Below are 56,565 nucleotides of genomic sequence, written 5' to 3'. Positions count from 1 at the left end.
CTCCCTGGTGTCTGTTCAAATGACGGTCGCATCACAACCCACCGATGTGGAAGGCTTTGACTTCAAGGTACTCGTCCAGGCCGTACTTGCTGCCTTCGCGCCCCAGGCCCGACTGCTTGATGCCGCCGAAGGGCGCGACTTCCATGGAGATAAGCCCGGTATTGAGCCCGACCATGCCGAACTCCAGCGCCTCGCCGAAACGCCATGAGCGGCGCAGGTCCTGGGTGAAGTAATAAGCGCCCAGGCCATAAGGCGTGGCATTGGCCAGGGCCAGGGCCTGCTCCTCAGTAGTAAAGCGCATCAGCGGAGCCACCGGGCCGAAGGTTTCTTCGTTGGCCAGCAACATCCCGGCGTGGGCCTCCCCCAATACCGTTGGCTGGACAAACTGACTGTCGCCCTCGGGAACACCGCCACAGAGCAGACGCGCGCCCTGGCTCAACGCATCGTCGATGTGCCGGGCGACTTTGTTCACCGCAGCGAGGTTGATCAGCGGGCCGATCATCACGTCAGCCTCCAACCCGTTGCCGACCTTGAGCTTGCCCACCTCCTCTACCAGGCGCGCGGCGAAGCGTTCGTAGATACCGTCCTGCACCAGGATGCGGTTGGCGCAGACGCAGGTCTGGCCGGCGTTGCGAAACTTGCTGAGCATGATGCCGGCCACCGCCTGCTCCAGGTCTGCATCGTCAAACACGATGAACGGCGCGTTGCCGCCCAGCTCCAGGCTCAAGCGCTTGATGTGCTCGGCGCTCTGGCGCATCAGCAAGCGCCCGACCGCCGTAGAGCCGGTAAAGGAAATCTTGCGTACCGTCGGGTTGCCGGTCAGCTCTTCGCCGATACCGGCCGGCATGCCCGTCACGACATTGAACACGCCGGCCGGAATCCCGACCCGCTCGGCCAACACCGCCAGGGCCAAGGCCGACAAGGGGGTCAGGTCCGAGGGTTTGACGATGACCGGGCAGCCGGCCGCCAAGGCCGGTGCGCACTTGCGGGTGATCATCGCATTGGGGAAATTCCATGGGGTGATCGCGGCACAGACACCCACCGGCTGCTTGAGCGTAAGCAGGCGTCGGTCGCCGCTGGGCGCCGGGATGGTCTCGCCATAGACCCGACGGGCCTCTTCGGCAAACCATTTGGCGAAACCGGCCCCGTAGCGGATTTCGCCTTTGGCTTCGTTCAACGGCTTGCCCTGTTCACAGGTCATGATCAGCGCGAGGTCGTCGAGGTTGTCCATCATGGCTTGATACCAGCGCTCCAACAGCGCTGCACGCTCCGCCGCCGGACGCGCGCGCCACGCTGGCCAGGCGCGCTCGGCGGCCTCGATGGCACGCCGGGTTTCCACGCCTTGCATCGCCGGTACACGGGCGAGCACCTGACCGGTGGCCGGGTCAATGACGTCAAGGGTGGCGGCGTTGTCGGCGCCGATCCACTGGCCGTCGATGTAAGCGAGTTCTGCCAACAGGCTGGGGTCTTTCAATCGATTCTTGAGCATGGTCGCGTCCTGTTCCGAGGTGATTCCAGTCTAAGGAGATGCCACGGGGCAGGATGCTGAAAGCGGGGTTTGGGCAGTGTTGGATGCTGAAGTTTCGAGGTGGGACGGCAGGCTCTACCGAGGCCCCAGGCTAAGCACCGAACACTGAATACTGAACACTGAACACTGAATACTGTGGGAGCAAAGCTTGCTCGCGATGGCGGTGGATCAGGCGACATCGATCAAGACCGTGTCATCGTTCATCGCGAGCAAGCTTTGCTCCCACAGGTGTGCTCCCATAGGTGTGTTCCCACAGGTGTGCTCCCACCTTTTGTTTTGTGCAGGGCTTAGATTTTCAGCGAGCCGAGCAACCCTTCCAGAAACCGCTCCCCGGCCTCCATCTGGCTGATCTCGATGAACTCGTCGGGCTTGTGCGCCTGTTCGATCGAGCCTGGGCCACAGACCACCACGGGCACGTCCAGGCGCTGCTTGAACAGGCCGCCTTCGGTGCCGAAGGAGACCTTGGCGGTGCCGGTGTCCGGGGTGGCGAAGTTTTTCAGGAAGCGCACGGCTTCGACGCTCGGATGGGTGTCGAGGCCCGGATAGACGTTGAGGGTTTCGATCTCGATGTCCGCGACGCTGGAGAGCTTTTTCGCCTCGCGCACAATCACCTCGGCGCGCTCGCGCAGTTGCTCCAGGAACAGGTCCAGATCGTCGTCCGGCAAATTGCGCACTTCGAAATCCAGGGTGCACAGGTTCGGCACGATGTTCAGTGCCTTGCCGCCGACAATCTGCCCGACATGCACGGTGCTGTAGGGCACATCGTAATCCGCGTCCTGGGCGCCTTGTTCCTGCAATTGCTGCTGGCTCTGGCGCAACGCCGCGATGAAATCGCAGGCCACGTGAATCGCATTGACCGAGCGCGGTGCCAGCGATGAGTGCGCTTCCAGGCCGCGACAGTAGGTGCGATAGGAGCCCTTGCCCTTGTGGCCGAGCACGAACTGCATGTTGGTCGGCTCGCCAATCACACACAGAAACGGTCGCACCGGCGCCAGGTGCAGCACATCGAGCAAGCGCCGCACCCCCACGCAACCGATCTCTTCATCATGGGAAAGCGCCAGTTGCAATGGCCGGTTCAAGGAGTGGTCAGCGGCATCGAGCATGGCGTCGATGGCCAGCGCAATGAAACCTTTCATGTCACAACTGCCACGCCCGTACACCCGTCCATCGCGCACGGTCGCCTGGAACGCCGGAACGGTCCAGGCCTGCCCCGCCGCCGGCACCACGTCGGTGTGGCCGGACAGCAGGACCCCGGGCAACTCACGCGGACCGGTGCTGGCGAACAGGTTGGCCTTCTTGCCGCTCTCATCCTTGACGATCAGCGACTCGATACCCTTGCTCAGCAACAGCTCGCGCACGTACTCGATCAGGGCCAGGTTCGATTCTGAAGAGACCGTTTCAAACGCCAGCAGGCGTTCGAAAATGGCTAACACGCGGGGTTTCATGAGGCCTTGCTCCGTTGCTCGGCGGAAAGGGCGAACCGGCGGATGGAGAACGGCTCGATGAAGGTTCGAGTGCTGCCGGTGCTGATCAGTTCAGCCATGACATCGCCAACGCCCGGACCGAGCTGGAAGCCATGGCCGCTGAAGCCGAACGCATAGTACAAGCCATCGACGTTGCCACTGGGCCCCATCACCGGCAGGGAATCGGGCAGGTAGCCTTCGATGCCGCTCCACACGCGGATGATGTTGAGATTGCCGACACCCGGCAGCAGGCGACGCATCTGGTCCAGTTGGTTGAGGATGCTGCGCGGCTCGACATAGGCCCGGCGGTTGAGCATGTCCGGCTTGCAACGATAGCCGCCGCCGATGACGATATTGCCCCGGGGAATCTGGCGAAAATAGATCACTTCTTCAGGAATCTTGGTGTACACGCCGATCACCGTCGGCAAGGCATAAGGCACCGGTTCGGTGACGGCCATCTGCGGTCCGTTGGGCTCCAGCGGCACTGGCTCGCCGAACTGCGCCGAGAGCTTCTGGCCCCAGGCGCCCGCAGTAATCAACAGTTGCGCGGCGCTGAACTGACGACCATCGGTGGTGCTGATGCTGAACCCGTCACCGACCTTCTGCACCTCGGCCACCTCGGTGCGTTCCTCGATGCGCGCACCGAGTCGCCGCGCCGCCCGGGCAAACGCCGGGGCGGCCAGACGCGGATTGGCGTGACCGTCGTGGGGCGCATAGGAGCCGCCCTTGACGTCCTTGCCGAGAAACGGAAAACGCGCATGCAGCTCGCTGCCGCGATAGATCTGCAAGTCCAGTTGCGCCGCTTCCGGTGCCGCTGCGTAAGCCTCAAGCTCGGGTATTTCATCCTCGCGATAACACACGCGCATGTGCCCGCTGGCGATGAACTCCAGGTCGTCGTCGATCAGCTCCGGCAAGCGTTTCCACAGCGCCCAGGACCGATTCGCCAGTTCCAGTTGCCCGAGAAAACGCCCCTGGCGCCGCACATTGCCGAAGTTCACGCCGCTGGCGTACTGCCCGATCTGGTCACGCTCCAGCAGGATCACCGACTGCCCCCGTTGGCGCAGGAAAAACGCTGCCGCCGAACCCATCAGGCCGCCGCCGACAATCACCACATCGGCTTTATTCAGCGTCATGGCGTCACCTCTCGAGTGAGCATCGAAAGTGGTTTCACGGGGGCCTGACCACGCTGGCGCCCCACCTCCTGCACTTGAACACCCGCTGCTGCCGCAATCACTTCGGCCCCGGCCTGGGAGCAATAACGCCCCTGGCAGCGGCCCATGCCGACCCGGCTGAACGCCTTGGCCCGGTTGACTTCACAGGCGCCCTTTTCGCTGACCGTGCGGCGCAGTTCGCCGGCGCTGATCATCTCGCAGCGGCAAACGATGGCCTCGTCCGGCAAGGCCTTGGCTTGTGCCGCTGGCCAGGGAAACGCCTGGGCCAGGCCGAGGCGAAACGCATCCATTACCTTGAGCGCCTGGCGCTGTTCGGCGACGAGTGCGGCGTCCACCGGCTGCTGCAGATCGCTCAACAACGCCAAGGCGACCAGGCGCCCGGCATGCTCGGCTGCATCGGCGCCACGGATCTTCGAACCATCACCGGCGGCGTAGACACCGCTGACCGAGGTCCGCCCCTCCTCGTCCGTGTCCAGCAGCCATTGGCTGGAGGCCTCGTCAAAGCGCAGGCGGCAGCCTGCCAGGTCGGCCAGTTGGGTTTCCGGGCGCAAGTGATAACCCAGCGCCACCGCGTCGCACGCCACCGTCAAGGTTTCCCCGCTCGCGCTACGAACCCGCACGCCGCTGACACCGGTGGTCGCCTCGCCCAGAATTTGCAGCGGCGAAATACCCAAGTGCACAGCAATCTTCGCCCGGTACAACTGCGCCAACAGTTTCATGCCGGTGAACAGCAAGCTCGGGCGCGCCATGAGTTTGGGCAAGGCTTTGATGCGCTGGCCCAGCGGCGATGTGTCCAGCACTGCCGCGACGTTGGCGCCGGCCTTGAGGTATTGGCTGGCGACCAGATACAGCAACGGTCCGCTGCCCATGAACACCACGCGGTGGCCGATGGAAACCGCCTGGGCCTTCAAGGCGATCTGCGCGCCGCCGAGGCTGTAGGTACCGCCCAACTGCCAGCCCTCGATGGGCATCAGGCGGTCGGTGGCGCCGGTGCAGAGGATCAGCGCGTCGTAATCCACCGTCGTGTGCTGGCCCTGGCTGACGCAGCACAATTGCCCGGGTGTCAGGTTCCACACCAGGGTGTCCGGACGGTAGTCGATCTGCGGGCGCAAGCGGTCGAAGCTTTCGTGCAGGTCGCGGGCCTTGTCCGCCTCGGTGCCGTACAGCGTGGCGTAGCTGCGGGTGAACCCTTCGGGCTGGCGCCGGTAGATCTGCCCGCCATCGCGACGGTTTTCGTCGAGCAGGATCGGCTTGAAGCCCGCAGCGACCAGGGTCTGGGCGCAACGGATGCCGGCCGGTCCGGCGCCGACAATGACGACTCGATGCGTGTTCAGCCGCGCAGTGGCCATATCGCCTCCGGTTGTTGAGTAATGATGTCCAGCCCTTCGCGCACTTCATTGGAGCAAGCTCGCAGGCGCTCGCCGCCGCGGGTCCAGACCCAGCAATCCTGGCAGGCGCCCATCAGGCAGAAACCGGCCCGGCTGCCCGGATCGAATTCCGACTGGCGCAACGCCGGGCCGTGGGTCAGCAATGCGACCATCAGGGTGTCGCCCTGCAACGCCTCGACCGAGACGCCATCCACTTTCAATTTGACGACGGGCCGGCCCTTTTCGGCCAACCTCACGAAACGCGCGTTCATGCGTAGGCTCCCACGATCATGCTGTTTGAATCCTGTTGGCGCTTGAGCAACTCGGCACTGTCGTGATGACAGAGCACCTCGCTGCCGCCGTCGATAATCCGCCGGGGCGGCGCGGTGTGGTTGCACAGGCCGTCGACCCGCGCCGGGCAGCGATTGAGGAAGGTGCACAGCTCCGGCACCTCGGCGCGCGCGCCCAACGCCGGCAGCGTGCCGCAGGTGGTGGCGCCACAACTTTCCAGCCAACCCTGACGCATCTCCGGTACCGAGTGGATCAGCAGGTCGGTGTAGGGATGGAACGGCGCCTGGGCGAACGATTGCCGGCTACCCTCTTGAACCTTATGGCCGCTGTACATCACCACAATGTCGTCGCACAGCGCCCGCACCGTGGAGATGTCATGGCTGATGAACAAGTAGGACACCCCCAGTTGCTGGCGCAGGTCGCGCAGCAGTTCGAGAATCGCCGCGCCGACCACGGTGTCGAGAGCCGAGGTCACTTCATCGCACAGGATCAGGTCTGGTTTGGCCGCCAGCGCCCGGGCCAGGTTGACCCGCTGTTTCTGTCCGCCGGAGAGTTCGCTCGGGCGGCGCTCGGCCATGTCCCGTGGCAGACGCACCAGGTCGAGCAATTCGCCGATACGCTCACGCAGCGCCGCGCCCTTGAGGCCGAAATACATCTTCAACGGCCGGCTCAGGATGGTGCTGATGCTGTGCATCGGGTTGAGCGCGGTGTCGGCGTTCTGGAACACCATTTGGATGCGCCGAAACTGTTCATCCGTGCGCTCGGACAGGCTGCCGCCCAGCGGCTGACCGTCAAACGTCAGCCCGCCCAGGGCCGGGGTCAACAGCCCGGCCACCACTCGCGCCAGAGTCGATTTTCCAGAGCCTGATTCACCGATCACACCGATGGCCTGGCCCCTGCGCACGGTCAGGTCGATGTCTTCGAGCACCCGGATCGCCGGCATGCCGTGCTGGTTCTTGTTGCCGTAGCCAGCGGTCAAGCCCTTGATGGTCAGCAGTGGCGTGTCTTCGGCCACACCGCATGGCGGGCGAATCGTCGTGTCCGGCCGTGCCGCCGCCAGCAGGCTGCGGGTGTAGGCGTGAGCCGGGCCCTTGAGCAGCGGCGCGGTGGCGCTCTGCTCGAAGATCTGCCCGCCGTTGAGCACCACGATCTGGTCGGCCATCTGCGCCACGACGGCCAGGTCGTGGGACACGTAGACCGCCGTCGCGCCACGTTCGCGCACCACCCGCTTGAACGCACGCAACACGTCGATCTGGGTGGTCACATCGAGGGCCGTGGTCGGCTCATCGAGCACCACCAGCAGCGGATCGCTGATCAGCGCCATGGCCGCCATCACCCGCTGCAGTTGCCCGCCGGACACTTGATGGGGATAACGCTGGCCGATGCGCTCGGGATCCGGCAGCGCCAGGTCGCGGAACAGTTCGATGGCCTTGGCTTCGAGCACGGCACGGCTGCCCAGGCCATGGATCAACGCGCCTTCCACCACTTGGTCGATGAGTTTCTTGGCCGGGTTGAACGCCGCCGCGGCGCTTTGGGCGATGTACGACACCCGATTGCCGCGCAGGCCTTGCAGCTCGCGCTCACTCAAGGCGAGCATGTCGTGCTCGCCAATCTGCACCACCCCACCCGCCAGGCGACAACCGCGCCGGGCATAACCGAGCAGCGCCAGGGCGATGGTGGTCTTGCCCGAACCGGACTCGCCGATCAGCGCCAGCACTTCACCTTTCTCCAGGGAGAAACTCACGCCCTTGACGATCTCCACCTCGCTGCGCTCGCCACAGGCGACCACACGCAGGTTCTCGACTCGGATCAACTGGCTCATATCAATGGCCTCCCGTACGTCGGTTGCGCCGCGAAGACAAGCGGTCGATAAACAGATTGACGCCGATGGTCAGGGTGCCGATGGCCAGGGCTGGAATCACGATGGCCGGCGCGCCCTGGTTGAGGCCGCCGATGTTTTCCCGCACCAGCGAACCCAGGTCGGCATCCGGCGGTTGCACGCCCAGGCCGAGGAAGCTCATGCCGCTGAGCAGCAGGACGATGAAGCCAAAACGCAGGCCCAGGTCGGTCAGCACCGGGTTGAGCATGTTCGGCAGAATTTCCACGCAGGCGATGTACAGCCGGCGTTCGCCACGGGTGCGGGCCACTTGCACGTATTCCAGGGCCTCGATGTTCACCGCCATGCTGCGGGCGATACGAAACGCCCCCGGCATGAAGCTGAGCACCGCCGTGCAGACCAGCAGGGTCACTGACGAGCCGAACGCCGAGACCATGATCAGCGCGAGCATCTTGCTCGGGATCGAAATGAAGGCATCCATCAGGCGGCTGATCAGCTCATCCAGCCACTTCGGCGAAACCACCGACAGCAACGCGCAACTGGTGCCCAGCCCACTGGCCAGCACCGCCGCCACCAACGCCAGGCCAACGGTAAACTGCGCGCCCACCAGAATGCGGCTGAGCATGTCGCGGCCCAGGTAATCGGTGCCCAGCGGATAAGCGGCACTGAGGTTGTCGAAGACATTGTCGGAGACCACTTCCCCCACCGGGTGCGGCGCCAGCCATGGCCCTAAGATAGCCACCAGCAACCAGATCACACACATCGCGGCGCCGATCAGGCCGAGCCAGGGGGTTTTGCGCGACACCTTGCCCAAGGCCAGTTCGGGCGCCGCAGGCGGGGATTTCACAATGAGATTGTTCATTGGTTTCTCAGCCTCGGATTGGACAGGATCGCGCACAGGTCAGCCACCAGCACCAACACCAGGTACGCCGTACAAAACAGCATGGTGCAGGCCTGGACCAACGCCATGTCGCGGTTGGTCACGGCATCGACCATCAAGCTGGCGATGCCGGGATAATTGAAAATCGTCTCGACGATCACCACCCCACCCAGCAGGTAGGACAGGCTCAGGGCGATGGCATTGGCGATCGGCCCGATGGCATTGGGCAAGGCATGGCGCAGCACCACCCGCACCGGGCTCACGCCTTTGAGGCGGGCCATTTCCACGTAGGGGCTGTCGAGTTGATCGATCACCGCCGCCCGGGTCATGCGCGCCATTTGCGCGACGATGACGCAGCACAGGGTCATCACCGGCAAGGCATAGGTGCGCATGAATTGCAGCGGCGAAGTGATCTCGCTGGAATAGGACAGCGCCGAAAGCCAGCCCAGGTTCACCGCGAAAATCAGCACGGCAAGGGTGGCGACCAGGAACTCCGGCACCGCCACCATCGTCAGGGTGAAGAAGCTCAGGAAGCCGTCGATACGCCCTCCTCGCCCCATCGCCGAGCCGATGCCCAGGATCAACGCTACCGGCACCGACACCAGCGCCGTGGCCGCCGCCAGCATCAGCGTGTTGGGCACCCGGCCAGCCATCAACTCGCTGACCGGCGTGGCGTTGGAGATCGACACGCCCATGTCGCCGCTGAGCAGGCTCATCAACCAGTGCAGGTAGCGCAACACACCCGGTTGGTCCAGGCCCATCTTCACCCGCAGCGCCGCCACTTGCTCAGGCGTGGCGAACTGTCCAAGGGACTGTTGCGCCGCGTCTCCCGGCAACACCGCCGTAATGGCGAACACCACCATCGATACGATCAACAGGGTCACGACCGCAGCGCCCAGGCGCCGGCCGATCAACCAAAGTGTGTTGCTATTCATCGCCCTACCCCTTGTGCCATGTCACGCCGCAAGACAACACGCATCAAGCGTCAAGCCAGACTTGCTCAGCGAACATATAGCCCATGAAACCGCCCAGCGGGTTGGTGCCATAACCCTTGACGCGTTGGTCGACGCCATCGATGTTGCTGATGAACACCGGGATGCCGATGCCGCTGTGGTCATGCACCAGGGTCTGCATGTCGGCATACATCTGCCCGCGCTTGGCCTCATCGGTTTCACCGCGAGCCTGGATCAGCAACTGGTCGAACTGCGGGTTTTTCCAGCCGGATTCGTTCCACGGTGCCGTGGACTGGAAGAACTGCGAGAACAACATGTCGGCGTTAGGCCGCGGGTTGATGTTGCCGAAGCTCAGCGGGTGCTTGGCCCAGTGGTTGGACCAATAGCCGTCGCTCGGCAGCCGATTGACGTTGAGCTTGAGCCCGGCCTCCTTGGCCGATTGCTGCAGCAGCACGGCAACGTCGACCGAACCGGTGGCGGCCGGCGAGCACATCACCGGCATGCTGATGTTTTCCATGCCGGCCTTCTTCAGCAGGAAACGGGCCTTCTCCGGATCGTAGGTCCGTTGCGGCAGGTCGGCGTTGTAGAAACGAGAGCCGGGCGCAATCGGATGGTCGTTACCGACCCTGGCGAACCCACGGAAGATCGCCGACTTGACCTGTTCGCGGTCCAGCAGCAGTTTCATCGCCTCGGTAAACTCCGGGCTCTGGCCGGGCATCTGGTCTTGGCGAATGATCAGGTCGGTGTAGTTACCCGACGGCGAATCCACCACGCGATGGGTGGTGCTGTCCTTGATGCGCGTGGTCGAGCGCGGGTTGACCTCATTGATGATCTGCACGTCGCCCGACAGCAACGCGTTGACCCGTGACGGTTCGTCACCGATGCCGATGAATTCGATTTCGTCGAGGTACGGCAGGCCAGGCTTCCAGTAGTTGGTGTTGCGCGCACCGATGGAACGCACCCCAGGCTTGAATTCCTTGACCTTGAACGGGCCGGTGCCGATGCCCTGGTTGAAGTCGCTGGTGCCCTCGGGGACGATCAACAGGTGGGATACGGCAAGGATCGACGGCAGCTCGGCATTCGGGCCGCTCAGGCGTATCTGCACTTCATGGGTGCCGGTAGCCTTGACCTCGGCAAACTGCTCGGCCAGCGGCAAGACCTTGGAACCGGTGATCGGGTCCTTGTGACGCATCAGGGAAAACACCACGTCGGCGGCGGTGAGGCCCTTGCCGTTGTGGAAGGTCACTTCCTTGCGCAGGGTAATCACCCAGAGCGTGGCGTCGGTGGTGTCCATGCGTTCGGCCAGTTCCAGTTGCGGCACCATGTGGCTGTCGAAACGCGTCAGGCCGTTGTAGAACATGTAATGACGCACGTAGTCCGTGGACGATGAGCCTTTGGCCGGGTCCAGGGTATCGGCGGTGGAACTGGAGATACCGGCGACCCGGATACGCCCGCCGGGCTTGCCTTTGCCGGGGCTTGCCTGCTCATCGGCAAGCAGCTTGCCGGCGGCACCGAACAGACTGCCGGCACCCGCCGCGGCTACACCGGCCAGCCCGAGCATCTGCAATGCATGGCGGCGCGACATACCGCGGTTGAGCCCTTCGAAAACACGCAGACTTTCTGTACCGGTGATCAACTGGTCTTTGATGCCGTTTTTATTGTCACTCATGTCAGTTCTACCTTTCGGAAAATGATAGGGCTCGATTACGTGCGTTAACGCAACGTGGTTGAAACGCCAAACAACGCGGTGAAACTCAGTGCAGGTAGTCCTGCAAGCGGTAATACGCGCCGACCAGCGGCAAAAACCAAGGTTTGCCGAAGTGTCCGGGAATGGCCGGCCAATCCAGTTCGCGCCAAGGGTTGGCCTCGACCTTGCCGGCCATGACCTCGGCCATCACCTGCCCCATGTGCACCGACATCTGCACACCGTGGCCGCTGTAGCCCATGGAGTGATAAACCCCGCCATGCTGGCCGGCCCGGGGCAGGCGATCGGAGGTCATGTCCACCAGGCCGCCCCAGCAATAGTCGATCCGGGTGTTCGCCAACTGCGGGAACATCCGCACCATCGCCGCTTGCAGCACCTTGCCGCTCTTGGCGTCGGACACGCTGTCGGACATGGCAAACCGCGCACGACCGCCAAACAGCAAACGGTTGTCCGGGGTCAGGCGAAAGTAGTTACCGATCATGCGGCTGGTGACATAGGAGCGCCGGGCCGGCAGCAGGCTGTCGATCAGCGCCTGGGGCAGGACCTCGGTAGCGACGACGAAGCTGCCCACCGGCACGATTCGCCGCCGATACCAGCCCAGGCCGCCCTGCTGACTGGCGCCGGTCGCCAGCAGGATCTGCGAGGCCTGCAGCGTCCCTTTGCTGGTGTTGACTCGATAACCGCCGGCACTGGTCTTCCAGTCCTGCACCGCCACCCCCTGGAAGATCAACGCACCGTGACGGGCGGCCGCTTCCGCCAGGCCGACGCCGAAACGCCCGACATGCATCTGCACGCCATTGCGCTGCAACAGGCCGCCGTGAAACTGCGCCGAATTGACTTCCTCCCGCGTCTCCCGGGCCGACAGCAGCTCGACCTCGGCGTCGACTTCCTTGCGGATCAACTCACAGGTGCGCGCCAACCCTTCGTAGTGCATCGGCTTGGCGGCCAGCTTGAGCTTGCCGTTGCGCTTGAGGTCGCAAGCAATCTGCTCTTGCTCCACCAGCGTCACGACGCTCTGCACGGCGCTTTCATAGGCTTGGTAATACGCCCGAGCCTTGTCGGCGCCGAGGCTGGCGGTGAGTGCCGCGTAATCCTGGGCCACGCCGGTACTGCAATGCCCGCCATTGCGCCCTGACGCCTCGCCAATCACCCTGCCCGCTTCCAGCACCGCCACGCTGGCCCCCTTCAAGGCCAGGGCCCGCGCCGCCGCCAGGCCGGTGAAGCCGCCACCGACGATGGCGACATCGACCTGCCCGGGCAATCCGCCGAGTTGAGCACCGGTGAACGCCGGTGCGGTGTCGAGCCAATAGGACTCACTGCCCATGTCTAACCCCTTTCGCCTTCAAGCGTGCGTCGAGACTCAGAGCCCGACCAGCGCGGGCAACCCGCCGATGTCCGGGATCTGGTGGTAGCCAAAGGCAGCGTTGGCCGGGTGTTCATGACCGCGGGCGACGAAGGCTTTGTGCTTGATCTTCATGTCGTGGGCCGACATCAGGTCGTAACGGAAGCTCGACGACACATGCAGGACGTCTTCCGGTCCGCAGCCAAGGTTATCGAGCATGAACTCGAAGGCGGCCAGGCGCGGCTTGTAGGCCTGGGCCTGCTGGGCCGTGAAGACTTTATGGAAAGGTGCGCCGAGCTTGTCGACGTTGGACATGATCTGCTCGTCCATCGCGTTGGAAAAAATCACCAGGGGGATCTTGTCGGCGATTTTCGACAGGCCCGCCGGTACATCGGCGTGGGGGCCCCAGGTTGGCACGGCGTCGTAATAGAGCTGGCCTTCGCCACGATATTCGACGCCCCAACGCTTGCAGACCCGCATCAGGGAGGTCTTGATGATTTCATCATAGGGCCGCCAGTCACCCATCACCTGGTCCAGGCGATAAGCGGAGAAGTCCTTGACGAACTGGTCCATCTGCCCGGCGTCGACACGGTCGGCGAACAGCTCGCGGGTCATGGTGCCCATCTGGAAATTGGTCAACGTGCCGTAGCAGTCGAAGGTGATGTACTTGGGTCGAAGAAAGCTCATGAGTGCGGTCCTGGATTGTTGTTGAAGGCTCGACGAGGCGAACGATGGCGCCTTTCGTGAGGCATCGGTGCAACGCTGCATCACGTTTTCATTACAACACCATGAGACCGTGGATAAATCGTTAAAAATACCGGCCGCTTGGTACAAACCACCGTTTTGCGGGGCTCGCTCAGCAGACTTTGCGGGATGCTCCAGGCGTGGGCGTCGTGCCCGTGTTTCTGTGGGTTTGGGGGCATTTATGGTGCGCCAAACGGCTCTGCAAAGAGTTGTTTTCGGCAGAATCTACGCTTGGCGCAGCAGCTTCAGCATCCGCGGTGAATGGGCCGGCGTCATCGCGAGCAGGCTCGCTCCCACAGGGGGATGGTGGTGGACACCGGTTCAAGGAACGCCGCAGATCCATTGTGGGAGCGAGCTTGCTCGCGATGGCGGTGGTCGGTAGGAGCAGTGTCCTATTCAGACCTTCAGTTCGGCCTCCAGGAAGCTCACCAACGCCTGCACCCGCGCGCTGCGCAGTTTGCGCGAGGGCACCAGCAGGTTGATTGGGGCGCTGTCGAATTGCCAATCGGCGAGCACCCGTACCAGGCGGCCGTCGGCGATGGCTTTGCTGACGTCCCATTGCGAACGCAGCACCAGCCCCAGGCCCTGTTCGGCCCAGCGTCGGGCCACGCTGCCGTCGTTGCTCAACAAGGCAGGCTTGATCCGCAGGGTCTTGCGCCCGTGCGCATTGCGCAAGTGCCACAGGGTGACATCTTCATCGTTCTCACGAATACAGATGCAGCGATGCTCGGCGAGTTGCTCCGGCGCTAGCGGTGTGCCGTTCTGCTCCAGGTAAGCGGGACTGGCGCACAGCCATCGGTCATTTTGCGTGAGGGGTCGGGCGACCCACTGGCTGTCGCTCAGGTGACCGATGTGAATCACCGCATCGCTGTCATGACGGTCAGGCCAGGGCGTTTCCCGAAGATCCAGATGCAGGCATAGCTGCGGGTGCAACCTGGCAAAACGGGCCAGCAGCGGCGCGAGGCGTTGGCGTCCATAGCCGAACGGTGCCGCCAGCCTGAGAGTGCCGGCCAGTTGATCGTCTTGCTGCCTGAACGATTCGGGAAGCGCCTCCAGCTGTTCCAGCAATAGCGCACTCTGGCGCGAGAAACGCTCGCCGTCAGCGGTCAGGCTCAGCCGCCGGGCGTCGCGATTGGCCAGGGTCAGGCCCAGGAGCGTCTCCAGTTTGCGTAGGCGCATGGACAGCGCCGGCGGCGAAACATTGAGGGCCCTGGCAGCGGCGCTCAACGATTCGCAGCGTGCCAGCGTCACGGCCATGCGCAGGTCTTCGAGGCTGATCATTCAGTTCAACTTAATGATTGATGACAGCGCATTGAACCACGGCTTTACGATGACTGAGTAGAGTCGAGCCTGTCTTTCACCCGCGAGTCTCGTTCATGCCAGTCTCAATTGCTTCCCTCGATACCCCGGTCGCGCTCATCGATGTGCCGCGAATGCAGCGCAATATCCAGCGCATGCAACAACGCATGGACGCCTTGGGCGTGCGTTTGCGCCCGCACATCAAGACCAGCAAATGCCTGCCGGTGGTTCGGGCGCAGCTTGCAGCAGGCGCCAGCGCCATCACCGTGTCGACCCTTAAGGAAGCCGAGCATTGCTTCGCCGAAGGCATCCGCGACATCTTTTATGCCGTGTCCATGGCACCCGGCAAACTGGCCCAGGCCCTGACGCTGCGGCGCAAGGGCTGTCGATTGAGCATCTTGACCGACAGCCTGGCGGCGACGCAGGCCATCGTCGAGTTCGGCAGGCAGCACGACGAACGTTTCGAGGTCTGGATCGAGATCGATTGCGACGGTCATCGGTCCGGCGTGCGCGTTGAAGACGATGCACTTGTCGACATCGCGCGGCGACTCAGCGAAGGCGGCATGCAGCTTTGCGGCGTCATGACCCACGCCGGGTCCAGCTACGAGCTCGATACGCCCCAAGCGCTGCAAGCCTTGGCCGAACAAGAACGCCACCTCTGCGTCAGCGCCGCCCAACGCATCCGCGCAGCCGGGCTGGCCTGCCCCGAGGTCAGCATCGGCTCCACACCCACGGCACTTTCGGCGCAAAGCCTGGAAGGCGTTACTGAAGTGCGCGCCGGCGTCTATGTATTCTTCGACCTGGTGATGCACAACATCGGTGTTTGCCAGGCGGATGAGCTGGCCCTGAGCGTACTGACCACAGTCATCGGTCACCAGCCGGACAAAGGCTGGATCATCACCGATGCCGGCTGGATGGCCATGAGTCGTGATCGGGGTACGCAGCGCCAGCAACGGGATTTCGGGTATGGGCAAGTGTGCAGCGAAGCTGGCGACTGGATCGAAGGCGCCCTGCTCACCAGCGCCAACCAGGAGCACGGCATCGTCACCCTTTCCAGTCCCGCGGACATCGATATCACCGAGCGGTTTCCCATCGGCAGTCGCCTGCGCATCCTGCCCAACCACGCCTGCGCCACCGGTGCGCAATTCCCTGATTACCGCGCCTGCGATGCCTCGGGCGCGGTGCACACCTGGAGTCGTCTGCATGGCTGGTGAAATCGAGTTGATTCACACAACCCAGGCGGCCGCTGCGGGCGGACATTACGCCCAAGCGGTCTTGCACCAGGGCGTCTTGTACGTGTCCGGGCAACTGCCGATACGCACCGATGGCAGCCACAGCGTCGACCAACCGTTCGAAGTGCAAGCCGCCATCGCCCTGGACAACCTGATGGCGATTCTCGGCGCAGCAGGCCGCAGCCCCAGCGACCTGCTGAAAGTGACGGTCTATGTCGCCGGCATCGAACACTGGCCGGCTTTCGACCGGATCTACGCCCGCTATCTCGGCGAACACCGGCCTGCGCGCGCGGTGGTGCCCGTCCCCGCCTTGCACCATGGGTACCTGATCGAAATCGAAGCGCTGGCAGGGAGTGAGAGAACATCATGAAGCCAGAAAAAAGCGATGTACTGATTATCGGCGGCGGCATCATGGGGTCGGCGTCGGCGTTTTTCCTGCGCCAGCGTGGGCACTCGGTGACCCTGCTGGAACGCGACCTGATCGGCCAATACGCCAGTGGCGTGAATTTCGGCAACGTGCGACGCCAAGGGCGATTCCTCGGCCAGCTGGAACTGTCGAATCGCTCGTACGGGTTGTGGAAACGGCTCCCCGAGTTGATTGGCGATGACCTGGAGTTCATCCCCAGCGGCCATATGCGCGTCTGTTATCGCGAGGACGAAATCGCCGAGCTTGAAGCCTACGCCGCCGCCCCCGAAGCCCGCGAACTGGACTTGCAGATCATCACCGGCAAGGCCTTGCACGCACGTTTCCCGTTCCTCGGCGCGCAGGTCAAGGGCGGCTCGTACGCCCCTCACGACGGCCACGCCAACCCGCGCCTGGCCGCCCCGGCATTTGCCCGCGCGGCGACACGGGCCGGGGCCAGCATCCGCGAGCGAACAGAAGTCGCCACGGTGCAAAAGGTGAATGACCAATTCCACGTGACCACCACCGACGGCCAGCTATTCATCGCCGAGCAACTGCTGATCACGGCGGGCGCGTGGGGGGCGAAGCTGTCCGAACAATTCGGCGAAGCGGTGCCGTTGGAAGCCAATGGCCCACAGATGTCGGTCACCGAGCCGGTGCCCTATGCCTTGCCGACCGTGATCGGCGTGTTCACCAAGATAAAGGAGGAGGTGATTTATTTCCGGCAGATCCCCCGAGGCAACCTCATCATCGGCGGCGGTAACCGCTGCAAACCGGACATGATCAACCGTCGCGCCTACTTCAAGCCCGAGAGCCTGCTCAACCAGATGCATCAGATGAGCCGCCTGCTGCCCGGGGTGGCGAACCTCAACATTATCCGGGTGTGGAGCGGCATCGAAAGCTATACGCCAGACTCGCTGCCGATCATGGGGCCAAGCGGCAAGGTCAAGGGGTTGTTCTATGCCTTTGGGTTCTGCGGGCATGGCTTCCAGCTCGGCCCCGGCGTCGGCGACGTCATGGCCGAGCTGATCAGCACCGGCAGCACCCGCACCCTGATCAGCCCCTTTGATATTCGCCGGTTCACCGAACCGACCGCCCTGACAATGCCTCAGATGAGCACGCCTGGCACCGGCAGACTCATATGACACAAGCGACTGGGCGCCCTTTTTGCCCCGGACGGACGCTGCCACTTTTTTTGCCAAGTTAGCCCGGCAGATACAGCAGATTCTTCTTTGCCAGGCTTGAGAACGGCATATCCCATCCGGGCCGCTTTGTTAGTTTATCGAGAAGAAAACGGCCTCAGGATCTGTCGCCGGCAGTGCTATCACCGCTCTATGGGAGCCCGTTGGATGACCACCCCCTTTTTGAACACCCCGCCTACGTCCCAGCAGTTCTATATCAATGGTGACTGGCAGTCTCCGGCATACCCGGCCACGCTGCCCGTGGTCAATCCCGCTACCGAGCAAGTCATTGCCGAGGTCGCCCGAGGGTCCGGCGAAGACGTTGACCGCGCCGTAGCGGCGGCTCGCGCAGCATTTCCCGACTGGTCCGCCACTTCGGTGCAAGCGCGCGTGGCGATCCTGGGAAAGATCCATGCGCTGATCCTTGAACGCAAAGAAGAACTGGCCCAGGTGCTCTCGCTGGAAATGGGCGCGGCCATCGGCTTCGCACGGGCCATGCAAGTGCCGCTGGCCGCCGAACACGTTCGGGTGGCCCGCGATGTGCTGTCCACTTACAACTTCCAGAAGATTGAGCATGGCACGGCCATTCAACGCGAACCCATCGGCGTCTGCGGCCTCATTACGCCGTGGAACTGGCCGCTGTATCAAATCACCGCCAAAGTCGCCCCGGCGATTGCCGCCGGTTGCACGGTGGTGTTGAAACCCAGCGAACTGTCGCCCCTGAGTGCCCTTCTCTTCGCACAATTGGTGCATGACGCTGGCCTGCCTGCCGGCGTCTTCAACCTGGTGAACGGTAGCGGTGCCGAGGTCGGCGCGGCCATGGCGGCGCATCCCGACATCGACCTGATCTCAATCACCGGCTCGAACCGCGCCGGCGCACTGGTGGCCCAGGCCGCCGCCCCTACAGTCAAGCGCGTTACCCAAGAGTTGGGCGGCAAGTCACCGAACGTGCTGTTGCCCGACGCCGACTTCGCCAAGGCCGTGCCGCCGGGCGTGATGTCGGCATTTCGCAACGTCGGCCAATCGTGCAGCGCACCGACCCGAATGATCGTGCCAAGGAACCGCCTGGCGGAAGTCGAGGCGTTGGCTGCTGCCACCGCCAACGCGATCATCGTGGGCGATCCACAATTGGAAGCAACCGTGCTCGGTCCCATCGCCAACGAGGCCCAGTTCAATCGCGTGCAAGCCATGATCGAAGTGGGCATGAATGAAGGTGCCAAGCTTGTCTGCGGCGGCCCAGGACGCCCGGAGGGTCTCGAACAAGGCTTCTACACCCGCCCCACGGTTTTCTCGCAGGTCGACAGCGCCATGCGCATCGCCCAGGAAGAAATCTTCGGCCCGGTGCTGTGCATCATTGCCTATGACACGTTGGATGAAGCCGTCGCCATCGCCAACGACACCGTCTATGGGCTGGGCGCGCATGTCCAGGGCCAGGACCTTGATCTTGCCCGCGCCGTTGCGTCGCGTATTCGCGCAGGGCAAGTGCTGTTGAACTACCCGGCGTGGAACCCGATGGCACCGTTCGGTGGGTACAAGCGTTCGGGCAATGGTCGTGAGTATGGGGTTCACGGGTTCGAGGAGTATTTGGAGATCAAGGCGATTGTCGGCTTCGAATGACCGCCCTACTCCTCGGCCCGCCCTGTCCACTCGCGATCATGCTCGTAGTGTCGGGTGAGCGGAAACGCCGGCAGCCAGGACTCACGGCGCACGGTCCAGCTTTCGTAGGTGGGCATCAGTTGATCGGGGGCGTCCAGCGTCCCAAGGTGCACTTCTATTTCGTCACCCGAGCGGGCGAACAGCGACGAGCCGCAGCGAGGGCAGAAAAAGCGTCCGGCATAATCCCGTGTTTCACCTTCGATCGTCACGGCATCCTGGGGAAAAACGGCGGCAGCGTAGAAGAGCGCGCCGTGATGCTTGCGACAGTCGAGGCAGTGACAGAGGCCAACCCGATACGGACGGCCCGAGGCTTGGATGCGAACGTTGCCGCACAGGCAACCACCGGTGAATCGGTCCATGGTGGGTCTCCTCTACACACTGGGCAGTCGGCTTTCAAGATACATGTCGATCAATGATAGGCGCATGTTGCGCCATCAGCTCCACGACCCAGTCGATGAACACCCGCAACTTGGCGCTGATGTGCCGGTTCGGGGGATAGGCCAAATACAGCGGCATCGGCTCGAGGTGCCAGTCTTCGAACAGCGGCACCAACCCGCCCTGCGCTTGATGAGGCCCGGACATGTACTTGGGCAGCCAGAGCACGCCCAGCCCTGCCAAACCGGCCGCGAGGTAAGCGTTGCCGTCGTCGATGGCCAGCGCGTAGCGCCCTTTGACGTGAAGCAGCTCACCGTCACGACGCATGGCGTAGGGCAAGGATTTGCCGGTGCGTGCCCACAGGAAACCCACGGTGCGGTGGTGCGAATCTTCCAGTTCGCGCGGATGCGCGGGCATGCCGAACCGTGCCAGGTAACTCGGCGCGGCAAAGACACCAAGGGCAAGGTCGCCGACACGCCGGGCGATCAGCGACTGATCCCTCAACTCACCACCGCGCACCACGCAATCGACATTCTCATCGAGCATATCGACGATGCGATCGCTGACGCCCATGTCGATCTGGATGTCCGGGTATCGCCCGTAGAACGTTGGCAAGGCCGGTATCAGGATCATCGCCGCCAGCGGGCTCGGCACGTCCACCCGCAGTCGCCCGCGAGGTAACGCCTGGGCGCCGGAAACGCTGGTCTCGGCATCGTCCATGTCGGCCAGCAGCCGGATCACCCGCTCGTAATAGACCGCGCCATCGGCGGTGACGTTGACCTTGCGCGTGGTGCGGTTGAGCAACTTGACCCGCAACCGTGCCTCGAGCTGCTGCACCAATTGGGTCACGGTGGTCTTGCTCATGTGCAGGGTTTCAGCCGCCTTGGTGAAGCTGCCCGCCTCCACGACTCGAACGAACGCTTGCATCGCATCAAAACGATCCATTTGTGCCTCGGGTGTCGATCCGATTGTTTGGTTTCTACAAACAGTGATCGCCAAGGTTGCTCGTTTATCGCCTGGACACAAGCCCCTAGAGTGAGTTCATCGTTTGGAACCCACTCTTTGATGGAGATATTCATGACACAGCGCGACGTGGTTTTCCCGCCTGGACGCCGGGCACTCTATGAGCGTAATCGCTATTCGCCGGCGATTCGGTCCAATGGTTTTCTGTTCGTCTCGGGACAGGTTGGTAGCACCGAAGAAGGTTCGCCGGAGCCCGACCTGGAAGCTCAGGTTCGGCTGGCGTTCAACAACCTGAAGGCGATACTCGCCGCGGCCGATTGCAGCTTTGACGATGTGGTGGACGTCACGGTCTTCATGGTCGACCCCGAATCGACCTTCGAGCGGGTCTGGAGCGTCGTGCCCGAGTTCTGGGGCAGCGCGCCGCATCCGACGCTGACGGCGGTGGGCGTGACGTGGCTGTATGGGTTTCAGTTCGAGATCAAGGTGATAGCCAGGTTGCCTGAAACCACTCTATAGGTCCGCTGCATCAAGGTGGCTGTACCGGCGCCTTCGCGAGCAGGCTCGCTCCCACAGGGGGATCTGTGCTGGTCGAAAAATAGAAGTCACCACCCACCAATGTGGGAGCGAGCTTGCTCGCGATAGCGGTGGGTCAGTTTGCATCAATGTTGGCTGTGCCGGCGCTATCGCGAGCAAGCTCGCTCCCACAGGGGAATGATGGTGGTGATTCGTCGGCTAGCCTTTCACCGCGGCTTCAATCGCGGCAATGTCGATCTTGGTCATCGTCATCATGGCCTCGAAGGCACGCTTGGCGACCGTTTTATCGGAACTGGTGACCGCGTCAACCAACACGCGAGGGCTGATCTGCCACGACAGCCCCCACTTGTCCTTGCACCAGCCGCAGGCGCTCGCCTGGCCGCCGTTGTCGATGATCGCGTTCCACAAGCGGTCCGTTTCGGCCTGGTCATCGGTTGCGATCTGAAATGAAAAAGCCTCGTTGTGCTTGAACGTCGGCCCGCCGTTGAGGCCGATGCAAGGGATGCCGATCACCGTGAAATCCACGGTGATCACATCGCCTTGCTTGCCCGACGGATAATCGCCCGGGGCAAGATGGATAGCGTTCACCGCACTGTCGGGAAACGTCTTGGCGTAGAACTCCGCAGCTTCCTGTGCGGTACCGTCGTACCAGAGGCATATCCTGTTTTTATTGTTCATGCCGGCTCTCCAAATGGGACTGGACGATAAAGTCTAGCAGTCCCTCCGAAAGTTGCAGGTTACCGGGCCTCAGGTGAACAGATCGACGCCCAACTGAAACGCAACCCACAACGCCAGGCCGGTGGCAAACACCAGCGCAATATTCTCGAACAGGTTGTTGCGGTATTCCTTGCCCAGCAGGGACTTCTGGTTGGACATGATCAGCAGGCCCAGGGAAATCACCGGCAAGCCGATGATGTTCAGCGCGTTGACGCCGATGGTCAGCGTGACGAAGTCCGGCATGCCGGGGAGCGACCAGATCAGTGGCGTCACGAGAATGAACAGCATGAACCATTTGTGCATCGGGTCACGGTGGAACTCTTTGCCGTAACGTTCCCGGCGCTCGGGCCGTACGTGCTGGAAGGCGTCGGTGATGAGCATCGGGAACGCCGTGGTCTTGCCGGAGATGCTGGCGAACAGCGTGGCAAACACACCGATAAAGAACACGTACCAACCGATCGAACCGAAGAACATTTCCAGGGCCTTGCCCAAATCGCCCAAGGTGTTGACCTCGATGCCGTTGGGCCGCAGGATTTCCGCGCCGACGATCCAGATGGCCAGGTTGATGATGATCCCGACAAACACCGCAAACAGCAGGTCGTTACGCTGGATACGCTTGTGTTCAGGCCCTACCCAGCCCTTCTGGCGCATGACATACGGATGAACGAAGTTGGCGATCGAACCGGCCACCGCACCGATCACCGAGACGGCTACCAGCAACGCGCCGTGCACCCCTTCATCGGGCGGGATACTGAAGCCGATGGTGCCTCTGACAATGCCGGCGACATCCGGGCCGGACATCACCGCCAGGGCCAGGAACGCCAGCGTCATGATCGCCAGCAGCCCTTTCATCACGCCTTCGATCATCGAATAGATATTACGCCCGACGAGCATCCACACCGCCAACACCACAGCCACCGAACACAGCATTGGATAGTCGATCTTGAGCAACATGGCCAAGGCTTCGCCAGCCCCCTTGATCATGTAGGCGTTCATCAGGTGCCCCATGAGCAACGCATACACCAACAGGAACCAGGCGAAAAACGGATTGAGCTGGGCATAACCTTGCAGGATGGTCATGCCCTGGTTATTGCAGAGCTGGAAGCGCGCGATGATGTTGACGATCAGGTAACGCAGCAGCAGAGAGACCGCCAGTACCCACATCATCGCGTAGCCATAATTCGCGCCGGCCACGGATGAAGTGATCAAGTCGCCGGCGCCCAGCCAGGAAAGGACCGCAATGATGCCGGGACCGAGAAGCTTGAGCAGGCGAACGAAACGGCCTTGCGTGGACGCCGCAGCCTGGCCTTCAGCGGAAGGAATGCTCGTCATGGATGGAATCTCCGTTTATTTTTTTTGTGAGAAACGGCCACAGTCGAACATATTAGATACGACGTCGTACAACCATTATTAATGCGTAATTATGTAGAAATGTTTCATGGCATCCGCTCTCAAAGTACCGTTGTATTCCAGGAGCAAATTGCCACTAACCCCTCACCTGCTCGCCGTTATCGACCATCCAGCGCACCATCCTCGCCAACGGCACCCGATGCTGCTGGATGGCGCACCAACTGACGTGTTCATGGCGATACAACTCGACATATCGGTTGAGCAGCACGTGGCGGCCATCCTCGGCCAACCGCAGTTCAACCTCACGGCAATGCAGCACATCCGGATCGAGCGCGCGCATTCGCCGATGCAGTACCAACGCCTGGTTATTCATCTGCAGCGGCTCCGTCCTGGCATTGCGGGTCTTCCTGCACCACCGCTCCCAACTTGCCTTGGGCGACAAGATCGGCACGCCGCTGCGCCGTTGCATCACGAAGCGCCGCGTAGTAATCCGGTTCGGTCTGCAACTGGTCGGTCAGCGGCAATGCCTCGGCGCGGCCATCGACAACACCGCCGACGGTGTTGATCGTACCCAGGGTATCGACGGTGCTGCTGTTGCCGCCAAACGGGTCGACGGCAAAACTCAGCACTTTGCCCGTCGCGTCTCTCAGGTTGGCGCTGCCCAGCAACGGCAGTTCCACGATCGGTCCGGGGGCGACGTTCCAGACGCCGAAGGTCTGGCCGAAATCGGCCTTGTGGCGCTCGATGCCCAGCTTGCCCGACACATCGATCAGCCCGACGATGCCCGCGGTGGTGTTGATGACGAACCGCCCCAGTGTGTTGACCGAGCGTTGTGCATTGCCTTGCAGCAAGTCGTTGATGAACACCTTGGGCTCACCGAAGTTCGCCACGAAGTTGTGGACGCCGGCCTGGAACATCTCCGGCAGCTTGAGATAACCACGGGCAACCGGGGCCAGCGCATAGTCATCCACGGTCCGATTGAACACGAAGATGCCGCGGTTGACCGGTTCTGCGGGATCGTGAACGGTATAGGTCGCGCGTTCACAGGAGCCTGGTTTTGCAGCTGGTGTGCTGGAGCAACCGCTGGCGAGTGCCGTCAATACAACCACAACGGTGGATCGAACAAACAACGGAGCGGGTCTGGTGATCGGCATACAGGTTGATCTCGACGAGGAATGGGGAATTGCCAATCAGCTAGGAAACGGTGCCAGACACAACCCTTGTGAAGAGGAGGACGCTTGCTGTGGGAGCAAGGCTTGCCCGCGATGCAGGCGACGCGGACTTTCAAGTATCGAGGCGCCTGTTTCGCGAGCAAGCTTTGCTCCCACAGAAATCCCCTCGCCACAGGTTTTGTGTAGGGCTGACTCGTTTTTAACTGACCGACATCAAAGGCCATCCTGCCGCTGTTTTTTTGCCTGGAGATTTCCAGAATATTGCCCGCCGGCAACTTTATTGCCGGATTGAAATATATGACGCAGGCCCTGGATTGACCCTAGTATCGCCTCCTGTATTCATTACCCTGCGTGCCCACCGTGAGCCATTTATTACTGGTGGACGATGACCTCGAAGTCCTCGCCCTCTTGCGCAAATTCCTCGAACAACATGGCTACAGCGTGGATGTGGCCGCCGACGGCACCGCCTTGTGGCAGGCGGTGGAACGGCGGGTGCCGGACCTCATCATCCTCGACGTCATGCTGCCGGGCGACAACGGCCTGGTGCTCTGCCAACGACTGCGGGCCGAGCACACGGTCGGCATCATCATGCTCACCGCCATGGGCGAATTGAGTGACCGCGTCGTCGGCCTGGAGCTGGGGGCGGACGATTACCTGACCAAGCCGTTCGACGCCCGCGAGCTGTTGGCCCGGGTGCGTGCCGTGCTGCGGCGCACCGGTGAAGCCAGGGACACGCTGAACGACTCCTCCCGGCCAATCCTGGAGTTCGAAAACTGGCAACTGGACGTCACCCGGCGCGAACTGCGTTCACCGGACAAGGTCATGATCCCGCTGTCCACCGGGGAGTTCGAACTGCTGCTGGTGTTTGCCGAACACCCGCGCCGGGTGCTGACCCGCCAGCAGTTGCTGGACCTGGCTCGCGGCGAAACCTTCGATGCGTTTGACCGCAGCATCGATGTCCAGGTCAGTCGATTGCGGCGCAAGTTGGAGACCGATCTCACCGGCGTATCGATGATCCGTACCGTGCGCAACAGCGGCTACCTCTTCAGCCCCCACGTGGTGAAGCGATGAAATACACTCGACGGCCAAGGGATACGCTGGCGCGGTGGATCGCCCTGACCACCCTGGTCGCCATGCTGACATTGCTGGCCCTTAACGCGCTGTTCAGCCAACTGGCTGATGCCTGGGCCCGCCCGCCCCTGATGGAAACCGGCCTGATTGAAAAGGTCGCCGCCATCACACGCATCATCGACTCGGCAGCGCCCGAACAGCGGCCCACCATTGCCAGGGCGGCCAGTGATCAGAGCTTCAACGCGCAATGGCTCCAACGCCATGAAGATGCCAAGCTGCCAGTGATCGACGACCCCGAATACAACGATGGCGCACTGCGGTTGCGCCAACAGTTGGGCCGGCCCGATGCGAGGATCGAGGGCTATGAGCCAAGCGATTGGCACGCCGGCCAGCCCGGCGCACGCTACGCCGCGATGATCGAATTGACCGACCACTCGTGGGTCGCGTTTTCCCTGCCTGCGCGCAGTTGGGGACTGGAGGAATGGGAGCGCAGCCTGATCATGCTGGCGCTGATCCTGGTGTCGACGATTATCGTCGCGCTGATCGCCACGCGACACCTGGCAGCCCCCTTGCAACGCTTTGCCGAAGGCGCCAGACGCTTCGGCGTCGACCACCAGGCACCACCGATTCCGGTCATCGGCCCCCACGAAATCCGCCAGGCGATCCTCGCCTTCAATGCCATGCAGGCCCAGCTCAAGCACTTTCTGCAAGACCGCACGCAGATGCTCGCCGCCATCTCCCATGACTTGCGCGCGCCGTTGACGCGCATGCGCCTGCGCGGGGAATTCATCGAGGATGCCGAGCAGCAATCGCGCTTGTTCAGGGACGTGGACGAAATGCAGGCGATGATCAACTCAGCCCTGGAATTCTTCCGCGACGATGCCCGCCTGGAACATGCCACCGCGTTCGACCTGGCCGAGCTGCTGCACACCATCGTCGATGACCTCAAGGACGCCGGCACCGAGGTCGCATTCGATGACGCCCACCGCTTGGTTTATGTCGGCCGCCCCATCGGCATCAAACGCGCCTTGGTCAACCTGATCGACAACGCAATCAAATATGGCAACGCGCCGACTGTTCGACTCGAGGCCGATGCCAATCGTGTGGACATTTGCATTCTGGATCGCGGACCAGGCATCGCCGCGCAACACCTTGAGCAGGTCTTCACGCCGTTCTTTCGCATCGAAGGCTCTCGCAACAAACACACCGGCGGCGTCGGGCTGGGCCTGTCGGCGGCCCGGGCGACAGTGCTGGAGCATGGCGGCACGCTGACCCTGAGGAATCGACGCGGCGGCGGGTTGGAGGCCAGGGTCTCGCTGCCGCTTGACTGAAGTGCCCGATGTACCGATCCGCTCTAAACAATCAGCCCCTTCCTCGGTAGGATGTCCGGTTTTTCCGGCCTGGACCCTGTTCCAGGAAGGTGCTCTTGTTTGTATCGCCCGACTCAATGCCATCGTTCGCGCTCACGACAGACAGGAATCGACGGAGCCAAACCAAGGAATTCACCGATGATTCTTATCATTTATGCGCACCCCTACCCCGACAAATCGCGGGTCAACCAGCAGATGCTCAAGCGAGTGTCGACCAACCCGGACGTGGTCATACGTTCGCTCTACGAGCTTTACCCCAACTTCGACATCGACGTCGAGGCGGAACAGCGAGCGGTGGAACAAGCAGAGCTTGTCGTCCTCCAGCACCCGATGTACTGGTACAGCACACCGCCCCTGCTGAAACTGTGGATCGATAAGGTATTCACCCACGGCTGGGCCTACGGTAAAGACGCCATCGCCCTCAAAGGCAAGCGCTTGCTGTGGGCCGTTACCACCGGTGGCGATCACGCGCATTTTGCGATCGGCGACTACCCCGATTTTTCGGCGCTGGCCCAACCGCTCCACGCCACGGCCATTTACTGCGGCATGCGCTGGCTGGAGCCGGTGGTCGTGCATGGCGCCTATGCCGCCGACCCTGAGGCCCAACACGCACAAATCGAACACTACGGCGAACGCCTGGCCGCCTGGAAGGAAGATTGAAATGGAGACGCACAGCCTGATTGAAATGCTGATCTACCTGGCCTCGGCGACGCTGATCGTACCGATTGCCGTTCGGTTTGGCCTGGGTCCGGTATTGGGTTACCTGCTGGCCGGGTGCATCATCGGCCCATGGGGGCTGAAGCTGATTACCGACGTAAAGGCCATTCTGGAATTCGCTGAAATCGGCGTGGTGCTGATGCTGTTCATCATCGGCCTTGAGCTCGACCCCAAACGGCTCTGGGCCCTGCGCAAGATGGTGTTTGGTGGTGGCGCCCTGCAGATGCTCGCCTGTGGCGCTGCCATTGGCTTGTTCTGCACGGCCCTTGGCCTGAACTGGACGGCAGCGCTGCTGGTCGGCCTGACCCTGAGCCTCTCCTCCACGGCCATCGCCATGCAGGCGATGAGCGAACGCAACCTGACCGCCACCGCCGTCGGCCGCAGCAGCTTTGCCGTGCTGCTGTTCCAGGACATCGCGGCGATTCCGCTGGTGGCGATGATTCCGCTGTTGTCAGCCCACGGCGACACGCCTTCGGGCACGGCGTTGTTGCTATCGATTGGCAAAATCGTCGCCGCCATCGCCATCGTCGTGCTGTTGGGACGCTACGTGACACGGCCGCTGCTGCGCTTCGCGGCACGCTCAGGCTTGCGCGAGATATTCAGTGCCGTCGCGCTGTTCCTGGTGTTCGGCTTCGGCTTTCTGCTGGAAGAGGCCGGTTTGTCGATGGCCATGGGCGCGTTCCTCGCCGGGGTCCTGCTCGCCAGCTCCGAATACCGCCATGCCCTGGAAAGCGACATTGAGCCGTTCAAAGGCCTGCTGTTGGGCTTGTTCTTCATCGGTGTCGGCATGTCGATCGATTTCGGCACCCTGATCAACGCACCGCTGAAGGTCGTCACCCTGACGTTGGGTTTCATTCTGATCAAGCTGCTGGTGATCAAGATGGCGGGCCGGTTCCTCAACGTCCCCGCCGGCCAGCGCTCCTGGCAGGCGGTGTTGCTGGGCCAAGGCAGCGAGTTCGCCTTCGTGGTGTTTGGTGCGGCGACCGTGGCCGGCATCTTGACCGATCAATGGGGCAAGAGCCTGACCCTGGCGGTGGCCTTGTCCATGTGCCTGACGCCCTTGCTGATCGTGTTGCTGGATCGATTCGAGTCCGTTGCCAAGAAAAACAAACGCGAATCCGACCTCGTCGATCAGCAGAACCCACGGGTGATCATCGCCGGGTTCGGCCGTTTCGGCCAGATCGCCGGACGTCTGTTGATGTCTTGCGGCGTCGAGGTGGTGGTATTGGATCACGACCCGGACAACATCGAGACGCTGCGCAAGTTCGGCGTGAAAGTCTTTTATGGCGATGCCACACGCCTCGACTTGTTGCATGCAGCAGGCGCGGCCCAAGCGGTGGTGCTGATCAATGCGATCGACGATCGGGAAGACAATCTGACGCTGACCCGACTGGCCCAGGAGCACTTCCCTGCGTTGCAGTTGATCGTGCGGGCGCGGGACATGGGCCACCTCATCACCCTGCGGCAGATGGGCGTGGAGGCGGCCGAGCGGGAAACCTTCGAGAGCGCGCTGTCATTGGGTCGCAGTGCGCTGGAGCACATGGGCGTCGGGGCTTACGAAGCGCGCGAGCGGGCTGACCAGTTCCGACGGCTGAACCTCAAGATGCTGGAGGAAATCGTCGCCCAGCCGGAAGATGACCTCAAGTTCCGCCACGATGCCTACCGGCGCGCCAATGCGCTGCTCACGGACATGTTCAACGAAGACCGTGCCCGCCCCGTCGACAACTGGCAGGAACATCATCGCAACGAAACGGAAAAGACGGCCGGTTGACCGGCGTCACACACGCCCGAACTTGCGCCGGTACACCACCGGCGTCAGCCCGGTCAGCGCCTTGAACATACGCTGCAAATTGGAACTGCTGCTGAAACCCAGCTCGGCGCCGATGCTGGCGAGAGGCAGCGCCGTCAACGTCAGGCGTTCGCTGACCTGGTTCAACTTGATGCGCCGGGCGTAGGCCGCGACAGTCTCACCCGTTTCACGGCTGACCTTGCGTGCCAACGTGCGCTCGGACACCGCCAGTTCGCTTGCCAGGGCCTGGACGGTGACCCGCTCGGCCGGCATCTGTTCGATCAACCCATGCAAGTGCCGCAACCATCCGCTGGGTTGCTCGATCAGGGCAGTGCCCTGGAACGCCGCATGGGGAATGGCCGGGCGCGGCAGCACCATGAGCCGCGTGATATCGCGCAGTACGTCGCTGCTGACGCTGCGTTCGATGAGCTTTTCGGCGATGGGCAGGTAGCCGTTCACCCCGGACGCGGTCGCCGTGCGCTCGTTGAACACGCAGTTCTGCTCGCTTTGCCAATGGACTTTTCGATACTGCTGCTGCATCGCCTGCGCCAGCCACCAGGTCACTGTCGCGCCCTGCCCGTCCAATCGACCGGCGGCGGCCAGCAGGCAGACACCGGTGCAATAGGACCAGAGCTGAAGCGATCGGGCATGCTTGGACAGCGCGCTCACGAGGGCTGTCTGTTCAGCCAACACCGCATTCACCTGCTCGGCCGATTCGGCCCAGAAGCCAGGAACCAGAACGGCATCCAAACCCGCGCTGCCCAACACCGCTTCCGCCTGCAGGGCCACGCCATGGGCACATACCACCGGCCCGGCCTGCAACGCGATGTAGCGAGCCTCGAACAGCACCCGCCCTCTTCTGCGGTTGGCGGCATGCAGCAGATCGGCGAACGCGAACAGGCCCGCGGGCATGCAGCCGGGAAACAGGAGCAGACCGACTCGAAGTTTTTTGATCATGACTGGAAACGAATCAAAGATGTCAGATCCGGCCATTATGCACATGGGAAAGGATCGGCACCATGAAGCGCTCGCTCAACAGGAACGCCTCATGAACATCCAGCAGATCCGTAACGCCACGATCATTCTTGAATTCGGCCCGTATCGCGTGCTCGTCGACCCGATGCTGGCTGGCAAGGGCACGCTGCCGCCGCTCCGACTGTTTGGTGCCACGCAGCGTAATCCGCTGGTGGCGCTTCCGGCCTCGACAGCGAAGGACCTCGATACGGTCACCCATTGCTTGATCACCCACTGTCAGAAAGGCCATTTCGACCATCTGGATCGCGCAGCCAAGCAGTGGCTGAGGGAAAAACAGATCCCGGTCATCTGCACACCCCATGACACCCCCTACCTCACCAAGCGTGGCCTGAATGTCCAACCACTGGCCAAGGCGCATGACCAACCCAACCCATTCCTGGGCGGCACTATTCGCTCCGTTCGATGCACCCATGGGCTGGGTCTGGTGGGCAAGCTGATGGAGCATGGCGTCGGCTACCTGATCGAGCTGCCCGGCGAACCGAGCGTCTACCTCACCGGCGATACCGTGCTCACCCCCACCGTGTGCGAATTCGTCTTGCGACACCAACCGCAGGTCAGCGTAGTTCCGGCAGGCGGGGCACGGTTCGATATCGGCGGCGACATCATCATGGGCATCGACGAGACACTGGAGTTCACTCGTTTATCTCGCGGGACCGTGGTGGCCAATCACCTGGAAGCGATCAGCCACTGCCCGACGACACGCAAAGCCCTTGCCGAAGCAGCCGCGCTGGCCGGTGTCGCAGGCCGGTTGTTGATACCGAAAGATGGCGAGACGTTGGTCTTTCGGGCGGCCTAGGCCAACCCGTCCAACTCGGCCAGCATCGGCGCAGGGATCTTCAGCTCACTCGCAGTGAGGTTTTCCCGCAGGTGCGCCAACGACGACGTACCGGGAATCAGCAGGATATTCGGCGCCCGTTGCAGTAACCACGCCAGGGCCACGCACAGCGGTGATGCCTGCAGGCGCGTCGCCACGCTGGAAAGGGTTTCCGATTGCAGCGGTGTGAAGCCACCCAGGGGGAAGAACGGCACGTAGGCGATGCCCTGCCGGCCCAGGTCAGCGATGAGTTGTTCGTCGTCGCGATGAGTCAGGTTGTAGTGGTTCTGCACACAGATCACCTGGGCAATGCCCTGGGCCTGCTTGACCTGCGCGGCCGTGACGTTGCTCAGGCCCAGGTGACGGATAAGGCCCTGGCGCTGCAGCTCGGCCAGTGTCGTGAACGACTCTTCGATGGAGTCTTCGGTGGGCGAATGCAGGTCGCCCCACACCCTGAGGTTGACCACGTCCAATACCTCCACGCCCAGGTTGCGCAGATTGTCGTGGACCGCACGGGTCAACTCGGCTGGGCTGTGGGCCGGGTTCCAGGACGCGTCGGCACCGCGAACAGCGCCGACCTTGGTGACGATGACCAAGTCCTGGGCGTAAGGGTGCAGCGCTTCGCGGATCAGCTGGTTGGTGACATGGGGCCCGTAGAAATCGGCGGTGTCGATGTGGTTGACCCCGCTCGCCACTGCTTCGCGCAGCACGGCGATGGCGGCCGCCGGATCTTTGGGCGGCCCGAAGACCTGGGGCCCCGCCAACTGCATCGCGCCGTAACCCATGCGATTGACCGCGCGATCGCCCAGTAAGAAGTTGCCTGCCTTGCCTGCAATGTTCATCTCGTCGCCCTCGGATCAATGTGAGTGGGCCGACTATAGGCGTTGACCATTCCCTTGATAATCAGGTGCAATCAGCACGGGTTGTACGGCGGAGAGAACAATGGCAACGGATATTCAAGACTTGCTGGCCTTTGTGGCCGTGGTCAATGCGAAGGGCTTTCGTGAAGGTGCGCGGCTGAGCGGCAAGTCCGCGTCGAGCCTCAGCGATGCCGTACGCCGGATGGAAAGCCGGCTCGGTGTACGCCTGCTCAACCGTACCACCCGCAGCGTGGTCCCGACCGAGGCCGGTGCGCGGTTGATGGAACGCATCGTCCCGGCCCTGGGCGAGGTAGAGGCGGCGATGGACGTGGTCAACGACTTTCGCGACCGTCCTTCGGGCACCCTCAGGTTGAACGTGCCGGTCAGCGCCGCCCGGCTGGTGTTGCCGGCGATCATCACGCCGTTCCTGAAAAGCTACCCCGACATCCGCCTGGAAGTGGTCACCGAAGAAAGTTTCGTCGACATGCTCGCGGCGGGCTGTGACGCCGGCATTCGCTACGACGAGCGCCTGGAGCAGGACATGATCGCCATTCCCATCGGCCCACGGTTCCAGCGCTTTGCAACGGCCGCTTCACCGGCCTACCTCGACGCCAGGGGCCGCCCCGAGCATCCACGGGACCTGCTTGGGCATGCCTGCCTGACGGGCAAGTTTCCCAGCGGCGCCCTGCCCCTGTGGGAATATGAACGTGACGGCGAAACGATGAGCGTCGACCCGAGCGGCCCGTTGATCGTGCGTATTGGCGGCGCGATGGACCTGGCGGTACAGGCTGCGGTGGATGGGCTGGGCATTGTCCATCTGTTCGAGGACTGGTTGCGGCCCTACCTGGACAGCGGCGCCCTCGAGCCGGTACTCGAACCCTGGTGGCAGCGCTTTACCGGGCCATTCCTCTACTACCCAGGCCGCCGCTACCTGCCCTCGCCGCTGAGGGCTTTTGTGGATTTCATCCATGCACAACAGCGTGGGAGCGAGCTTGCTCGCGATGGCGTCAGCACAGCCAACCTCCCCGCAAGCTGATACACCGCTATCGCGAGCAGGCTCGCTCCCACAGGGGTTCGGCTGCGTAGCTAAAATCCTGCCCCACCACAAATCCATTGTGGGAGCGAGCCTGCTCGCGATGGCGGTCATGCATTCACCCCTTTGCCCGCTCGTCTCCCCGCCGCAAGGATTTTCGAACCAAGCCATTCGCCACGGCTCGGACCTACATGACACCGCTGAAAGCCACGATGACGCGCTTCGACCGTCACGGCCTGAACGGCGGGCACATCGGGAATGCTTTGCGTTTCACTGCCGGGAGTTTTCGTTATGTGTGACAGTCTTGTTCAACACGTTTCTTCAAAAGACTCCCTGGCGTATTTCGCCCAGCGAGACACGCCCGGCAGCCGTTTCGATGCAAGCGTGACGCCCCTGGACCTGCACGTGACAACGCCGCCCAAGGCCCAGGACCGCCAGAGCCTGATCAAGCCAGACATGCAGGTCAGCGCCATTCGTCGTCGCGGTGGGCACCTGGAGTGCATCAAGGTTCGCTGGGGTTGGTCACCGATCTGGTCGGTCGGAACGATGCCGCCGCTGACCCATCTGCCCTTGCATCTGGTGATGCGCTCCAAGGTCTTCGATCCCATCAAGCACGAGGGCCGCGTACTGGTCGCCGTGGAGGGTTGGTATGAGTCGCAAGCCCCCGCCTCGCCCTCCCAGGCGCAACGCCTCACCTACACCACTTCGCGGCAATCGGCGCCAATCTTCCTGGCCGCCCTGGCCCAGGCCAGCGAGACCCCGTTTGGCTGTGACGGGCTGGCCCTGGTGACGTATGGCGACATCGTCAACCAGCAGCAGCGGGTCCTGGCCTTCAGCGCCGACGATGCGCTCGACTGGCTGGAGCCCGCGCTGGGATGGGAACAGGCACAACAGCTGGCCGCACGCCTGAACAGCGCGCAACCGCACCTTGAAGCGGAAATGACAACCCAGCGTCCGGCCCAGGGCGGACTTTGACTTTGGGAGATAAAGCCATGTACGTGATCATGGGCGCCACAGGCCACGTTGGTTCGGCCACGGCCCGAGCCTTGCTGGCGCCAGGGCATGCCGTGACTATCTTGACCCGCAACGCCACCCACGCCACCGAATGGCACGCCAGGGGCGCTCAAATCGTCGAAGCGGACGCCGAAAACGTCGAGTCGTTGCGCGCCGCCTTTCGGCTCGGGCGCAGGGCGTTCATTCTCAACCCGCCGGCGGCTCCCAGTACCGATACCGATGCGGTGGAACGGCGCACGGTCGCCAACATCCTGGCTGCCCTCGACGGATCGGGCCTTGAGAAAATCGTCGTGCAATCCACCGCCGGCGCCCAGCCTGGCGAGCGTATCGGCGATCTCAGCGTCTTGTGGGAATTGGAAGAAGGGCTGAGCAACCAGTCGATCCCGGCGGCGATCAATCGCGGGGCTTATTACATGAGCAACTGGGACAGCCTGCTCGATACCGTGCGCGAGACCGGCAAGCTGCCCACGCTGTTTCCAGCCGACCTGGCCTTCCCCATGGTTGCGCCCCGGGACCTGGGCGAAGTGGCGGCCGCGCGGTTGCTATCGTCGGTTGATGACATTGGCGTGCGTAACGTGCAGGGACCTCGCCTGTACTCGCCCAACGATGTGGCGCAGGCATTTTCCCAGGCGCTCGGCCGGCCGGTCGAGGTGCACGTGATACCCAGGGACCAATGGGAAAGCACCTTCCAAAGCCTCGGCTTCAGCCTCGCTGCGGCGCAATCCTATGCGCGCATGAGCGCCGTCAGCCTCGACAGCGGCTTCGACGTGGGCGACGACGCCTTGCACGGCACCACGACGCTTGAGGCCTACATCCAGGCGCTGGTGCAAAACAACGGGCTGGGAGCGCACGGATAAAGGAATGCAGGAACGGCGCAGCAATGGACGGTAAACTGCGGCGGTCTTTTTCTTTTCCAGCATGAGGCTTTGCATGAGCAACCCAGACATTACGTTTATTCCAGATCCGGATGCGGACTCCATTTCCTCCGACGTCGCCGGTTTCGGCGGCCTGCTGGTTTCCACGCAAATCCCCACCCACGCCGACGGCAGCCTGGAACTGGGCGACATCACCCGGCAGAGCGAATGCACGCTGCAAGCCCTCAAGACCGCCCTGGAGGGCGCCGGCAGCTCCATGGATCGGGTCCTGCACCTGACCATCTACCTGACCGACATGGCTGACCGCGCCGCTTTCAACGAGGTCTACAAACGCTTCTTCGCCAAACCCTGGCCGGTTCGTGCCGCCGTGGGCGTGGCGTCGCTGGCGGTTGAAGGAATGAAAGTGGAAGTAACGGCGATGGCGGCGAAGGGCTGAGCGAGCCCACTGCCTAGAAGCGGAACGCGGAGCGTGAGGAACGATCTTCCGCAGCTCCCGCAACCTGATCGTTCCCACGCTCTGCGTGGAAATGCATCCCGTGACGCTCTGCGTCACATCCCAGAATCGGAACGCGGAGCGTCCCTGGCGGCATTCCCACGCGGAGCGTGGGAACGATCGACTGGAGTATGCCTGGCTATTCCTGGACCAATCCCCTCCCCCAATCCCCGCCTATACTTCTTTGCCAATCCCCCCGGGGCCTGCACTTCCAACAATAAAAAGCAGAGGTGGAACATGGTCTGGCAACAAGTCTACGATCCCTTCGGTAATGCGGTGCTGTCGACGCTCCTGGCGGCGGTTCCCGTGGTGGTGATGCTGGCGTCCCTGGCGTTCTTTCATGTCAAGGCACACCTGGCGGCGTTGATGGCCCTGGCCTCGGCCTTGCTGATCGCGATCTTCGCCTTCGGCATGCCCGCCGGCATGGCCGGTTCGGCGGCACTTTACGGCGCGGCCAACGGGCTGCTGCCCATTGGCTGGATCGTCCTCAACATCATTTTCCTGCACCGGCTGACCACCGAGAATGGCTCGTTCAAGGTCTTGCAGGATTCCCTCGCACGCATTACCGACGACCGACGCCTGCAATTGCTGCTGATCGCGTTTTGCTTCGGTGCGTTCTTCGAAGGCGCGGCGGGTTTCGGCACGCCGGTGGCGGTGACCGGGGCGATCCTGATCGGGCTGGGCTTCTCCCCCTTGGCCGCCTCGGGCCTGGCGCTGATCGCCAACACCGCGCCCGTGGCGTTCGGCGCCCTGGGTACGCCGATCATCACCCTGGCCAAGGTTACCGGGCTGGATGAAATGGAGTTGTCGATGATGGTCGGTCGGCAGTTGCCGTTTTTTTCGGTGATCGTGCCGTTCTGGTTGATCTGGGCGTTTGCCGGGTGGCGCAAGATGCTGGAGATCTGGCCGGCGATTCTGGTGGCCGGTGTCAGCTTCGCCATCCCGCAGTTCCTGGTGTCGAACTACCACGGGCCGATGCTGGTGGATGTGATTGCCGCGCTGATTTCCATGGCCTGCCTCACCGGCTTTCTAAAGGTCTGGAAACCGGCCACGGTGCACACGTCCGCAGCGTTGTCGGGACGGGTCGATGATTCGAAAATCGACGCCAGCGAAGATGAAAAACCGCAGGCCAGCGCCACCTTTTCCAGTGATGCGCGACCGGCTGTGCTGCGGGCCTGGATGCCATGGATCATCCTTACAGTCTTCGTGTTCGCCTGGGGCACCCAGAGTTTCAAGAACCTGTTCGATACCCGCCCGGCGCTGGACCCGCAGACCCAATCGGCCAAGCTCGACCCCCAAGGCAAGCCGATGCGTGAGGCCAACCCGATCTTCTCGCCCCTGGTGACCTTCGGCACCATCCACCAGCAGATCGAAAAAGTCCCGCCCGTGGTGCCCCAGCCTAAAACCGAGGAAGCGGTCTACAAGTTCAACTGGTTCACCGCCACCGGCAGCGGCATCTTCCTGGCGGCGATTCTCGGTGGCTTGCTGATGGGCTATTCCATCCCGCAACTGCTGCACCACTACCTGCGAACGCTCTGGGTGGTGCGCTACTCGCTGATTACCATCGTGGCGATGCTGGCCCTGGGGTTTCTCACGCGCTACTCAGGCCTGGACGCGACCATGGGCCTGGCCTTCGCCGCTACGGGCATTTTCTACCCCATGTTCGGCACCTTGCTGGGCTGGCTCGGCGTGGCGCTGACCGGTTCGGACACGGCGTCCAATGTGCTGTTCGGTGGTTTGCAACGGGTGACAGCGGAACAGTTGGGGATCAGCCCGGTGTTGATGGCTGCGGCCAACAGTTCCGGCGGGGTCATGGGCAAGATGGTCGACGCCCAGTCGATCGTGGTCGCCTCCACCGCCACCCGTTGGTACGGTCACGAAGGCGAGATCCTGCGCTACGTGTTTTTCCACTCGGTGGTGCTGGCGATTCTGGTGGGCGGGCTGGTGACGTTGCAGGCGTATGTGGCGCCGTTCAGTCATATGGTGGTGGGAGGACGCTAACAGGAATATTGATCGTTCCCAGGCTCCCGCGTGGGAATGCACCCACTGACGCTCTGCGTCACGCTTAACGGAACGCGGAGCGTGGGAACGATCAAAACAACGGTGTTACTGAACGTTTTTCAGCTTGACCACATCACCAGACACCGAGGTGGTGTAGCCGGTCAGGACCCAGGCCCAGAACCAGTTTTCCTGGACTTGGGTGTTGATCATGGCGTCGCCGCCCTTGGCCTTGATCGCCGCGTCCTGAGCACGCACGAAACGGTTGTTCTGGCGAATCGGGATCACGCCGAACAGCAGCAGGCCGGTGGCCTTGGCTTCGCTGTGGCCGACAACGGTGTATTGGCTGCTGTCGTATTGCTGGGTTTTCATCGGGGTGCCGGTGCAACCCGCCAGGGCCAGGCCGAACAGTGCGCAGGCGACAACTTTGCTGATGTGATTCATTGAATACTCCATGAGAAAACGCCCGGGATCCGTCTCTCGGGCGGCGCGTACTCTAACCGATCAGCAACAAATTGACATACGATAATCCGCCCTATTCAGCGCCTGGAAGGCTCATCGCAGAGCCATCCGTCAGTTGCGCCTCCAGCGAAGCAGGCCCTCGTCGATAACATGAAAACTGCGCCATGGAAGGCAGTTCTTGCCTTGACGGCCGATAGGTAACGGCCGGTCCCGTTGGAGGGTTTTATCATGATTGACCTGACTGTCTGGAACATTACCCTGCCCGTGCAAACGCCGGCGCAGGTCGTGGCGACCAAAGCCATGCCGACCCTGAAAAACAAGTACTTCGACAACAACGGCCAGCGGATCGTCTTCTGGGCGCCGGTCACTGGCTCCCATACCGGTAAAAGCGAATACCCGCGCTCGGAACTGCGGGAAACCGGCAAAGACGGAAAGCTGCGCAACTGGCGCTACAACAGCGGCACCAACACCCTCAAGGGCGAGCTGTCGGTGAACCAGGTGCCTTCCGAAGGCCGCGTGGTAGTGGCACAGATTCACGCCAAGGACGCGCCGACGCCGTTGTTGAAGCTGGTGTATCGCTACGAAAAGGGTACCGGCAATATCGACGTGGAATACCGGGTCAAGCCCAAGGACAAGAAGAGCCCGGTGATCTACACCGTGCCCAAGGTGCCGTTGAACAAATCCTTCTCGTACACGCTGCAAATGGACAAGCAAGGCCAGCTCTCGGTGCTGATCGGCAACAGTGGCAAACAGGTGAAGCTGGACAAGTCCTGGCAAGGCTACGACTTCTATTTCAAGGCCGGCGTCTACACCTTGGACAACAAAGGCTATTCCAACGAAGGCGGAAAAGTGACCTACACCAAACTGGACGTCAGCCACAAATGACTGACGCCCAGCCCTGCTTGTGCTTCAGGCCTTTGATGGCGCGCTAACCGCCTGCCGGCCGCTGAAGGAAAACAGGAAACAGGCGAACACCAGCAACGCGAAACCGGCCGGGAACAGCCAGATGCTTTTCCAATCGTGGCCGCCCTCCAGGACAAAGTGATCGGTCACCTGCCCCGCGACCCAGAAGCCGATCAGCATCCCCACGCCATAGGTCGCCAGGGTAATCAGGCCCTGAGCCGAACTGCGCAAATGCTTCGGCGCCTTGGCATCGGTGTAGATCTGCCCCGAGACAAAAAAGAAGTCATAACAGATGCCGTGCAGGGCAATGCCGGTGAACAGCATGAACGCCAGGTCGCCGTTATTGCCGTAGGCGAACAACAGGTAGCGCAGCGCCCACGCCAACATGCCCACCAACAGCGCCAGCTTGATGCCGAAGCGTTGGATGAACAGCGGCAACAGCAACATGAACAACACTTCCGAGACCTGCCCGATGGCCATCTTTGCCGTCGGGTTGGTCATGCCGGTTTCGGCCAGGAACGGGTTGGCATTCTGGTAATAGAAGGCCAAGGGAATGCAGATCAGGATCGAGGCGATGAAGAACACCAGGTAGCTGCGGTCCTTCAACAGACCCAATGCATCCAAGCCCAACAACTGCTTGATGCCGCCACCGCTCGCCTGCTCTTGGAACGGCGCCGTGGCCGGCAGCGTGAAACTGTAGAGCCCCAGGACCAGGGAAGCGATGGCCGCCATCAGGAAGGTATTGCGCAAACCGCCTGCAGAGATCGCTTCACGCGAATCCCAGGCGAACACAAAACTGATCACCACGCCCGCGACGATCCAGCCAATCGTGCCCCACACCCGGATGCGCGAGAACTCCAGCGCCGGGTCGCGCATTTGCCGGAACGCCACGGAATTGACCAGGGCCAGCGTCGGCATGTAGACCACCATGTACGCCAGCACATACGGGTAGAACACGCTGAAGTCCGCCGCCGAATACAGCTGATACAGCAACGCCGCGCCCAGCAGGTGCAACACCGCCAGGATCCGTTCGGCATTGAAGTAGCGGTCGGCGATCAGGCCGATGACAAACGGCGCAATGATCGCCCCCCACGACTGAGTGGAAAACGCCATGCCGATCTGCCCGCCGCTGGCGCCCAGCGTGCTGGAGAGAAAAGTCCCCAGGGTGACGAACCAGCCACCCCAGATAAAGAACTGCAGGAACATCATCACGCTGAGGCGTGCGTTCATCGTGGTCATGACAGTCACCGTTTTATTGTTGTTCTTGTGAAGAAAGAAAAAACGCACCGCTTTTGTTGCAAAGGGATTTACCTCCACTGTGGGAGCAAGGCTTGCCCGCGATGGCCGCGCCACGGTCTAACCGTTGAACCGCGTTTTCGTTCATCGCGGGCAAGCCTTGCTCCCACACTGGGTTTCCTCGCCACAGGTTTTTGGGTTGGGCCGGCTACCTCAACAGGCCCAGCAACCGCCGGTTGGAGTCTTCATCCGCCGTTACACCAGCAAAATCGTCGAAAGCCTTGCGCGTCTTGCTGATCATGTGCCGCTGGATGAACGCAGCGCCTTCTGCGGCGCCCTGTTGCGAATCCTTCAGGCAACACTCCCATTCCAGGACCGCCCAACCGCTAAAATCGTATTGGGTCAATTTGCTGAAGATCGATTTGAAATCGATCTGGCCATCGCCCAACGAACGGAACCGCCCGGGCCGATCGACCCAGCCCTGGTAACCGCCGTACACCCCGGAACGGGCGTCGGGGCGGAACTCGGCGTCCTTGACGTGGAACATGCGGATGCGCGCGTGGTAGCGATCGATGAAACCCAGGTAGTCCATCTGTTGCAGCAGCAGATGGCTGGGGTCATAGAGGATCGCCGCCCGCGGGTGATGATCGACGGCCTCCAGGAAGCGCTCGAACGAGGCCCCGTCGTGGAGGTCTTCGCCGGGGTGGATTTCGTAGCACAGGTCCACCCCCGCCGCGTCGAAGCAGTCGAGAATCGGCAACCAGCGCCGCGCCAGTTCGGCGAACCCTTGCTCCACCAGGCCTGTCGGACGTTGCGGCCATGGGTAGAGATACGGCCACAGCAGCGCGCCGGAAAACGTTGCATGAGCCTTCAGCCCCAACCGCTGGCTGGCGCGGGCGGCCAGCTTGAGTTGCTCGATCGCCCACTCGGTACGTGCCTGGGGCTGGCCGCGCAGATGGGCCGGGGCGAAGTCGTCGAACAGCGCGTCGAACGCCGGGTGCACCGCCACCAACTGGCCTTGCAGGTGCGTCGATAACTCGCTGATCTCGACACCGGCCTGGGCACAGGTGGCCTTGAGCTCGTCGCAATAATCCTGGCTCTCGGCGGCCCGGGCCAGGTCGATGTATTGGGTGCCCGACGTCGGTAGTTGAATGGCCTTGTAGCCTTGCGACGCCGCCCACTGGGCGATGTTGGCCAGGGTGTCGAACGGCGCTTCGGCGGACATGAATTGCGCCAGAAAAATGCCTGGGCCACGCAGGCCGCTCGGTGTCTTGTCGAGGGTATTCACAACAGGGATGCTCCGGTTTGCACGGCGGTCCACTTCGCGTCGCCACGGTGGTTGAGGATGGCGGCCTCGATAAATGCCATGCCACGCAAACCGGTCTCGATGCCGGGCACGCCAGGGACGTCAGGGCCTTCGACATGGTTGCGAATGGCCTGGGCGAAATCGCCGTAGAGGTTGGCCATGGCCTCCAGGTAGCCCTCGGGATGGCCGGCCGGCAGGCGCATCCGCCGCGTGGCCGCCGCGCACAGCCACGGCTGGCCGACACCGCTACGCAAGATGCGCAGGGGTTGGTCAAAGGCGCGATGGATCAGGCTCGCCGGTTCTTCCTGGCGCCACTCCAAGGCGCCCTTGTCGCCGTAGACGCGAATCTTCAGCGGGTTCTCTTCGCCAGTGCAGACCTGGCTTGCGATCAACGCGCCGCTGGCACCGCTCGCCATCTTGAACAGCATCGCGGCGTCGTCATCCAATTGTCGGCCCGGGACGTGCGTACCCAAGACGGCGCATAGCTGTTGGATAGGCTGGTCTGCGACGAACTCGGCCAGGGAAAACGCGTGGGTGCCGATGTCGCCGATGCAACCGCCCAGGCCGGACTGCCCGGGGTCATCACGCCACTCCGCCTGCTTATTACCCTGAGCGGCGACATCCTGGCTGAGCCAGCCTTGGGGGTACTCGACCAGCACTTTGCGCACCTGGCCGATCTCGCCCGAACGCACCATCTCCCGGGCCTGCCAAACCATGGGATAGCCCAGGTAGGTGTGGGCCAGGCCGTAGAGGCAACGGCTGCCTTGCAGCACGTCCCTGAGGGCCAGCAACTCGTTGAGGTCCAGCGCGGCGGGTTTCTCGCTGAACACATGGAAACCGGCTTTCAAGGCCTGGCTGGCGATAGGCGCATGGAGGTGATTGGGCGTGACGATCACCAGCAGTTCCATGCGCTGATCCAGAGGCAGCAGCGCTTCGGTGTCGAGCATCTGCTGCCAGTCGTGGTAGCAACGGGACGCTGGCAGGCCCAGGGCCGCGCCGGTCTGCCGAGTGTTGTGAGGATCGCGGCTGAATGCGCCGCAGACCAGTTCGAAACCGCCGTCCAGGCCCGCGGCCTGACGGTGGGCCTGGCCGATGAACGCGCCCTCTCCACCGCCGACGAAGCCCATTCTTATTTTCGGTGCTACAGGATTCATCGCGATTGTCTTCCTGTGAGGATGATGATGTAACCGGTTACATCATGGCGGAAATCTAGGCTCAGTTTTCCTGCGTGTCAAACCCCACGAGGTCACGCATGAACATTTGTGAGGCGCTCAACCTGCGGTAAGCTCCCCAACCGTAGCCCCTGCCCCCCGAGGTGATTTTGTCCAACATTCGTGAAGTGGCCCGGCTGGCCGGTGTGTCGGTGGCCACGGTGTCCAGAACCCTGAAATCGCCCGAACGGGTGCTTCCCGAGACGCGGGACAAGGTCAACGCGGCGGTGGAACAGGCCGGCTATCGACCCAACCTGATGGCGGTGCAATTTCGCTCCCGGCGCACCGGCAACCTGGTGATCCTGGTGCCGACCATCGCCAACACGTTTTTCGCCCGGGTCATCAGCGGCGCGCAGCAGGCCGCGCAGGCGGCGGGTTATCGATTGCTGCTGTGCGACACCCAGGGCCGCGCGCAGATCGAGCGGGAATTCGCCGCGCTGGTCTACGCCCACCAGGCCGACGGGGTGATCCAGTTGCGCGCCAGCGATCCTTTCGAATCGATGCCCGCAGGCGCTGAAAGCCTGCCGCTGGTCAACGCCTGCGAAGTGGTCAAGAACGCCCCCTACCCAACCATCAGCCTCGACAACCGGGCCGCCGCCCAGGCCATGACCGAGCACCTGATCGGCCTCGGCCATCGCCGCATCGGCATCATCAAGGGACCGCGCAGCAGCCCCTTGACCCTGGACCGCGTGGCCGGCTACCAGGATGCCCTGAGCCAGGCCGGTATCGCCGTCGACCCAAGCCTGATCTGCCATGGCGACTTCACCTTGAAGGCCGGTGATGACGGCGCCGGCGCGATGTTGGCGCTGGTCGACCGGCCCAGTGCGTTGTTCTGTGAAAACGACGAGATGGCCATCGGCGCACTCAGGCGCATCAAGCAAATGGGCCTGCGGGTGCCCGAGGATATTTCCCTGGTGGGGTTTGACGACATCCCGTTCGCCGCCTATTGCGACCCGCCCCTGACCACCATTGCACAACCTGCCGAAGCGTTTGGTCAAAAAGCGGTAGAGATGCTGATTGCCCTGATCGAGAAAAAGCCGATTGCCGAACGGCATGTGGTGTTGCCGTTTGAGTTGACGGTGCGAGGCAGTACGGCGCCCCTGGCATAACCACAAAAACCTCCTGACCACGGCTCGACTCGCCACCGCCCCCGTTTGAACTACAGTGGAAAGACTCTGCATACAGCCATAACAAGACGGAGAGGTCCCCATGCGAGTCAACAAGCGCTTCACCCTCCTGGCCGCCGCGGCAGCCCTGGTGGTCAGCACCACGGCCCAGGCAGCCCCGGTGTATATCAACATCCTGACGGGGGGCACCAGTGGGGTTTATTACCCGATCGGGGTCGGGCTGTCGCAGATCTACAGCAGTGGTATCCAGGACGCCAAGACATCGGTGCAAGCCACCAAGGCCTCGGTGGAAAACCTCAACCTGCTGCAAGCCGGTCGTGGCGAGCTGGCCCTGGCCCTGGGCGACTCGGTGGCGGATGCCAGGAACGGTGTGGAAGACGCCGGTTTCAAGGCACCGTTGACCAAACTGCGCGCCATCGCTGGCGCCTATCCCAATTACATCCAGATCGTCGCCAGCCAGGAGTCCGGCATCAAGACATTGGCCGACCTCAAGGGCAAGACCGTTTCCGTCGGCGCGGCAAAATCCGGCACCGAACTCAATGCCCGGGCGATCTTCAAGGCCGCAGGGCTGACCTACCAGGACATGAAGGTCCAGTACTTGCCGTTCGCCGAGTCGGTGGACTTGATCAAGAACCGCCAACTGGATGCCACACTGCAGTCCTCCGGCCTGGGGATGGCGGCCATTCGTGACCTGGCCTCGACCATGGCGCTGAGCTACGTATCGGTGCCCACCGATGTGGTGGAGAAAATCGCTAACCCGGCCTATCAAAGCGCAATGATTCCGGCCAACACCTACGACGGCCAGACCGACGCCGTACCGACCGTGGCCATCACCAACATCCTGGTCACCCGCGAGGACGTGCCGGATGAGGTGGCGTACCAGATGACCAAGCTGCTCTTCGAGAACCTCACTCGCCTGGGCACTTCCCATTCGGCGGCCAAGGACATCACCTTGAAAAACGCCGCGAAAAACCTGCCGATCGCACTCCACCCCGGTGCCGAGCGCTACTACAAGGAAGTGGGCGCGCTGTAACACCCTACGCATCAACGGCGCCCGTCGCCGTTGATGCATCGTGTTTTCGCCCCTTGAATGTGAACAGAAGGCAGGCACCTCATGAGTGAAGACCAGCACGGCATCGCCACGGACCCGCGGGACTGGCCCAAGACACTGTTTTACGTGGCCTTGCTGTTTTCAGTGTTCCAGATCGTCACCGCCGCGTTTTCTCCAGTCTCCAGCATCGTGCTGCGGGCGGTGCATGTCGGCTTCCTGCTGTGGGTGGTGTTCCTCAGCTACCCGGCCTATGGCAAGCAGCGTCCCTGGCAACCCCTGGCCTGGGTCCTGAGCCTGGGGAGCGTGGCGACGGCGCTCTATCAATGGGTGTTCGAAGCCGACCTGATCCAGCGCTCTGGCGACCTGACCACCGCCGACATGATCATCGGCGTGATCCTGATCGTGCTGGTCTTCGAAGCCGCCCGGCGGGTGATGGGCATCGCGCTGCCGATCATCTGCGGCCTGTTCCTGGCCTATGGCCTGTTCGGCGAATACCTGCCGGGGGATTTGGCCCATCGCGGCTATGGCGTCGATCAAATCATCAACCAACTGTCATTCGGCACCGAAGGCTTGTACGGCACGCCGACCTACGTGTCGGCCACCTATATCTTCCTGTTCATCCTGTTTGGCGCCTTCCTGGAAAAGGCCGGCATGATCAAGCTGTTCACCGATTTCGCCATGGGCCTGTTCGGCCACAAACTGGGCGGGCCGGCGAAAGTGGCGGTGGTGTCATCGGCGCTGATGGGCACCATCACCGGCTCAGGCATCGCCAACGTGGTTACCACCGGGCAATTCACCATCCCGTTGATGAAGCGCTTCGGCTACAAGGCCGCGTTTGCCGGCGGTGTGGAAGCGACTTCCAGCATGGGCAGCCAGATCATGCCGCCGGTAATGGGCGCGGTGGCCTTCATCATGGCCGAAACCATCAATGTGCCGTTCGTTGAAATCGCCAAGGCCGCATTGATACCCGCGTGCCTGTACTTCGGCTCGGTGTTCTGGATGGTTCACCTGGAAGCCAAACGCTCCGACCTCAAGGGCCTGCCCAAGGACCAGTGCCCCAGCGCCTGGGGCGCGGTCAAGGAAAACTGGTACTTGCTGATCCCGCTCGGGGTGTTGGTCTACCTGCTGTTTTCCGGACGCACACCGCTGTTTTCCGGCATGGTGGGCCTGGCATTGACAGCCATCGTGATTCTCGGCTCGGCGATCATTCTCAAGGTCTCGAACTATGCTTTGCGCTGTGCCTTCTGGATCGCCTTGGGGCTGCTGTGCGTCGGTTTTTTCCGGTTGGGCATCGGTGTCGTGTTCGCGGTGATCGGCGTGTTGGTGGTGGTCTGCTGGTTCATGCAAGGCACGCGGGAAACCCTGGTCATCTGCCTGCACGCGTTGGTAGATGGCGCGCGTCATGCCGTTCCAGTGGGGATCGCCTGCGCCTTGGTAGGCAGCATCATCGCCGTGGTCTCGCTGACCGGCGTGGCCTCCACTTTTGCCGGCTACATCCTCGCCATCGGCAGGGACAACCTGTTGCTGTCGCTGATCCTCACCATGCTCACTTGCCTGGTGCTGGGCATGGGCATCCCGACCATTCCCAACTACATCATCACCAGCTCGATCGCCGCGCCCGCCCTGCTGGAACTGGGCGTGCCGCTGATCGTGTCGCACATGTTCGTGTTCTATTTCGGCATCCTCGCCGACCTGACCCCACCGGTGGCGCTGGCCTGTTTCGCCGCCGCGCCCATTGCCCGGGAAAGTGGCCTGAAGATCAGCTTCTGGGCGGTGCGCATCGCCCTCGCCGGTTTCGTCATTCCGTTCATGGCGGTCTATAACCCGGCACTGATGCTCCAGGGCGACAACCTGTGGATGACCGCGTACATGCTGATCAAGACGTTGTTGGCCGTCGGGCTTTGGGGCATGGCGTCCACCGGCTATCTGCAACAGAAGATGCCGGTCTGGGAGCGCCTGTTGTGTTTTGCGGCTGGCGCGTTGCTGGTGGTGGCCCTGCCGCTGACCGACGAGATTGGCTTCGTGCTGGGTGGGCTGCTGATTTTCCAGCACATCTGGCGCTCGCGGCGTGCCGGACGGGCCTTGGCGTGATCGGGCTGTGTCTGGGCCTGTCCGGCGTGGTCTGGGCCCAGCTTCCCGTTGCCGATTTCACGCTGGCATGGAACCACACCATCGAAAAGATCCGCTGGGAGGAAGATTATCGCGTGACCGCACAAGGGTTGGTCCTGGGTGAAGCCAGGGTCAGAGGCAATGGCGCAGGCATGGAGATTCCCGAAAACGCCCGACTGGAAAATGGCAGTTGGCACTACCAACGCCAAATGCCGCCGCTGCAACCGCTGAAATTGGGTCGCACGCCCGAGGCCGGCGACTATCAGGTGTGCTTCGATGGCGCTTGCCGGCCGATGAGCCATTGGTTGGGGCCGCCGACAGAGGGCCAGCCGACCGTGGAGCTATGGAGTTGCGGACAATCCTGAACCCATCAGAGGATACTCACTGAACACACCCTTGTGACTAGGCCGTGGGAGCAAGGCTTGCCCGCGATACAGGCGACTCGATTTCTGAAAGACCGCATCGCCTGTATCGCGAGCAAGCTTTGCTCCCACAGTATCCTCGCCACAATGGAGAACCGCTCAATCAGGCAAACGTCGCCCCCCGTGTATTCACGAACAGCGAATACAGCGAATGGCTGCCGGCCATGAACAACCGATTGCCTTCCCGCCCTCCGAAGCAGACGTTGGGGCAGCGCTCCGGCAGGGAGATGTGCCCGATGGCTTTGCCTTCAGGGTTGAACACTCGCACACCGTCGAGTTTTTCCAGGTCGGCCTTGGGGTCGCCATTGCCGCCCCAACCGCACCAGAGGTTGCCGCTCTCGTCGCACTTGATTCCATCGATCGCCGCGTAATCCAGGCCTTCGATGTGCTTGCGCCGCTCCCCCAGCGTGCCATCGTCCTTGACCGTGATTGCCCAGATCAAGCGGTTGGGCTTGGCCCGGCCTTCGACCACGTAGAGGATTTTCTCGTCCGGGGAAAAACACAACCCGTTCGGCCCCGCCAGGTCGTCGATCACCCGGCTGACCTTGCCGGTTCCGCCGTCGATGCGATACACCGCGTGGGGCTGGGCGGGGGTGACTTTGTGTCCCTCGTAGTTGTTGCCGGTCTGGAACGGCGGGTCGGTGAACCAGACCGAGCCATCACGCTTGCACACGATGTCGTTGGGCGAGTTCAGCGGCTTGCCTTCGAAACTGTCCGCCAGCACGGTGATAGTGCCGTTGTGCTCGGTGCGAGTGATGCGTCGGCCTTCGCTGGCGGTGGTGGAGCCTTCGCACACCAGCAGCCGGCCCTGGCGATCGCGGCACATGCCGTTGGAGAAGTTGGAATTCTCGCGGTACACCGACAGGCTGCCGGTGATTTCATCCCAGCGCACGATGCGGTTGTTTGGAATGTCGCTGACCAGCAGGTAACGACCGTCACCGACCCACACCGGCCCTTCTGCCCAACGCAGACCGGTGGCGAGTTTCTCCACGCTGGCGTTGAAGATGCGCAAGTCCATGAAGCTGGGGTCAAGGATATTGATCAGCGGGTCCGGGTAACGCTGGCTCAAGGGTTCGGCCTGGGCGAGCCCTGGCAGATTGCCAAGGGCGGCGGCAGCGGCCGAGACCACCAGGGATTTTTTCAGGAATACCCGGCGGCCCTGATCGGCGGCGGTTGCAGATTGCGAAGCATCCATCGGTGCGTCTCCGTTAATTATTATTGGACGGGACGACAGTTTTACTACGTGATAAGACATCGTACAAGTATGTGAATCTGCTCTTGCGGACAGTCGATCAGGCCGGGTTCAGCGGTATACGAACGGTAAATGTCGTGCCGACTTGCGCCTCCGAGTGGACCTTGATGGTGCCCTGATGGGCCGATACGATCGCCGAAGCGATGTGCAGGCCAAGTCCGAGCCCAGCCGTGGAACCGTACTGCATTTCACCGCTGCACAGACTTCGGACCATTGGGTTGAAGATGTTGGCAATGGCCTCTTTCTCGATAGGCTTGCCCTGGTTGTTGATCGCAATCACGGCCATATCCTTTTCCACGCTCAACGAAACAGTCACCGGCGTGCCTTCGGCACCATGCTGGACGGCGTTGCCAATCAGGTTGGCAAATACTTGCTCCATGCGGGCGGGATCAAACCGCGCCTCCAGGGCACCGGTCGTTTCAAAGCGGATTTCGCTTTCCGGGTGATAGGCCCGCGCCTCCTCCACCATGCCTTCGCAGGCGGCCACCAGATCGCCGTTGAAACGCTGCACCGGAATGCCCGAGCCGAGTTGGGTACGGGTGAAATCCAGCAGATCGCCGACGATTTTGTTGGCCCGCTTGACGCTGGTGTAGATACGCGAAGTGATCTTGGTGGCCTTGGCGGGCAGGTCCCCCGCCCGCAGCAGCACTTCGGAACTCAGCAGGATCGCGCCCAAGGGGCTGCGCAGGTCATGCCCCAGAATCCCGAGAAAGATGTTGCGCGACGCATCCACCGCCCCCGAGTAACTGACGACGGACTCGGCCAAGGCCTGGTCCACGGCCTCGTTGAATCGAATCAGATCGTCCATGACCTGTTTGTGATCCAACTGCGTGTGCGGCATCCAGAGCATGAGCACGCTGGTGCGCAGGGCCCGGTATTCGGAGACCATTTGTTCCACGGTGAAACCCGAGGACTGGCGGATGACCGCATGGGTTTCGGCGGCGGTTTCGGCATCCGCCGTCGGGGCCTCCCCGTGGGACTTGGCAATTGCCTCCTTGCGCGTTTGCGAGGTGCGCAGGTCAGCAGCGATGGTGCGCAGCATCTGCTCGGCATGGTCGCGCAGGGCCACGGAATCCATGCCAATGGATGCGGGGGTGATGGTTTTGGCGAAGTCTTCCCACGCCTGAAGAATCGGCTCGATATTGTCGAGAATGAAATCGGCCAGGCGCATGAGTTTTTCCGCAAGAAGGGCGATGCTGTAAACGACACAGCGGCCAGGTTTGTTGTACAGCAAAGCACCGGATAATGTGCGTAATGCTGTTCATTTTGATATTCCGCTGTGTTTTTTTTGGGGGGTGTATATCCTTTTCTGCGGTAACGGCGGCTGGCGGTTCCGCCCTTACGGCGGGTTACTTTCGACTGGGCCGGCTTCCTGGCTTTTCGAAAGTGACCCGCCGTAAAGGCGGAACCCTAAGTAGCCGTTACCGCAGAAACGGATATACACGCCAAAGCAACTAAATACCGAGCGTACAGCCCTGCCGACCTTGTCCCTTGCACCCCACGAGGTAAAAACCTTACAGTCGTACGACAACCTATAACTAAAAACAGCCGATCCAGGACCTTTTGCCTTGGCGGCCGCCATAGAGACACCTGCCATGACTCGCCCCATCGCTGCACCTGACACCCCCACGCCGTTACCCCGCCACCTCGCGGCGCTCGTCCTGCTATGCATGGGCTGTGCCTTCGCCGGGAACCACGTCGCCGCGCGGGCCGCGTTCGATGACGGTGCCGGTGTGCTGCTGGCGATCTTGCTGCGCTCGGGCGGGACGCTGCTGGTGCTGGCTGCGATGGTGCTCTGGCAACGACAGAGCCTGCGCCTGCCGCCCGGTGCGTGGCGCTGGCAATTGGCACTGGGGCTGTTGATCGGCGCCCAGAGCCTGTGCCTGTACTCCGCCGTGGCGCGGGTTCCGGTGGCGTTGGCGCTGTTGGTGGGCAACGTGTTTCCGATCCTGCTGGCTTTGCTGACCTGGGCCCTGGGCGGGCCACGCCCGACGGCGCGCACCGCCGCGTTGATGGGCATGATCCTGGTGGGGCTGGTGTTCGTGCTGGAAGTGCCGGCGCGGTTATCGTCTGGGCAAGGCGTCGGCCCGCAATGGCTGCTGGGGGTGGGTTTGGCCTTTTGCGCTGCTTGCGCCTTTGCCTGCGCACTGTGGATCACCGATCACAAGTTGTCCCAGGTACGCGGCTCGGTCCGCAGCCTGCTGACGATCTTCATCGTCTTCAGCAGCGTCAACCTCGCCGGCCTGACCGGTGCCCTGCCCGGCGGTTTCGACCTGCCAGCCAGCAGCACCGGTTGGTTCGCCCTGGCGACCCTGGTGGTGCTCTACGGCACCGGCTTCACTGTGCTGTTCATTTCCGTGCCCCGCCTGGACATGCCGCGCAACGCCCCGGTGATGAACATCGAACCGCTGGCCACGCTGCTGATCGGCTGGCTGGTGCTGGACCAGATGCTCAACCCGGGCCAGGTGATGGGTGGCGCGATTGTGGTGACGGGCATCGTGCTGCTGACCTATCGCAAGGTCGAACGGGTCAAGGTGCCTGTGGCTGAAACGGCGAATTGAACCCACTGAACACAGTTGTGCCAGCCCGCAGATACTCTTCGCCTTCCTGAAACTTGTTTCAAAACCGACAGTCCTACCCCAGCCGTGAAAACCCCGCCGATCTGCAGCGACGGGTTTTCCAGCTGATCGGCGCCAAGCCTGGCGCTAAAGCACCTCCCCCTTCTTGAGCCGTTCGCCCCATGCGCCACCCTGTTCGCTCTTGCCGTTTCGTTTCGCTGTGCTTGCTTGCCCTGTTTCCCTTATTTGCCAGCCCCGCCCATGCCCGCGGCGAAAGGCAGCTGGTGGACGCCATCAACGATTTCCGCAGCCAGTCGCGCCGCTGTGAATGGCGCACGGTGCGTGCCACCCAGCCACTGGTACTGCGTTCGAGCCTGGGCTTGCCGATGGGCTTTCGCGGTGGCCTGCGGGAAACCTTGAAAGACGCCGGCTATCAAGCCCGGGCTGTGCGCAGCATCCGCCTGACCGATGCGCGGGACGCCGAAGAAGCCTTCGACATGTTGGCCGACGAACATTGCGCAGCGCTGCTGGACAACCAGTACGCCGACATCGGTGTCAATCGGGTCGGTGATGAATGGCGCGTGGTGCTGGCGCAGCCCATGGCTGGCACACGGATGAGCGACGCGGGTGCGTCGGACAAGTCGCTGCTGGCCCAGGTCAACGCCGCCAGGGCCAAGCCACGGATGTGCGGGCGCCAGCGCTTTGCGGCGGCCCGGCCGCTGAGCTGGAACGCCGCGTTGGGAACCGCCGCCCAAGGCCACAGCCGGTCGATGGCCCGCGAGAACTATTTCGCCCATCGCGATCCGGACGGTCGCTCCTCTTCCGATCGCGCCAAGAGCGCCGGCTTTCGCGGACATAAACTGGGCGAGAACATCGCCGCTGGTCAACGCTCGCCGAGCCAGGCCATGCAAGACTGGCTGGACAGCCCGGGGCACTGCGCCAACCTGATGAACCCGATGTTCACCCAGATGGGCGCAGCTTCCGCCAGCGACTCACGCAGTGATGCGGGGGTGTACTGGACGATGGTGCTTGGTGCACCGTGATGTGACGGACACCTTTGTGGCCAGGGAGCTATGGCAAATCTGCCGCCTCTCACGCCGGCCGACGAACCGCCCTCACCTTGCCACTGCCACCGCCGCCACAGAAAAACCGGTCGGCCCCGTCGGACTCCAGCCCCGACACACCGGTCCCGGGTGGCATCGTCACGCTTTCCAGCACTTGCGCCGTTTGCGGATCGATACGTCGCAGGTCGCTCTCGTCGTTTTCCCAGGTGCCGTGCCAAAGCTCTCCATCGACCCAGGTCACGCCCGTGACAAAGCGGTTGGATTCGATGGTGCGCAGGACCCTTCCGTCGGCGGGATCGATCTGCAGTATCTTGCGCGCCTTGTACTGACCGACCCAGAGCGATCCTTCGGCCCACGCCAGGCCGGAATCATCACCGCTGTTGGGGGCCGGAATCGTCGCCAATACCTGACCGGTGCGTGGATCGATCTTGCGGATGCTGTCGCCGGCAATCTGGAATAAATACTCACCGTCGAACGCCGTGCCCGCATTCGCCGGGACATCGAGCGAATGCACGGTCTGGCCACTGGCGGGATCGAGGGCATGCAACTTGTCGCCTGAAGCGAACCAGACGCGCTCGCCGTCATGGCTCACGCCATGCACGCAATCGACGCCCGGGAAAGGACCGTATTCACGCAGGATCTGTGCCTCTGAACGTTTCATCTCACTCGCCTCATCAGTGGGGTGTGACTGCAGCCTAATCCTCCGATGGCAGCGCAGTGAGTAACAATACCGTCGCGAATCCAGGCATCGGTGGCGCCAACCAGCGACGGGCCCTGGCGCGCCCGAACGACTGCGCCTTACCGGCGGCGGCCAGTGTCTCCAAGGCCCGTTGCACGCTACGCTGACTGATGTCCAGCGCCAGCGCCAGGGCTGAACTGGACCAGGCTTCACCGTCGGCCAGCAATGCCAGCACCGCTGCGTAGGGCTCCTCGACGACTCGCGCCAGCACCACGACCTCGTCGGCATGTCGCGGCACCAGGGTAAAACCGCGCTGGGTTGCCCTCACGTCAGCCAACGGACGAAGCGTGGCACGCAACCGCCCCATCTCGACCCGCAGCCGGGCGCGATGGGATTCATCCGTCAGTTTCAAGCCGAAGGCCTGGGTCATGAGCGTTTCCCTTGGCACGTCGCCAGGCCAGGCTTGAGCCAGCCCTCGCGCCAAGGCGAACAATACCGGACGCCGGGCAAGGCTGACCTGAATGCCGGCGCCGCTGATCCCATAGCGGCACGCGTCCACCACCAACGCCGGCCCGGCCAACAGCGCTTGCACTTCTTCCAGCAGGAGCAAGCGCTCCTGGCCTCGGGCGATCAGCCGCGCGGCGGGTGTGCGCAGTAGCCGCCAGGCGCTTTCAATTTCGGCGCTCAGCGCGCCGATTCCCGCTTGCCCTGCGGCTTGCCCGGCCCGTTCGAGGGCGGCGCGGGCGGCCTGTGTTTGCAACCGTCGCATGGCGATTCCCGCAGCCACTAACTCGCAAGCCGCCCGTGATGCCAAGGGCAGGCAGGCAAGCTCCAGGTCAACGAGCCTGCGTTCGGCCTCGTCGAGCCGACCGATCAACAGCAGCCGCCGGATTTCGATCGTGTGGGCGTGCGCAACGTTCGCCCGGTCGTCGTGGGTTTCGAGCACCGCCCGCGCGGCGTCGAGGCGCTTCATCGGCCAAGCCAGGTCACGGGACGCCAGGGCGATTTCGCCTTCGGCGACCACACAACGCGCCCGTGCCACGGCCTCCTTGGGCCCGAAGGCCGCGCCCGCCCGACGCATCAGGGCCCTGGCCCGAACCAGATCCCCCAACTGCGCCATGGCAATGCCGCGAAGCGCGAGGGCCGGGGCATCGTTGCGCAGCGCGACGCGATTGAGCGCAGCGACAGGGTCCCCCGCCGCCAGTGCTCGCGCCGCTGCGGTGATCAGAGGGTCAGCTGTCATCGGTCTTGGGGTCAGAGGCGGATGTCGGCAGCCGGCACCACGTCGATCCGCGATACCGCACTGCTCAGCCGCCCCAATCGGTTGTTGTGATTGGCGATGATCTGCTCAGCCGCCATGCTGCCGTTGTCCACCGTGGAGTGGGCATCGGCCGCCAAAACCACGTCGTACCCCAGGGCATGGGCTTGGCGCACGGTAGCGTTGACGCAATAGTCGGTTTGCAACCCGCAGACCACCAGGCGGTCGATGCCTCGGGCCTGCAACAACGGTTGCAGGTCGGTCTGGTAGAAGGCATCGGGGGTGGTCTTGCGCACCCGCAGGTCATCGGCAGCGGTCAGCAGGTCGTCGGCCAGTTGCCAGGCGGCAGAACCATACGTCAGCGAGCCTTCCAACTCTTCGTGCTGGATCAGGATCACCGTCAAGCCCAGGGCCCGGGTTTTGGCCGCCAGTTCGTTGATGGTCCGGATGATGCGCTGGCTGTCGAAGCATTCCTCTTCGCCTGAGCACAGCGCGTTCTGGACATCGATGATCAGCAATGCGGTGTTCATGACCTTCCCTCTTCAAACAATATCGCAGCCGCGCGATAACTCAATACCCCAGCGACAACCCAGTGTTGCGACGGGGGTCGTTGGCGCCATAGAAGCGGTTCTTGCCCACCGGTTTGCCACCCAATGACGGCGCACCGACCAGGATCGCGGCAATGTGGTTGGGGTCCTGCGGGCCGGCAAACTTGTGCCCCCAGCTCTCCAGCAGCTTGCGGGTATCCGGGCTGGCCGCAAAAGTCTCCAGGTTGGTTTCCTCCGGCATCCACTGTTGGTGGAAACGTGGGGCGTCGACAGCCTCCTGGAGGTTCATGCCGTAGTCGATCACATTGAGGATCGTCAGCAACGTCGCGGTGATGATCCGGCTGCCGCCCGGGGTACCCACCACCATGACCGTCTTGCCGTCCTTGGTGACAATGGTCGGGCTCATGGATGACAACGGCGCCTTGCCCGGCGCGATGGCGTTGGCTTCGCCCTGCACCAGGCCATACATGTTGGGCACGCCGACCTTGGCGGTGAAGTCGTCCATTTCATCATTGAGAATCACCCCGGTCTTGCTTGCCATGACACCGGCACCGAACCAGTCGTTCAGGGTGTAGGTGACCGAAACGGCATTGCCCCACTGGTCGACGATGGAGTAATGGGTGGTGTTGCTGCCCTCATGGGGCGCCACGCCGGGCTTGATCTTCTGCGAGTCGCCGGCCTTTTGCGGTTCAATCGCCGCCCGCAGTTTGGCGGCGTAGTTTTTATCCAGCAGATGGTCGATGGGGTTCTTCACGAAGTCCGGGTCCCCCAGGTAACTGTTGCGGTCCACGTAGGCGTGGCGCATGGCTTCGATCTGATAGTGCATGCCCTGGGCCGAATGGAATCCCAGGTCCTTCATCGGATAGCCGTCGAGGATGTTCATGATCTGGCACAGCACCACCCCGCCGGAACTGGGCGGCGGCGCCGAGATGATGTGGTAGCCGCGGTAGTCACACTCCACCGGGGCCAGCTCGCGGGTCTTGTATTTGTCCAGGTCGGCCTGGGTGATGATGCCTTTGTTGGCCTGGCTGGAGGTGACCAGGGCATCGGCGACCCAGCCCTTGTAGAAACCGTCGGCACCCTTGGCGGAGATTTCCCGCAGGGTCTTGGCGAGGTCTTTTTGTACCAGTTTCTGGCCGACCTGCATGGGCTCGCCGTTGTGCAGGAAGATCGCCCCGGAATCGCGCATGTCCTTCTTGAACACATCGGTGGCGGTTTCCAGCAGATCGACATCGCCCTGCTCCAGGGTAAAGCCTTCCTCGGCGAACCTGATGGCCGGAGCGATCAGCTCCGCCCGCGGTTTACTGCCGTATTTCTTCAACGCCAACTCCATGCCGGAGACGGTGCCGGGCACGCCCACGGCCAGGTGTCCGCGGGTGCTGAGGTCGGGGACGACGTTGCCATCCTTGTCCAAGTACATGTTGGCCGTGGCGGCCAGGGGCGCTTTTTCGCGGAAATCCAGGAACGTCTTGCGGCCATCGGCCATTTGCAGGGTCATGAAGCCACCCCCGCCCAGGTTACCCGCCGCCGGATACACCACCGCCAGGGCATACCCCACCGCCACCGCCGCATCCACGGCATTGCCGCCGCTCTTGAGCACATCGACACCCACGTGGGTCGCCAGGTGCTGGGCGGTGACCACCATGCCGTTCTCGGCGGCCACTGGCGCCTGGGAGGCGGCCTGGGCATACAAACAGCTGAGGGTCAGGGTGGTGGCAATGAGGGTCCGGGCAAAGGATTCGAACTTCATGAGTCGGCCTCTTCTTGTTTTAAAAAGTCGGGGATCGCATCAAGCAACTAGCTAGTATGGCCTGGTTTGCGTAATGCGCCTGTTCTCCCGTCCACCGGGTGACGCCACGGTAGCCTTTGAGATAGGCTCCTGCGGTTCATCTTGACTGCATAAGGACATCGCCGATGACGCTACGAATCGAACGCACGGACACGCCCACCGACGAAGAACGCCAAGCCATCCTCGCCCCGCTACGCGCCTATAACACCGCCAAGACCGGCGGGACGGTGCCTGAACTGGTGGCTTGGCTGGTGCGGGACGAACAGGATGAAATTGTCGGGGGGCTCTATGGCCGAGTGTTTTTCCGCTGGCTGTATATCGAGCTGCTGGTGGTGCCGGAACAGGCCCGGGGCCAGG

53 protein-coding genes (1 of these 53 cut by a window edge) are annotated in these 56,565 nt (G+C 62.6%); 23 read left to right on the top strand and 30 right to left on the bottom strand.

Going from position 1 to position 56,565, the window contains the following annotated elements; all coding sequences use genetic code 11:
• Positions 1-31: 31 nt before the first annotated feature.
• From F7R20_RS17575 to F7R20_RS17520, 12 genes are all read right to left on the bottom strand, one after another.
• On the bottom strand, positions 32-1,489 hold the full coding sequence (locus F7R20_RS17575) for an NAD-dependent succinate-semialdehyde dehydrogenase (protein ID WP_003203184.1): 1,458 nt from the start codon (positions 1,487-1,489) through the stop codon (positions 32-34).
• A gap of 326 nt (positions 1,490-1,815) precedes the next feature.
• Positions 1,816-2,973, bottom strand: a complete 1,158-nt coding sequence (argE, locus tag F7R20_RS17570) for an acetylornithine deacetylase (RefSeq protein WP_003203187.1) — start codon at positions 2,971-2,973, stop codon at positions 1,816-1,818.
• A complete protein-coding gene (locus F7R20_RS17565; RefSeq protein ID WP_003203190.1) occupies positions 2,970-4,124 on the bottom strand; it encodes an NAD(P)/FAD-dependent oxidoreductase in 1,155 nt (384 codons plus the stop codon). Before F7R20_RS17565 ends, argE begins: the two co-directional genes overlap by 4 nt.
• Complete coding sequence (locus tag F7R20_RS17560) at positions 4,121-5,512, bottom strand: FAD/NAD(P)-dependent oxidoreductase (RefSeq protein ID WP_003203192.1); 1,392 nt, start codon at positions 5,510-5,512, stop codon at positions 4,121-4,123. The genes F7R20_RS17565 and F7R20_RS17560 overlap by 4 nt, the downstream gene beginning before the upstream one ends.
• Entirely contained in the window at positions 5,494-5,802 is a 309-nt protein-coding gene (locus F7R20_RS17555) for a (2Fe-2S)-binding protein (protein WP_003203193.1), read from the bottom strand. Before F7R20_RS17555 ends, F7R20_RS17560 begins: the two co-directional genes overlap by 19 nt.
• Positions 5,799-7,643 (bottom strand): ABC transporter ATP-binding protein, encoded by a 1,845-nt coding sequence (locus F7R20_RS17550; protein WP_003203195.1) that lies wholly within the window; start codon positions 7,641-7,643, stop codon positions 5,799-5,801. The genes F7R20_RS17555 and F7R20_RS17550 overlap by 4 nt, the downstream gene beginning before the upstream one ends.
• Position 7,644: 1 nt before the next feature.
• Positions 7,645-8,520: an ABC transporter permease gene (locus F7R20_RS17545; RefSeq protein ID WP_003203197.1), complete on the bottom strand. Its 876-nt coding sequence runs from the start codon at positions 8,518-8,520 to the stop codon at positions 7,645-7,647.
• Positions 8,517-9,473 (bottom strand): ABC transporter permease, encoded by a 957-nt coding sequence (locus F7R20_RS17540; protein WP_003203201.1) that lies wholly within the window; start codon positions 9,471-9,473, stop codon positions 8,517-8,519. Before F7R20_RS17540 ends, F7R20_RS17545 begins: the two co-directional genes overlap by 4 nt.
• Before the next feature lie 43 nt (positions 9,474-9,516).
• Positions 9,517-11,160: an ABC transporter substrate-binding protein gene (locus tag F7R20_RS17535; RefSeq protein WP_003203203.1), complete on the bottom strand. Its 1,644-nt coding sequence runs from the start codon at positions 11,158-11,160 to the stop codon at positions 9,517-9,519.
• Between the two features lie 85 nt (positions 11,161-11,245).
• Positions 11,246-12,520, bottom strand: coding sequence for an NAD(P)/FAD-dependent oxidoreductase (locus F7R20_RS17530; protein WP_003203204.1), 1,275 nt, complete (start codon positions 12,518-12,520; stop codon positions 11,246-11,248).
• 36 nt (positions 12,521-12,556) lie between these two features.
• Positions 12,557-13,225, bottom strand: a complete 669-nt coding sequence (locus F7R20_RS17525; RefSeq protein WP_003203206.1) for a haloacid dehalogenase type II — start codon at positions 13,223-13,225, stop codon at positions 12,557-12,559.
• A gap of 453 nt (positions 13,226-13,678) precedes the next feature.
• Positions 13,679-14,563 carry a LysR family transcriptional regulator gene (locus F7R20_RS17520; protein WP_003203208.1) on the bottom strand — a complete coding sequence of 295 codons (885 nt, stop codon included), beginning with the start codon at positions 14,561-14,563 and terminating at the stop codon, positions 13,679-13,681.
• Between the two features lie 95 nt (positions 14,564-14,658).
• Between F7R20_RS17520 and F7R20_RS17515 the strand changes: the two genes are divergently transcribed.
• From F7R20_RS17515 to F7R20_RS17500, 4 genes are all read left to right on the top strand, one after another.
• Complete coding sequence (locus tag F7R20_RS17515; RefSeq protein ID WP_003203210.1) at positions 14,659-15,795, top strand: DSD1 family PLP-dependent enzyme; 1,137 nt, start codon at positions 14,659-14,661, stop codon at positions 15,793-15,795.
• The gene (locus F7R20_RS17510) at positions 15,785-16,183 is read left to right on the top strand and encodes a RidA family protein (RefSeq protein ID WP_003203211.1); all 399 of its coding nucleotides are present in this window, start codon (positions 15,785-15,787) and stop codon (positions 16,181-16,183) included. Before F7R20_RS17515 ends, F7R20_RS17510 begins: the two co-directional genes overlap by 11 nt.
• Positions 16,180-17,361: an NAD(P)/FAD-dependent oxidoreductase gene (locus F7R20_RS17505; protein WP_003203213.1), complete on the top strand. Its 1,182-nt coding sequence runs from the start codon at positions 16,180-16,182 to the stop codon at positions 17,359-17,361. Before F7R20_RS17510 ends, F7R20_RS17505 begins: the two co-directional genes overlap by 4 nt.
• Before the next feature lie 204 nt (positions 17,362-17,565).
• Positions 17,566-19,014, top strand: coding sequence for an aldehyde dehydrogenase family protein (locus F7R20_RS17500; RefSeq protein WP_003203215.1), 1,449 nt, complete (start codon positions 17,566-17,568; stop codon positions 19,012-19,014).
• 5 nt (positions 19,015-19,019) lie between these two features.
• Here F7R20_RS17500 and F7R20_RS17495 read toward each other — a convergent pair whose 3' ends face one another.
• Positions 19,020-19,412, bottom strand: coding sequence for a GFA family protein (locus tag F7R20_RS17495; protein WP_003203217.1), 393 nt, complete (start codon positions 19,410-19,412; stop codon positions 19,020-19,022).
• 34 nt (positions 19,413-19,446) lie between these two features.
• Positions 19,447-20,373 (bottom strand): LysR family transcriptional regulator, encoded by a 927-nt coding sequence (locus F7R20_RS17490; RefSeq protein WP_003203219.1) that lies wholly within the window; start codon positions 20,371-20,373, stop codon positions 19,447-19,449.
• A gap of 132 nt (positions 20,374-20,505) precedes the next feature.
• On the opposite strand from F7R20_RS17490, the gene F7R20_RS17485 reads away from it, so the two are divergent.
• Positions 20,506-20,907, top strand: a complete 402-nt coding sequence (locus tag F7R20_RS17485) for a RidA family protein (RefSeq protein ID WP_003203221.1) — start codon at positions 20,506-20,508, stop codon at positions 20,905-20,907.
• 216 nt (positions 20,908-21,123) lie between these two features.
• Here the strand turns inward: F7R20_RS17485 and F7R20_RS17475 are convergent, their stop codons facing one another.
• From F7R20_RS17475 to F7R20_RS17460, 4 genes are all read right to left on the bottom strand, one after another.
• The gene (locus F7R20_RS17475) at positions 21,124-21,603 is read right to left on the bottom strand and encodes a VOC family protein (protein ID WP_003203223.1); all 480 of its coding nucleotides are present in this window, start codon (positions 21,601-21,603) and stop codon (positions 21,124-21,126) included.
• Between the two features lie 69 nt (positions 21,604-21,672).
• Entirely contained in the window at positions 21,673-22,974 is a 1,302-nt protein-coding gene (locus F7R20_RS17470) for an Nramp family divalent metal transporter (protein ID WP_003203225.1), read from the bottom strand.
• Positions 22,975-23,128: 154 nt separating this feature from the next.
• The gene (locus F7R20_RS17465) at positions 23,129-23,365 is read right to left on the bottom strand and encodes a hypothetical protein (RefSeq protein WP_003203227.1); all 237 of its coding nucleotides are present in this window, start codon (positions 23,363-23,365) and stop codon (positions 23,129-23,131) included.
• Positions 23,358-24,146: an MlaA family lipoprotein gene (locus tag F7R20_RS17460; RefSeq protein ID WP_003203229.1), complete on the bottom strand. Its 789-nt coding sequence runs from the start codon at positions 24,144-24,146 to the stop codon at positions 23,358-23,360. Before F7R20_RS17460 ends, F7R20_RS17465 begins: the two co-directional genes overlap by 8 nt.
• 378 nt (positions 24,147-24,524) lie before the next feature.
• Between F7R20_RS17460 and F7R20_RS17455 the strand changes: the two genes are divergently transcribed.
• The 4 genes from F7R20_RS17455 to kefC all read left to right on the top strand — a co-directional run bounded on the left by F7R20_RS17455 (position 24,525) and on the right by kefC (position 29,093).
• Entirely contained in the window at positions 24,525-25,235 is a 711-nt protein-coding gene (locus tag F7R20_RS17455; RefSeq protein WP_003203231.1) for a response regulator, read from the top strand.
• The gene (locus F7R20_RS17450; RefSeq protein WP_003203233.1) at positions 25,232-26,566 is read left to right on the top strand and encodes a sensor histidine kinase; all 1,335 of its coding nucleotides are present in this window, start codon (positions 25,232-25,234) and stop codon (positions 26,564-26,566) included. The genes F7R20_RS17455 and F7R20_RS17450 overlap by 4 nt, the downstream gene beginning before the upstream one ends.
• 177 nt (positions 26,567-26,743) lie before the next feature.
• Positions 26,744-27,265, top strand: a complete 522-nt coding sequence (gene kefF / locus F7R20_RS17445; RefSeq protein WP_003203235.1) for a glutathione-regulated potassium-efflux system oxidoreductase KefF — start codon at positions 26,744-26,746, stop codon at positions 27,263-27,265.
• Between the two features lies 1 nt (position 27,266).
• Positions 27,267-29,093, top strand: a complete 1,827-nt coding sequence (kefC, locus tag F7R20_RS17440) for a glutathione-regulated potassium-efflux system protein KefC (RefSeq protein ID WP_003203237.1) — start codon at positions 27,267-27,269, stop codon at positions 29,091-29,093.
• A 6-nt stretch (positions 29,094-29,099) separates the two neighbouring features.
• On the opposite strand, the gene F7R20_RS17435 is transcribed toward kefC, so the two are convergent.
• Positions 29,100-30,068: a GlxA family transcriptional regulator gene (locus F7R20_RS17435; protein WP_003203240.1), complete on the bottom strand. Its 969-nt coding sequence runs from the start codon at positions 30,066-30,068 to the stop codon at positions 29,100-29,102.
• A gap of 91 nt (positions 30,069-30,159) precedes the next feature.
• On the opposite strand from F7R20_RS17435, the gene F7R20_RS17430 reads away from it, so the two are divergent.
• The gene (locus F7R20_RS17430; RefSeq protein WP_003203242.1) at positions 30,160-30,942 is read left to right on the top strand and encodes an MBL fold metallo-hydrolase; all 783 of its coding nucleotides are present in this window, start codon (positions 30,160-30,162) and stop codon (positions 30,940-30,942) included.
• On the opposite strand, the gene F7R20_RS17425 is transcribed toward F7R20_RS17430, so the two are convergent.
• Positions 30,939-31,802 carry an aldo/keto reductase family oxidoreductase gene (locus tag F7R20_RS17425; RefSeq protein ID WP_003203245.1) on the bottom strand — a complete coding sequence of 288 codons (864 nt, stop codon included), beginning with the start codon at positions 31,800-31,802 and terminating at the stop codon, positions 30,939-30,941. The two genes, F7R20_RS17430 and F7R20_RS17425, sit on opposite strands and share 4 nt — an antisense overlap.
• Positions 31,803-31,902: 100 nt before the next feature.
• On the opposite strand from F7R20_RS17425, the gene F7R20_RS17420 reads away from it, so the two are divergent.
• From F7R20_RS17420 to F7R20_RS17400, 5 genes are all read left to right on the top strand, one after another.
• A complete protein-coding gene (locus F7R20_RS17420) occupies positions 31,903-32,856 on the top strand; it encodes a LysR family transcriptional regulator (protein WP_003203247.1) in 954 nt (317 codons plus the stop codon).
• A 288-nt stretch (positions 32,857-33,144) separates the two neighbouring features.
• The gene (locus F7R20_RS17415) at positions 33,145-33,828 is read left to right on the top strand and encodes an SOS response-associated peptidase family protein (RefSeq protein WP_003203249.1); all 684 of its coding nucleotides are present in this window, start codon (positions 33,145-33,147) and stop codon (positions 33,826-33,828) included.
• Positions 33,829-33,845: 17 nt separating this feature from the next.
• Positions 33,846-34,724 carry an NmrA family NAD(P)-binding protein gene (locus F7R20_RS17410; RefSeq protein WP_003203251.1) on the top strand — a complete coding sequence of 293 codons (879 nt, stop codon included), beginning with the start codon at positions 33,846-33,848 and terminating at the stop codon, positions 34,722-34,724.
• A 73-nt stretch (positions 34,725-34,797) separates the two neighbouring features.
• The gene (locus F7R20_RS17405; RefSeq protein WP_003203253.1) at positions 34,798-35,178 is read left to right on the top strand and encodes a RidA family protein; all 381 of its coding nucleotides are present in this window, start codon (positions 34,798-34,800) and stop codon (positions 35,176-35,178) included.
• Between the two features lie 294 nt (positions 35,179-35,472).
• On the top strand, positions 35,473-37,236 hold the full coding sequence (locus F7R20_RS17400; RefSeq protein WP_003203255.1) for an L-lactate permease: 1,764 nt from the start codon (positions 35,473-35,475) through the stop codon (positions 37,234-37,236).
• 105 nt (positions 37,237-37,341) lie between these two features.
• On the opposite strand, the gene F7R20_RS17395 is transcribed toward F7R20_RS17400, so the two are convergent.
• Positions 37,342-37,677, bottom strand: coding sequence for a hypothetical protein (locus F7R20_RS17395; RefSeq protein WP_003203257.1), 336 nt, complete (start codon positions 37,675-37,677; stop codon positions 37,342-37,344).
• A 246-nt stretch (positions 37,678-37,923) separates the two neighbouring features.
• Between F7R20_RS17395 and F7R20_RS17390 the strand changes: the two genes are divergently transcribed.
• Entirely contained in the window at positions 37,924-38,580 is a 657-nt protein-coding gene (locus tag F7R20_RS17390) for a polysaccharide lyase family 7 protein (RefSeq protein WP_003203260.1), read from the top strand.
• 24 nt (positions 38,581-38,604) lie between these two features.
• Here F7R20_RS17390 and F7R20_RS17385 read toward each other — a convergent pair whose 3' ends face one another.
• From F7R20_RS17385 to F7R20_RS17375, 3 genes are all read right to left on the bottom strand, one after another.
• Complete coding sequence (locus tag F7R20_RS17385; RefSeq protein ID WP_013693690.1) at positions 38,605-39,837, bottom strand: nucleoside permease; 1,233 nt, start codon at positions 39,835-39,837, stop codon at positions 38,605-38,607.
• A gap of 205 nt (positions 39,838-40,042) precedes the next feature.
• On the bottom strand, positions 40,043-41,122 hold the full coding sequence (locus F7R20_RS17380; RefSeq protein ID WP_003203264.1) for a sugar phosphate isomerase/epimerase family protein: 1,080 nt from the start codon (positions 41,120-41,122) through the stop codon (positions 40,043-40,045).
• Positions 41,119-42,294 (bottom strand): Gfo/Idh/MocA family protein, encoded by a 1,176-nt coding sequence (locus F7R20_RS17375; RefSeq protein ID WP_003203266.1) that lies wholly within the window; start codon positions 42,292-42,294, stop codon positions 41,119-41,121. Before F7R20_RS17375 ends, F7R20_RS17380 begins: the two co-directional genes overlap by 4 nt.
• A 167-nt stretch (positions 42,295-42,461) precedes the next feature.
• Here F7R20_RS17375 and F7R20_RS17370 point away from each other — a divergent pair, with 167 nt between their 5' ends.
• The 4 genes from F7R20_RS17370 (at position 42,462) to F7R20_RS17355 (ending at position 47,003) form a co-directional block, all read left to right on the top strand.
• Positions 42,462-43,460, top strand: a complete 999-nt coding sequence (locus F7R20_RS17370) for a LacI family DNA-binding transcriptional regulator (protein ID WP_003203268.1) — start codon at positions 42,462-42,464, stop codon at positions 43,458-43,460.
• Between the two features lie 100 nt (positions 43,461-43,560).
• The gene (locus F7R20_RS17365) at positions 43,561-44,511 is read left to right on the top strand and encodes a TAXI family TRAP transporter solute-binding subunit (protein WP_003203270.1); all 951 of its coding nucleotides are present in this window, start codon (positions 43,561-43,563) and stop codon (positions 44,509-44,511) included.
• An 81-nt stretch (positions 44,512-44,592) separates the two neighbouring features.
• Positions 44,593-46,620, top strand: coding sequence for a TRAP transporter permease (locus F7R20_RS17360; RefSeq protein WP_003203272.1), 2,028 nt, complete (start codon positions 44,593-44,595; stop codon positions 46,618-46,620).
• Positions 46,617-47,003, top strand: coding sequence for a DUF1850 domain-containing protein (locus tag F7R20_RS17355; RefSeq protein ID WP_003203275.1), 387 nt, complete (start codon positions 46,617-46,619; stop codon positions 47,001-47,003). Before F7R20_RS17360 ends, F7R20_RS17355 begins: the two co-directional genes overlap by 4 nt.
• Before the next feature lie 160 nt (positions 47,004-47,163).
• Here F7R20_RS17355 and F7R20_RS17345 read toward each other — a convergent pair whose 3' ends face one another.
• Entirely contained in the window at positions 47,164-48,255 is a 1,092-nt protein-coding gene (locus tag F7R20_RS17345) for an SMP-30/gluconolactonase/LRE family protein (RefSeq protein ID WP_003203277.1), read from the bottom strand.
• Positions 48,256-48,352: 97 nt separating this feature from the next.
• Positions 48,353-49,483: a sensor histidine kinase gene (locus tag F7R20_RS17340; protein WP_003203281.1), complete on the bottom strand. Its 1,131-nt coding sequence runs from the start codon at positions 49,481-49,483 to the stop codon at positions 48,353-48,355.
• Between the two features lie 424 nt (positions 49,484-49,907).
• Here F7R20_RS17340 and F7R20_RS17330 point away from each other — a divergent pair, with 424 nt between their 5' ends.
• Positions 49,908-50,873 carry an EamA family transporter gene (locus F7R20_RS17330; RefSeq protein ID WP_033028130.1) on the top strand — a complete coding sequence of 322 codons (966 nt, stop codon included), beginning with the start codon at positions 49,908-49,910 and terminating at the stop codon, positions 50,871-50,873.
• Positions 50,874-51,052: 179 nt separating this feature from the next.
• Positions 51,053-51,913, top strand: a complete 861-nt coding sequence (locus F7R20_RS17325; protein ID WP_003203289.1) for a CAP domain-containing protein — start codon at positions 51,053-51,055, stop codon at positions 51,911-51,913.
• A 49-nt stretch (positions 51,914-51,962) separates the two neighbouring features.
• Here F7R20_RS17325 and F7R20_RS17320 read toward each other — a convergent pair whose 3' ends face one another.
• Genes F7R20_RS17320 through ggt form a run of 4 tightly spaced genes read right to left on the bottom strand, consistent with a single transcriptional unit; the run spans position 51,963 to position 56,169 of the window.
• Positions 51,963-52,595 carry a Vgb family protein gene (locus F7R20_RS17320; protein WP_003203291.1) on the bottom strand — a complete coding sequence of 211 codons (633 nt, stop codon included), beginning with the start codon at positions 52,593-52,595 and terminating at the stop codon, positions 51,963-51,965.
• A gap of 34 nt (positions 52,596-52,629) precedes the next feature.
• Positions 52,630-53,856 (bottom strand): hypothetical protein, encoded by a 1,227-nt coding sequence (locus F7R20_RS17315; protein WP_003203294.1) that lies wholly within the window; start codon positions 53,854-53,856, stop codon positions 52,630-52,632.
• An 11-nt stretch (positions 53,857-53,867) separates the two neighbouring features.
• Complete coding sequence (locus tag F7R20_RS17310; RefSeq protein WP_003203296.1) at positions 53,868-54,401, bottom strand: cysteine hydrolase family protein; 534 nt, start codon at positions 54,399-54,401, stop codon at positions 53,868-53,870.
• Positions 54,402-54,441: 40 nt separating this feature from the next.
• Entirely contained in the window at positions 54,442-56,169 is a 1,728-nt protein-coding gene (gene ggt / locus F7R20_RS17305; protein WP_003203297.1) for a gamma-glutamyltransferase, read from the bottom strand.
• Positions 56,170-56,333: 164 nt separating this feature from the next.
• Here ggt and F7R20_RS17300 point away from each other — a divergent pair, with 164 nt between their 5' ends.
• On the top strand, positions 56,334-56,565 hold the 5' portion of the coding sequence (locus F7R20_RS17300; RefSeq protein WP_003203299.1) for a GNAT family N-acetyltransferase. The gene runs 200 nt beyond the window's last position; 232 of the gene's 432 nt are visible here — the first part of the coding sequence; the start codon lies at positions 56,334-56,336; its stop codon lies off the right edge, out of view.

This window comes from Pseudomonas brassicacearum subsp. brassicacearum, assembly GCF_008801605.1.
GTDB classification, from domain to species: Bacteria; Pseudomonadota; Gammaproteobacteria; order Pseudomonadales; family Pseudomonadaceae; genus Aquipseudomonas; species Aquipseudomonas brassicacearum.
The sequence above is the reverse complement of the archived record's forward strand: the minus strand, read 5'-3'. Positions and strand labels throughout refer to the sequence as shown.

Excerpts from the sequence above, each read along its gene's own strand:
- F7R20_RS17575 (WP_003203184.1), bottom strand. The coding sequence starts at position 1,489 with ATGCTCAAGAATCGATTGAAAGACCCCAGCCTGTTGGCAGAACTCGCT.
- argE (WP_003203187.1), bottom strand. The coding sequence starts at position 2,973 with ATGAAACCCCGCGTGTTAGCCATTTTCGAACGCCTGCTGGCGTTTGAA.
- F7R20_RS17565 (WP_003203190.1), bottom strand. The coding sequence starts at position 4,124 with ATGACGCTGAATAAAGCCGATGTGGTGATTGTCGGCGGCGGCCTGATG.
- F7R20_RS17560 (WP_003203192.1), bottom strand. The coding sequence starts at position 5,512 with ATGGCCACTGCGCGGCTGAACACGCATCGAGTCGTCATTGTCGGCGCC.
- F7R20_RS17555 (WP_003203193.1), bottom strand. The coding sequence starts at position 5,802 with ATGAACGCGCGTTTCGTGAGGTTGGCCGAAAAGGGCCGGCCCGTCGTC.
- F7R20_RS17550 (WP_003203195.1), bottom strand. The coding sequence starts at position 7,643 with ATGAGCCAGTTGATCCGAGTCGAGAACCTGCGTGTGGTCGCCTGTGGC.
- F7R20_RS17545 (WP_003203197.1), bottom strand. The coding sequence starts at position 8,520 with ATGAACAATCTCATTGTGAAATCCCCGCCTGCGGCGCCCGAACTGGCC.
- F7R20_RS17540 (WP_003203201.1), bottom strand. The coding sequence starts at position 9,473 with ATGAATAGCAACACACTTTGGTTGATCGGCCGGCGCCTGGGCGCTGCG.
- F7R20_RS17535 (WP_003203203.1), bottom strand. The coding sequence starts at position 11,160 with ATGAGTGACAATAAAAACGGCATCAAAGACCAGTTGATCACCGGTACA.
- F7R20_RS17530 (WP_003203204.1), bottom strand. The coding sequence starts at position 12,520 with ATGGGCAGTGAGTCCTATTGGCTCGACACCGCACCGGCGTTCACCGGT.
- F7R20_RS17525 (WP_003203206.1), bottom strand. The coding sequence starts at position 13,225 with ATGAGCTTTCTTCGACCCAAGTACATCACCTTCGACTGCTACGGCACG.
- F7R20_RS17520 (WP_003203208.1), bottom strand. The coding sequence starts at position 14,563 with ATGATCAGCCTCGAAGACCTGCGCATGGCCGTGACGCTGGCACGCTGC.
- F7R20_RS17515 (WP_003203210.1), top strand. The coding sequence starts at position 14,659 with ATGCCAGTCTCAATTGCTTCCCTCGATACCCCGGTCGCGCTCATCGAT.
- F7R20_RS17510 (WP_003203211.1), top strand. The coding sequence starts at position 15,785 with ATGGCTGGTGAAATCGAGTTGATTCACACAACCCAGGCGGCCGCTGCG.
- F7R20_RS17505 (WP_003203213.1), top strand. The coding sequence starts at position 16,180 with ATGAAGCCAGAAAAAAGCGATGTACTGATTATCGGCGGCGGCATCATG.
- F7R20_RS17500 (WP_003203215.1), top strand. The coding sequence starts at position 17,566 with ATGACCACCCCCTTTTTGAACACCCCGCCTACGTCCCAGCAGTTCTAT.
- F7R20_RS17495 (WP_003203217.1), bottom strand. The coding sequence starts at position 19,412 with ATGGACCGATTCACCGGTGGTTGCCTGTGCGGCAACGTTCGCATCCAA.
- F7R20_RS17490 (WP_003203219.1), bottom strand. The coding sequence starts at position 20,373 with ATGGATCGTTTTGATGCGATGCAAGCGTTCGTTCGAGTCGTGGAGGCG.
- F7R20_RS17485 (WP_003203221.1), top strand. The coding sequence starts at position 20,506 with ATGACACAGCGCGACGTGGTTTTCCCGCCTGGACGCCGGGCACTCTAT.
- F7R20_RS17475 (WP_003203223.1), bottom strand. The coding sequence starts at position 21,603 with ATGAACAATAAAAACAGGATATGCCTCTGGTACGACGGTACCGCACAG.
- F7R20_RS17470 (WP_003203225.1), bottom strand. The coding sequence starts at position 22,974 with ATGACGAGCATTCCTTCCGCTGAAGGCCAGGCTGCGGCGTCCACGCAA.
- F7R20_RS17465 (WP_003203227.1), bottom strand. The coding sequence starts at position 23,365 with ATGAATAACCAGGCGTTGGTACTGCATCGGCGAATGCGCGCGCTCGAT.
- F7R20_RS17460 (WP_003203229.1), bottom strand. The coding sequence starts at position 24,146 with ATGCCGATCACCAGACCCGCTCCGTTGTTTGTTCGATCCACCGTTGTG.
- F7R20_RS17450 (WP_003203233.1), top strand. The coding sequence starts at position 25,232 with ATGAAATACACTCGACGGCCAAGGGATACGCTGGCGCGGTGGATCGCC.
- kefF (WP_003203235.1), top strand. The coding sequence starts at position 26,744 with ATGATTCTTATCATTTATGCGCACCCCTACCCCGACAAATCGCGGGTC.
- kefC (WP_003203237.1), top strand. The coding sequence starts at position 27,267 with ATGGAGACGCACAGCCTGATTGAAATGCTGATCTACCTGGCCTCGGCG.
- F7R20_RS17435 (WP_003203240.1), bottom strand. The coding sequence starts at position 30,068 with ATGATCAAAAAACTTCGAGTCGGTCTGCTCCTGTTTCCCGGCTGCATG.
- F7R20_RS17430 (WP_003203242.1), top strand. The coding sequence starts at position 30,160 with ATGAACATCCAGCAGATCCGTAACGCCACGATCATTCTTGAATTCGGC.
- F7R20_RS17425 (WP_003203245.1), bottom strand. The coding sequence starts at position 31,802 with ATGAACATTGCAGGCAAGGCAGGCAACTTCTTACTGGGCGATCGCGCG.
- F7R20_RS17420 (WP_003203247.1), top strand. The coding sequence starts at position 31,903 with ATGGCAACGGATATTCAAGACTTGCTGGCCTTTGTGGCCGTGGTCAAT.
- F7R20_RS17415 (WP_003203249.1), top strand. The coding sequence starts at position 33,145 with ATGTGTGACAGTCTTGTTCAACACGTTTCTTCAAAAGACTCCCTGGCG.
- F7R20_RS17410 (WP_003203251.1), top strand. The coding sequence starts at position 33,846 with ATGTACGTGATCATGGGCGCCACAGGCCACGTTGGTTCGGCCACGGCC.
- F7R20_RS17405 (WP_003203253.1), top strand. The coding sequence starts at position 34,798 with ATGAGCAACCCAGACATTACGTTTATTCCAGATCCGGATGCGGACTCC.
- F7R20_RS17400 (WP_003203255.1), top strand. The coding sequence starts at position 35,473 with ATGGTCTGGCAACAAGTCTACGATCCCTTCGGTAATGCGGTGCTGTCG.
- F7R20_RS17395 (WP_003203257.1), bottom strand. The coding sequence starts at position 37,677 with ATGAATCACATCAGCAAAGTTGTCGCCTGCGCACTGTTCGGCCTGGCC.
- F7R20_RS17390 (WP_003203260.1), top strand. The coding sequence starts at position 37,924 with ATGATTGACCTGACTGTCTGGAACATTACCCTGCCCGTGCAAACGCCG.
- F7R20_RS17385 (WP_013693690.1), bottom strand. The coding sequence starts at position 39,837 with ATGACCACGATGAACGCACGCCTCAGCGTGATGATGTTCCTGCAGTTC.
- F7R20_RS17375 (WP_003203266.1), bottom strand. The coding sequence starts at position 42,294 with ATGAATCCTGTAGCACCGAAAATAAGAATGGGCTTCGTCGGCGGTGGA.
- F7R20_RS17365 (WP_003203270.1), top strand. The coding sequence starts at position 43,561 with ATGCGAGTCAACAAGCGCTTCACCCTCCTGGCCGCCGCGGCAGCCCTG.
- F7R20_RS17360 (WP_003203272.1), top strand. The coding sequence starts at position 44,593 with ATGAGTGAAGACCAGCACGGCATCGCCACGGACCCGCGGGACTGGCCC.
- F7R20_RS17345 (WP_003203277.1), bottom strand. The coding sequence starts at position 48,255 with ATGGATGCTTCGCAATCTGCAACCGCCGCCGATCAGGGCCGCCGGGTA.
- F7R20_RS17340 (WP_003203281.1), bottom strand. The coding sequence starts at position 49,483 with ATGCGCCTGGCCGATTTCATTCTCGACAATATCGAGCCGATTCTTCAG.
- F7R20_RS17330 (WP_033028130.1), top strand. The coding sequence starts at position 49,908 with ATGACTCGCCCCATCGCTGCACCTGACACCCCCACGCCGTTACCCCGC.
- F7R20_RS17325 (WP_003203289.1), top strand. The coding sequence starts at position 51,053 with ATGCGCCACCCTGTTCGCTCTTGCCGTTTCGTTTCGCTGTGCTTGCTT.
- F7R20_RS17320 (WP_003203291.1), bottom strand. The coding sequence starts at position 52,595 with ATGAAACGTTCAGAGGCACAGATCCTGCGTGAATACGGTCCTTTCCCG.
- F7R20_RS17315 (WP_003203294.1), bottom strand. The coding sequence starts at position 53,856 with ATGACAGCTGACCCTCTGATCACCGCAGCGGCGCGAGCACTGGCGGCG.
- F7R20_RS17310 (WP_003203296.1), bottom strand. The coding sequence starts at position 54,401 with ATGAACACCGCATTGCTGATCATCGATGTCCAGAACGCGCTGTGCTCA.
- ggt (WP_003203297.1), bottom strand. The coding sequence starts at position 56,169 with ATGAAGTTCGAATCCTTTGCCCGGACCCTCATTGCCACCACCCTGACC.